This window comes from Sphingobium sp. Ant17 (assembly GCF_000588875.1).
Lineage (GTDB): Bacteria > Pseudomonadota > Alphaproteobacteria > Sphingomonadales > Sphingomonadaceae > Sphingobium.
Genome location: NZ_JEMV01000007.1, coordinates 1 through 57,020 on the forward strand (window position 1 = coordinate 1; position 57,020 = coordinate 57,020).

General features: G+C 60.8%; 53 protein-coding genes and 7 pseudogenes (1 of these 60 running past the window's edge). 22 read left to right on the plus strand and 38 right to left on the minus strand.

All coding sequences use genetic code 11. The features are described from left to right. The 7 genes and pseudogenes from BF95_RS04770 to BF95_RS04795 form a co-directional block, all read left to right on the plus strand. Positions 1-661, plus strand: a pseudogene (locus tag BF95_RS04770) (transposase); the annotation flags it as partial. Positions 662-1,017: 356 nt separating this feature from the next. Further along, a pseudogene (locus BF95_RS28715) lies at positions 1,018-1,781 on the plus strand (GMC family oxidoreductase); the annotation flags it as partial. Between the two features lie 306 nt (positions 1,782-2,087). After that, positions 2,088-2,549 (plus strand): GMC family oxidoreductase, encoded by a 462-nt coding sequence (locus tag BF95_RS28720; protein ID WP_235209570.1) that lies wholly within the window; start codon positions 2,088-2,090, stop codon positions 2,547-2,549. A gap of 12 nt (positions 2,550-2,561) precedes the next feature. Further along, a complete protein-coding gene (locus tag BF95_RS04780; RefSeq protein ID WP_004207001.1) occupies positions 2,562-2,963 on the plus strand; it encodes a DUF2147 domain-containing protein in 402 nt (133 codons plus the stop codon). 429 nt (positions 2,964-3,392) lie between these two features. Next, entirely contained in the window at positions 3,393-3,980 is a 588-nt protein-coding gene (locus tag BF95_RS04785) for a recombinase family protein (RefSeq protein WP_025290601.1), read from the plus strand. A gap of 36 nt (positions 3,981-4,016) precedes the next feature. Then, positions 4,017-4,316, plus strand: a complete 300-nt coding sequence (locus BF95_RS04790) for a BrnT family toxin (RefSeq protein WP_228221671.1) — start codon at positions 4,017-4,019, stop codon at positions 4,314-4,316. Further along, positions 4,297-4,632 carry a BrnA antitoxin family protein gene (locus BF95_RS04795; protein ID WP_004206995.1) on the plus strand — a complete coding sequence of 112 codons (336 nt, stop codon included), beginning with the start codon at positions 4,297-4,299 and terminating at the stop codon, positions 4,630-4,632. The genes BF95_RS04790 and BF95_RS04795 overlap by 20 nt, the downstream gene beginning before the upstream one ends. Before the next feature lie 47 nt (positions 4,633-4,679). Here BF95_RS04795 and BF95_RS30935 read toward each other — a convergent pair. Continuing rightward, a pseudogene (locus BF95_RS30935) lies at positions 4,680-6,052 on the minus strand (aldehyde dehydrogenase family protein). A gap of 145 nt (positions 6,053-6,197) precedes the next feature. Here BF95_RS30935 and BF95_RS04805 point away from each other — a divergent pair. Beyond that, positions 6,198-8,615, plus strand: a complete 2,418-nt coding sequence (locus tag BF95_RS04805; protein ID WP_043149753.1) for a helix-turn-helix transcriptional regulator — start codon at positions 6,198-6,200, stop codon at positions 8,613-8,615. A gap of 76 nt (positions 8,616-8,691) precedes the next feature. Here the strand turns inward: BF95_RS04805 and BF95_RS04810 are convergent, their stop codons facing one another. Beyond that, positions 8,692-9,315, minus strand: a complete 624-nt coding sequence (locus BF95_RS04810; RefSeq protein WP_037474525.1) for a TetR/AcrR family transcriptional regulator — start codon at positions 9,313-9,315, stop codon at positions 8,692-8,694. Between the two features lie 88 nt (positions 9,316-9,403). Between BF95_RS04810 and BF95_RS04815 the strand changes: the two genes are divergently transcribed. Genes BF95_RS04815 through BF95_RS04830 form a run of 4 tightly spaced genes read left to right on the plus strand, consistent with a single transcriptional unit; the run spans position 9,404 to position 14,095 of the window. Further along, positions 9,404-10,774, plus strand: a complete 1,371-nt coding sequence (locus BF95_RS04815; protein WP_043149834.1) for a TolC family protein — start codon at positions 9,404-9,406, stop codon at positions 10,772-10,774. Further along, positions 10,771-11,808 (plus strand): HlyD family secretion protein, encoded by a 1,038-nt coding sequence (locus BF95_RS04820; RefSeq protein ID WP_004206989.1) that lies wholly within the window; start codon positions 10,771-10,773, stop codon positions 11,806-11,808. The genes BF95_RS04815 and BF95_RS04820 overlap by 4 nt, the downstream gene beginning before the upstream one ends. Next, positions 11,805-12,968: an ABC transporter permease gene (locus BF95_RS04825; RefSeq protein ID WP_004206986.1), complete on the plus strand. Its 1,164-nt coding sequence runs from the start codon at positions 11,805-11,807 to the stop codon at positions 12,966-12,968. Before BF95_RS04820 ends, BF95_RS04825 begins: the two co-directional genes overlap by 4 nt. Continuing rightward, positions 12,965-14,095, plus strand: coding sequence for an ABC transporter permease (locus tag BF95_RS04830; RefSeq protein WP_004206985.1), 1,131 nt, complete (start codon positions 12,965-12,967; stop codon positions 14,093-14,095). The genes BF95_RS04825 and BF95_RS04830 overlap by 4 nt, the downstream gene beginning before the upstream one ends. 163 nt (positions 14,096-14,258) lie before the next feature. Here BF95_RS04830 and BF95_RS28055 read toward each other — a convergent pair whose 3' ends face one another. The 11 genes from BF95_RS28055 to BF95_RS04885 all read right to left on the minus strand — a co-directional run bounded on the left by BF95_RS28055 (position 14,259) and on the right by BF95_RS04885 (position 24,575). Further along, positions 14,259-14,447, minus strand: coding sequence for a hypothetical protein (locus BF95_RS28055; RefSeq protein ID WP_043149755.1), 189 nt, complete (start codon positions 14,445-14,447; stop codon positions 14,259-14,261). Further along, entirely contained in the window at positions 14,363-15,169 is an 807-nt protein-coding gene (locus BF95_RS30940) for an alpha/beta hydrolase (RefSeq protein WP_081764037.1), read from the minus strand. The genes BF95_RS28055 and BF95_RS30940 overlap by 85 nt, the downstream gene beginning before the upstream one ends. A gap of 295 nt (positions 15,170-15,464) precedes the next feature. Further along, positions 15,465-15,704, minus strand: coding sequence for an acyl carrier protein (acpP, locus tag BF95_RS26100; protein ID WP_004206981.1), 240 nt, complete (start codon positions 15,702-15,704; stop codon positions 15,465-15,467). A 102-nt stretch (positions 15,705-15,806) separates the two neighbouring features. After that, positions 15,807-16,106 (minus strand): polyhydroxyalkanoic acid system family protein, encoded by a 300-nt coding sequence (locus tag BF95_RS04850; RefSeq protein ID WP_004206980.1) that lies wholly within the window; start codon positions 16,104-16,106, stop codon positions 15,807-15,809. 14 nt (positions 16,107-16,120) lie between these two features. After that, positions 16,121-16,546 carry a PaaI family thioesterase gene (locus tag BF95_RS04855; protein WP_004206979.1) on the minus strand — a complete coding sequence of 142 codons (426 nt, stop codon included), beginning with the start codon at positions 16,544-16,546 and terminating at the stop codon, positions 16,121-16,123. Positions 16,547-16,554: 8 nt separating this feature from the next. Next, positions 16,555-17,481, minus strand: coding sequence for an electron transfer flavoprotein subunit alpha/FixB family protein (locus BF95_RS04860; RefSeq protein WP_004206978.1), 927 nt, complete (start codon positions 17,479-17,481; stop codon positions 16,555-16,557). 115 nt (positions 17,482-17,596) lie between these two features. After that, the gene (locus BF95_RS04865; RefSeq protein ID WP_004206977.1) at positions 17,597-18,340 is read right to left on the minus strand and encodes an electron transfer flavoprotein subunit beta/FixA family protein; all 744 of its coding nucleotides are present in this window, start codon (positions 18,338-18,340) and stop codon (positions 17,597-17,599) included. Positions 18,341-18,349: 9 nt separating this feature from the next. After that, on the minus strand, positions 18,350-19,258 hold the full coding sequence (locus tag BF95_RS04870) for an NAD(P)H-dependent flavin oxidoreductase (protein ID WP_043149758.1): 909 nt from the start codon (positions 19,256-19,258) through the stop codon (positions 18,350-18,352). Then, positions 19,255-21,045, minus strand: coding sequence for an acyl-CoA dehydrogenase C-terminal domain-containing protein (locus BF95_RS04875; RefSeq protein ID WP_017503705.1), 1,791 nt, complete (start codon positions 21,043-21,045; stop codon positions 19,255-19,257). Before BF95_RS04875 ends, BF95_RS04870 begins: the two co-directional genes overlap by 4 nt. Before the next feature lie 45 nt (positions 21,046-21,090). Next, positions 21,091-23,442: a 3-hydroxyacyl-CoA dehydrogenase/enoyl-CoA hydratase family protein gene (locus BF95_RS04880; RefSeq protein WP_043149760.1), complete on the minus strand. Its 2,352-nt coding sequence runs from the start codon at positions 23,440-23,442 to the stop codon at positions 21,091-21,093. Further along, positions 23,439-24,575 carry a thiolase family protein gene (locus BF95_RS04885; protein WP_004206969.1) on the minus strand — a complete coding sequence of 379 codons (1,137 nt, stop codon included), beginning with the start codon at positions 24,573-24,575 and terminating at the stop codon, positions 23,439-23,441. The genes BF95_RS04880 and BF95_RS04885 overlap by 4 nt, the downstream gene beginning before the upstream one ends. Before the next feature lie 282 nt (positions 24,576-24,857). Between BF95_RS04885 and BF95_RS04895 the strand changes: the two genes are divergently transcribed. The 5 genes from BF95_RS04895 to BF95_RS04915 all read left to right on the plus strand — a co-directional run bounded on the left by BF95_RS04895 (position 24,858) and on the right by BF95_RS04915 (position 29,686). Continuing rightward, complete coding sequence (locus tag BF95_RS04895; RefSeq protein ID WP_004206967.1) at positions 24,858-25,502, plus strand: DUF3422 family protein; 645 nt, start codon at positions 24,858-24,860, stop codon at positions 25,500-25,502. A 211-nt stretch (positions 25,503-25,713) separates the two neighbouring features. Then, a complete protein-coding gene (locus BF95_RS04900; protein WP_026109759.1) occupies positions 25,714-26,118 on the plus strand; it encodes a DUF2147 domain-containing protein in 405 nt (134 codons plus the stop codon). A 32-nt stretch (positions 26,119-26,150) separates the two neighbouring features. Continuing rightward, positions 26,151-27,458: an OmpP1/FadL family transporter gene (locus BF95_RS04905; protein ID WP_043149761.1), complete on the plus strand. Its 1,308-nt coding sequence runs from the start codon at positions 26,151-26,153 to the stop codon at positions 27,456-27,458. Continuing rightward, positions 27,458-29,134, plus strand: coding sequence for a long-chain-fatty-acid--CoA ligase (locus BF95_RS04910; protein ID WP_443018331.1), 1,677 nt, complete (start codon positions 27,458-27,460; stop codon positions 29,132-29,134). Before BF95_RS04905 ends, BF95_RS04910 begins: the two co-directional genes overlap by 1 nt. Positions 29,135-29,215: 81 nt before the next feature. Beyond that, complete coding sequence (locus BF95_RS04915) at positions 29,216-29,686, plus strand: MerR family transcriptional regulator (RefSeq protein WP_017503287.1); 471 nt, start codon at positions 29,216-29,218, stop codon at positions 29,684-29,686. A gap of 59 nt (positions 29,687-29,745) precedes the next feature. Here the strand turns inward: BF95_RS04915 and BF95_RS04920 are convergent, their stop codons facing one another. The 5 genes and pseudogenes from BF95_RS04920 to BF95_RS04945 form a co-directional block, all read right to left on the minus strand. Continuing rightward, positions 29,746-29,940: a hypothetical protein gene (locus BF95_RS04920; protein WP_152542565.1), complete on the minus strand. Its 195-nt coding sequence runs from the start codon at positions 29,938-29,940 to the stop codon at positions 29,746-29,748. A 359-nt stretch (positions 29,941-30,299) separates the two neighbouring features. Continuing rightward, positions 30,300-31,031 (minus strand): annotated as a pseudogene (locus BF95_RS26105) (DUF4158 domain-containing protein); the annotation flags it as partial. Positions 31,032-31,035: 4 nt separating this feature from the next. Next, positions 31,036-31,545, minus strand: a complete 510-nt coding sequence (locus BF95_RS04930; RefSeq protein ID WP_025290585.1) for a recombinase family protein — start codon at positions 31,543-31,545, stop codon at positions 31,036-31,038. After that, positions 31,496-32,649, minus strand: a protein-coding gene (locus BF95_RS28730; RefSeq protein WP_235209564.1) for an IS3 family transposase whose coding sequence is annotated in 2 segments (ribosomal slippage) — positions 31,496-32,391 and positions 32,391-32,649 — 1,155 coding nt in all. Because the reading frame shifts where the segments join, the coding sequence is not laid out codon by codon here. The genes BF95_RS04930 and BF95_RS28730 overlap by 50 nt, the downstream gene beginning before the upstream one ends. 63 nt (positions 32,650-32,712) lie before the next feature. Then, positions 32,713-32,867: pseudogene (locus BF95_RS04945) on the minus strand (recombinase family protein); the annotation flags it as partial. Positions 32,868-33,060: 193 nt separating this feature from the next. Here BF95_RS04945 and BF95_RS04950 point away from each other — a divergent pair. From BF95_RS04950 to BF95_RS04965, 3 genes and pseudogenes are all read left to right on the plus strand, one after another. Beyond that, a pseudogene (locus tag BF95_RS04950) lies at positions 33,061-33,684 on the plus strand (Tn3 family transposase); the annotation flags it as partial. Positions 33,685-33,997: 313 nt separating this feature from the next. Then, positions 33,998-35,169, plus strand: a protein-coding gene (locus tag BF95_RS04960) for an IS3 family transposase (RefSeq protein WP_152542569.1) whose coding sequence is annotated in 2 segments (ribosomal slippage) — positions 33,998-34,262 and positions 34,262-35,169 — 1,173 coding nt in all. Because the reading frame shifts where the segments join, the coding sequence is not laid out codon by codon here. A gap of 99 nt (positions 35,170-35,268) precedes the next feature. Beyond that, positions 35,269-35,919 carry a hypothetical protein gene (locus BF95_RS04965; protein WP_043149768.1) on the plus strand — a complete coding sequence of 217 codons (651 nt, stop codon included), beginning with the start codon at positions 35,269-35,271 and terminating at the stop codon, positions 35,917-35,919. A 219-nt stretch (positions 35,920-36,138) separates the two neighbouring features. On the opposite strand, the gene BF95_RS04970 is transcribed toward BF95_RS04965, so the two are convergent. The 17 genes from BF95_RS04970 to BF95_RS05045 form a co-directional block, all read right to left on the minus strand. Next, a complete protein-coding gene (locus BF95_RS04970; protein ID WP_043149770.1) occupies positions 36,139-36,798 on the minus strand; it encodes a hypothetical protein in 660 nt (219 codons plus the stop codon). A 317-nt stretch (positions 36,799-37,115) separates the two neighbouring features. Then, positions 37,116-37,256 (minus strand): hypothetical protein, encoded by a 141-nt coding sequence (locus BF95_RS27845; protein ID WP_161774221.1) that lies wholly within the window; start codon positions 37,254-37,256, stop codon positions 37,116-37,118. Continuing rightward, a complete protein-coding gene (locus BF95_RS04975; protein WP_443018332.1) occupies positions 37,253-37,870 on the minus strand; it encodes a GNAT family N-acetyltransferase in 618 nt (205 codons plus the stop codon). The genes BF95_RS27845 and BF95_RS04975 overlap by 4 nt, the downstream gene beginning before the upstream one ends. A 2-nt stretch (positions 37,871-37,872) precedes the next feature. After that, positions 37,873-38,283, minus strand: coding sequence for a ketosteroid isomerase-related protein (locus tag BF95_RS04980; protein WP_043149772.1), 411 nt, complete (start codon positions 38,281-38,283; stop codon positions 37,873-37,875). A 27-nt stretch (positions 38,284-38,310) separates the two neighbouring features. Continuing rightward, positions 38,311-39,153 (minus strand): S-formylglutathione hydrolase, encoded by an 843-nt coding sequence (gene fghA / locus BF95_RS04985; RefSeq protein WP_043149773.1) that lies wholly within the window; start codon positions 39,151-39,153, stop codon positions 38,311-38,313. Continuing rightward, positions 39,146-39,388 carry a hypothetical protein gene (locus tag BF95_RS04990; RefSeq protein WP_051519851.1) on the minus strand — a complete coding sequence of 81 codons (243 nt, stop codon included), beginning with the start codon at positions 39,386-39,388 and terminating at the stop codon, positions 39,146-39,148. The genes fghA and BF95_RS04990 overlap by 8 nt, the downstream gene beginning before the upstream one ends. A 9-nt stretch (positions 39,389-39,397) precedes the next feature. Next, positions 39,398-39,733: a hydroxyisourate hydrolase gene (uraH, locus tag BF95_RS26110; protein ID WP_081764040.1), complete on the minus strand. Its 336-nt coding sequence runs from the start codon at positions 39,731-39,733 to the stop codon at positions 39,398-39,400. After that, on the minus strand, positions 39,730-41,136 hold the full coding sequence (locus BF95_RS05000) for an FAD/NAD(P)-binding protein (RefSeq protein ID WP_043149775.1): 1,407 nt from the start codon (positions 41,134-41,136) through the stop codon (positions 39,730-39,732). Before BF95_RS05000 ends, uraH begins: the two co-directional genes overlap by 4 nt. Then, entirely contained in the window at positions 41,133-41,621 is a 489-nt protein-coding gene (gene uraD, locus BF95_RS05005) for a 2-oxo-4-hydroxy-4-carboxy-5-ureidoimidazoline decarboxylase (protein ID WP_043149776.1), read from the minus strand. Before uraD ends, BF95_RS05000 begins: the two co-directional genes overlap by 4 nt. Beyond that, positions 41,618-42,502 (minus strand): allantoinase PuuE, encoded by an 885-nt coding sequence (gene puuE / locus BF95_RS05010; RefSeq protein ID WP_043149777.1) that lies wholly within the window; start codon positions 42,500-42,502, stop codon positions 41,618-41,620. The genes uraD and puuE overlap by 4 nt, the downstream gene beginning before the upstream one ends. Beyond that, positions 42,499-43,761: an allantoate amidohydrolase gene (locus BF95_RS05015; RefSeq protein ID WP_043149779.1), complete on the minus strand. Its 1,263-nt coding sequence runs from the start codon at positions 43,759-43,761 to the stop codon at positions 42,499-42,501. The genes puuE and BF95_RS05015 overlap by 4 nt, the downstream gene beginning before the upstream one ends. Beyond that, positions 43,761-44,174 carry a DUF3830 family protein gene (locus tag BF95_RS05020; RefSeq protein WP_043149781.1) on the minus strand — a complete coding sequence of 138 codons (414 nt, stop codon included), beginning with the start codon at positions 44,172-44,174 and terminating at the stop codon, positions 43,761-43,763. Before BF95_RS05020 ends, BF95_RS05015 begins: the two co-directional genes overlap by 1 nt. Positions 44,175-44,222: 48 nt before the next feature. After that, positions 44,223-45,335: an S-(hydroxymethyl)glutathione dehydrogenase/class III alcohol dehydrogenase gene (locus BF95_RS05025; protein WP_043149782.1), complete on the minus strand. Its 1,113-nt coding sequence runs from the start codon at positions 45,333-45,335 to the stop codon at positions 44,223-44,225. Positions 45,336-45,570: 235 nt separating this feature from the next. Further along, positions 45,571-46,566 carry an isopenicillin N synthase family dioxygenase gene (locus tag BF95_RS05030; RefSeq protein WP_043149783.1) on the minus strand — a complete coding sequence of 332 codons (996 nt, stop codon included), beginning with the start codon at positions 46,564-46,566 and terminating at the stop codon, positions 45,571-45,573. A gap of 30 nt (positions 46,567-46,596) precedes the next feature. Continuing rightward, positions 46,597-48,849, minus strand: coding sequence for a TonB-dependent receptor (locus tag BF95_RS05035; protein WP_043149784.1), 2,253 nt, complete (start codon positions 48,847-48,849; stop codon positions 46,597-46,599). 74 nt (positions 48,850-48,923) lie between these two features. Then, entirely contained in the window at positions 48,924-49,913 is a 990-nt protein-coding gene (locus BF95_RS05040) for an isopenicillin N synthase family dioxygenase (RefSeq protein WP_235209565.1), read from the minus strand. After that, a complete protein-coding gene (locus BF95_RS05045; RefSeq protein WP_081764041.1) occupies positions 49,910-50,935 on the minus strand; it encodes an isopenicillin N synthase family dioxygenase in 1,026 nt (341 codons plus the stop codon). Before BF95_RS05045 ends, BF95_RS05040 begins: the two co-directional genes overlap by 4 nt. 167 nt (positions 50,936-51,102) lie before the next feature. On the opposite strand from BF95_RS05045, the pseudogene BF95_RS05050 reads away from it, so the two are divergent. Together BF95_RS05050 and BF95_RS05055 are read left to right on the plus strand one after the other, a co-directional pair. Beyond that, positions 51,103-52,016: pseudogene (locus BF95_RS05050) on the plus strand (LysR family transcriptional regulator). Next, positions 52,016-53,740, plus strand: coding sequence for a CocE/NonD family hydrolase (locus BF95_RS05055; RefSeq protein WP_051519853.1), 1,725 nt, complete (start codon positions 52,016-52,018; stop codon positions 53,738-53,740). The pseudogene BF95_RS05050 and the gene BF95_RS05055 overlap by 1 nt, the downstream one beginning before the upstream one ends. Before the next feature lie 43 nt (positions 53,741-53,783). Here BF95_RS05055 and BF95_RS05060 read toward each other — a convergent pair whose 3' ends face one another. The 3 genes from BF95_RS05060 to BF95_RS05070 all read right to left on the minus strand — a co-directional run. Continuing rightward, positions 53,784-55,049 (minus strand): MFS transporter, encoded by a 1,266-nt coding sequence (locus BF95_RS05060; RefSeq protein ID WP_161774223.1) that lies wholly within the window; start codon positions 55,047-55,049, stop codon positions 53,784-53,786. Positions 55,050-56,246: 1,197 nt separating this feature from the next. After that, entirely contained in the window at positions 56,247-56,672 is a 426-nt protein-coding gene (locus tag BF95_RS05065; protein ID WP_043149785.1) for a GlcG/HbpS family heme-binding protein, read from the minus strand. A gap of 198 nt (positions 56,673-56,870) precedes the next feature. Next, positions 56,871-57,020, minus strand: partial view of an aromatic ring-hydroxylating oxygenase subunit alpha gene (locus BF95_RS05070; RefSeq protein WP_081764042.1) — the final stretch only. Its footprint extends 930 nt past the window's final position; the window shows 150 of its 1,080 coding nt (coding positions 931-1,080); its start codon lies off the right edge, out of view — the gene reads right to left on this strand; its stop codon occupies positions 56,871-56,873.

The window sequence follows — 57,020 nt, forward strand, 5'->3', positions numbered from 1 at the left end:
CGTCCGTGGCGACGGGCATTATGGCAGGCCCGAGGTCATGGCCTTCTGCGAGGCACATGGCATCGACTATGTCTTCGCTCCACCAACGCCGCCTGCGTGCCAATCCCGACATCGTGGCCGCCGCCGATGCCTGTGCCGTCCAGCGTGCCGAGGAAACCGGGTGGTGCTGCGCAGCTATGCCGAAATCCGCTATGGGGCGAAAGCTGGAAGTGTCAGCGCCGCGTCGTCGCCCGGATCGCAAGCCAGACGCCCTTGGCGATGGACATCCGCTACGTCGTCACTTCCCTGGCAGAAGGCTCGGCCGAGCACATCTACGACAGCCTTTACTGCGCCCGTGGTCAGGCCGAAAACCTGATCAAGCGGCACAAGAGCCAGCTCAGCAGCGATCGAACTTCATGCCGATCGGCCAAACGCAAACCAGATGCGGCTGATCCTGCATACCGCCGCCTATTGGCTGATGTGGCGCATCCCAGCAGGCGATACCCAAAGACAAAGCGCGCTCGCCGCCGCCGAGTTCGCCACGCTGCGCCTGCGGCTCCTCAAGGTCGCCGCCCGCGTGATCGAAACCGCAACCCGCATCCGCATCGCCTTCGCGTCAGCCTGTCCCGAGGCCAGCACCTTCCGGGCCATTGCGGCCGCCTTCAGGCCTGCCCCGACATAGCCGCCCCGGCCGCACGCCAGAACCGCTCCCTCCAACTCGCAAGCCTATCAAATATCCGCGGTGAAATAGACGCAGCGAAATCCCTCGTCCTGATCACATACAGGCTGGCACCGAAAAACGCGGACCGCCGAAGCGAACAACGTCACGAATAATCCGGGCTAGGGCGATAACCCCCGTATACGACAGCTTTCATGACTTTATCGATGCACTGGTAGCCTTCGATCCTCCTCCCCTGCCCAGTTTAAAGGAATTGGGATTGGACTTGAAAGCGATGGGGATAGAAGAGGAGTAGCTAGAGGTTACGGTTCGGCGCTGACGGAAACCACATCATTGGCGGCGGCTCGGCCGGCTGCGTCATGGCCAACCGCCTTTCTGCTGATTCGGATAAAGCTGTCTGCCTCATCGAGGCGGGGCCGCGCGATCGCAATCCCTTCATTCACATGCCGCTTGGCGTCGGCGTCATTGCCCGCACGGGATGGGTGAACTGGAACTGTGAGACCGAAGTCGAGCCTCACCTTAACAACCGGCGGCTCTATTGGCCGCGCGGCAAGACGCTGGGTGGCAGCAGCTCAATCAATGCAATGGTCTACATTCGCGGCGATCGGGCGGACTATGAGGGCTGGGGGGCGGCCGCCGGAGCTGACTGGGACTGGCCGCGCATGCGCGAGCTTTTTATCGCGCTCGAAAACAATCAGGCTATCCACGACGAGCATCATGGCAATGCCGGGCCACTTTGCGTCTCCAATCTTGGGCGAGTGAACCCACTTACGGAAGACTTCGTCGAAGCTGGGGTGGAACTGCACTACCCGCGAAATCCCGACTTCAATGGCGTGAGCAGGAAGGCTTTGGTGTCTATCAGGTGACCCAGAAAGACGGGCAACGGTTCAGCACGGCGCGAGCGTTTCTCGATCCGGCTCGCTCGCGCAAGAATCTCGCCATCGAAACGAACGGCCTCGTCGAACGGATACTGTTCAAGGACCGTCGCGCCATCGGGGTCCGCGTCGGCGGCCGGGACCTGCTGCTGCGCCCCGGTGGAGAGGTGATCCTTTCGGCTGGCGCGGTCAATTCGCCGCAGATTCTGATGCTGTCGGGCGTCGGCCCGGCGAGCGAACTCAGGCAGCATGGCATAGAGATCGTTCTGGATGCGCCCGAAGTCGGAGCCAATCTCGCCGATCACCTCGACTATACGGCTGTGGCAACCACGGCCGATCGCGAAGGATTTGGGGTGGCGCCCAGTTTCCTGCCTCGTGCGATACGCGGCGCATGGAGCTATTTCCTTCATCATGAAGGCGAATTGACGTCAAATGCCTCGGAGGGCGGCGCTTTCCTCAAATCCGACGCCGGCCGGGAGCGGCCCAATCTTCAATTCCATTTCCTGCCGGCGATCCTGCGTGACCATGGCCGCAAGACAGCCTTCGGCTACGGAATGACCGTGCATGTCTGCGACCTTCTACCGAAGAGCCGCGGCAGGATCGGGCTCAAGATCGCCGATCCCACGGCTCATCCGCGCATAGAGGGCAATTATCTCAGTCATCCCGATGATGTGGGCGTCTTGCTGAATGGCGCGAAGCTAGCCCGCAAGCTCCTTCATGCGCCGGCGCTCGCCCGTCACTTGCGCGAGGAGGTGCGACCGGGACCCGCGGTCCAGACCGACGAGGCTCTGATCGACGACATCCGCGCGCGCGCTGAAACAATCTATCATCCGGTAGGAACATGCCGCATGGGCAGTGACTCGGCATCCGTGGTCGATCCGGCAGCCCGTGTACGTGGCATTGACGGTTTGCGCGTGGTCGATGCATCGATCATGCCGTCGATCGTGTCGGGCAACACTAACGCGCCTACCATGGCGATCGCGGAAAATGTCGCGCAAATGATGATCCGGCCTTGAGGAAGAATGGCGATGAGGTTCAGTTTCGTATTGGCAGCCATGCTGCTACTTGCAGCATCTGCGTCCGTCGAGGCACAGCGCGCTTCTTTCGGAGTGTGGAAGAATCCGCAGGACAGCGTACATGTGCGAGCCCAGCCGTGCGGAAGCAGAATGTGCGGGGTCGTGGTCTGGGCAAGTGACAAAGCCAAAGCGGATGCGCGGCGCGGCGGGACAAACGATCTGGTAGGTCTGATCCTGTTTCGCGATTTTGTTCCTGAAAAGAAGGGCGTGTGGCGCGGCAGTGTTTTTGTACCCGACATCGGCCAAACCTTCTCTGGAACAATCACCACGCTCGACGATCGGCGGATGGAGGGAAAGGGGTGCCTGACAGGGCGGATCATGTGCAAATCGCAGATATGGACGAAAGTGAACTGAAATCCGTCCAATCATCGTCTGACCGAGAGCGGCAAGCCAAGGATTTTAATAAGACACATCAAAAGCTTCTACGATAAATTGAAGAGGCGCGGAGCAGGAAGCGGGCATGGCGACAGCGATGTGTGCAGCCGCCACGGGATCAATTCGGCGACGGGCATGCGACTTGGTCAGCGTAAGCAGGCGGATAATCCGTTATTGATCGTCGCGGCCAGAAGACGGTCCGCTACGGCAGCGGCTGCACGAACAGATTAACCTAATGGAAATCACACGATAAGCGCCCCGCCTGATGCGCCCGACGACACATTCCGCCGCTAGCAGGCATCCCCCCGGAAATTCCAGCAATCTACGCACGCCCAAAATCCGTAGCGTCCGATAAACTCTGCCGGAAAGGAGGACTGTCCCACAACAAGCTATCAGGGGTTTTCCGACATGCTTATAGGCTACATGCGCGTCTCTTCCACAGATGACCGGCAATCGGTCGATCTTCAGCGCGATGCGCTGATCGCAGCCGGCGTCGATAGCCGGCATCTCTATTCCGACAAGGCATCCGGCGCTCGCGAGGACCGGGCGAGCCTGCGGGCCTGCCTCGAATATCTCGCAGCCGGCGATACGCTGGTCGTGTGGAAACTGGATCGGCTCGGCCGCTCCCTGCCGCATTTGCTGTCGATCCTGACCGATCTCAGGGAGCGTGACGTGTCATTCCGGTCATTGACCGAGCAGATGGACACGGGAACGCCGCATGGCGAGCTGCTGTTTTCGCTGTTCGGCGCGCTGGCCCAGTATGAACGGGCATTGACGCGCGAGCGCATCATGGCAGGCCTTGCGGCCGCCAGACGGCGCGGGCGCTACGGTGGCCGCCCGCGAACGATCGATGCGGAAAAGCTCGATCAGATCACCGCCGCCCTTGCCGGTGGCGCTAGCAAGTCGTCGATCAGCCGCACGTTCAACGTGCCCCGATCGACCCTCGCAGATACGCTCGCGCGGGCCGGATGGCTCAAACCGCCGCGCCTTGCGTAACGACAAAAACATAATTATATTTCCGTAATGCCATCCATGCGCTTCTCCTGGCATCCGGCCAAAGCCGAGAGCAATCTGAAGAAGCACGGCGTCAGCTTTGCGATCGCTACTCGTGCGTTCACAGATCCTTTCGCGCTGAGCGATCAGGATCGGATCGAAGGTGGCGAGCGACGATGGCAAACCTTGGGCCTCGTGGAAGGGCATCTGCTCCTCCTCGTGGCCCACACTGTCGTCGAGCAAGACGATGACGGCGAGTATGTGGAGATCATTCATATCATTTCGGCTCGAAAGGCCGATCGAACGGAAAGGCGACGTTATGAAGAAGAAAGACGCTGATACCGTCCGTTTCCAACTCGATCCGGACAATCTGCCGCCGTTGACCGAAGCGCAACAGGCCGAACTGGATGCCCTGCAGGCGATGCCGGATAGCGGGATCGACTATAGCGACTCTCCGGCGCTGACAGAGGATTTCTGGCGGAACGGGCAGCGTGGGCGCTTCTATAAGCCCATCAAGCAGCAGGTGACGGCACGCCTTGATGCTGATGTGCTCGCCTGGCTCAAATCGCAGGGTAAGGGCTACCAAGCCCGCATGAACGCCATACTTCGCCGTGAGATGCTGGCGACCGCCAGAAGGCAGGAAAAGCCACGTTAATTTAGATAGTTAGGCTATCGGTTATCGTGATATAGTCGTACATGGATTTACCCCAGAAAGCGTTTGGCAAGTCGGATCAGACGCGCTGCCCGGCCCGAATAGGGAGGAAAGACGAGAGGCAGAGCGGAGAAGCGGTTCTGGAGAACGGCGCGCTCATGACTGAAAGTCCGGAACCCGTGATGGCCATGTGCCGCCCCGATCCCGGAATTGTTCACACCGCCGAACGGCAGATGATCGTGGACGTATTGGACGATGGTAAGGTTGACGCCTGCACTGCCGGAAGTCGTGGCCGCCAGGATATGATCCACTCTCGCCCGGTCACGATCGAACACATAAAGCGCCAGCGGCTTGGGTCTTGCGTTGATCCGACCGATCACGGTTTCAATGTCATCATAGGTCAGGACCGGCAGGACGGGACCGAATATCTCCTCATGGTCGATCGCCGCCTCGGGAGCGATCGCCTCCAGCACTGTGGGCGCCAGCGCCCTTCCCTGCCTTTCGCCGCCGACAATGATCCGCCCGCCCGTGGCCAGGGCATCCGCAATCAGGCCCCCCAGTCTGTCCGCATGGCGATCATTGACGATCCTTGCGAGATAGGGGCTCGTCATGCCCGAACCATAAGCGGCGGCGATCCGGCGGCGCAGCGCTTCCACGAACCGGTCGCGGATCGAAGCGTGGACGAACACATGATCGGGCGCGATGCAGGTTTGACCGGCATTGGAGAATCTGCCGAAGGCGATCCAACTGGCGGCCGTCTCTATGTCGCATCCGGTCCCACGATCGTGGGCGACTTGCCACCCAGTTCCAGCGTAACGGAGGTCAGGTGGCGGGAGGCTGCCTGCATTACGACTTTCCCGACCTCGGGGCTGCCGGTGAAGAAGATATGATCGAAGGGCAGCGCGAGCAGGGCCTGAGACATCTCCTTCCCGCCGAGGGCGACGGTAACCAAGTCTGGCGGAAATGTGTCGGCGATCAGCCGCGCGATGACGCCCGAGGTAGCAGGTGTCATCTCCGAAGGCTTCAGGATAGCGCTGTTGCCGGCAGCAAGGCAGGAGACAAGCGGCCCCAGGCAGAGATTGAATGGGTAATTCCAGGGCGCGATGATAAGGCACACGCCGCGTGGCTGCGGCACGATCCGTCCGGCCGTGCCGAAACCGATCAATGTCGGTCCGACATGGACTGGCCGCATCCATCGGCGCAGATTACGACGGCTGTGGCGGATTTCCTGCATGACCGGAAGAATTTCCGTCAGAAACACTTCGGCCTCCGGCTTGCCGAAGTCGGTCGCCATGGCCTGGACGATCTCCCCTTCGAACTTTCGTATGGCAGCCGCGAGGCGCGCCAGCGCAGCGCGTCTTTCAGCAAGGCCAAAGCGCATCCGGCGCTCGTCCGACATTGCCTTTTGCGCGGTGAAGAGCATTTCCACCGGGCGGCCATCACAGGKTCCTGCGAAATCGAATGGCTCTCTTCAATCATTTCATTCTCGTCGAAAACATGACCTTCGCGCGAGTCTTACGAGCGCAAAAGCAATAGGGAACTACACGAACATGTAGTATCGACCCGACATGGGCCTGGGAACCGAATGGACTCCAACGCTGCTTTCGCGACTGGCGGAAACGGCACTTCGCCGTGTGGAATTGACCGCGCGCGTCAGCCTGCTGCGCGCACCTTGCGGCTACGGCAAATCGGCGACGCTCGCGGCCGGTTGGAAGGAGGCGGCGGACACTGGTCGCCCGGCGCTTTGGGCAAGTCTTGCAAGCGACGACACAAAGAAGGGCACCCTGCGTCGCCTCGCCTTTCAGGCCGGAACCGCCGCGGACATCGAGTCCATTCTCCAATGGATATGGCATCAGGACAGGCCCGGGATTATTTGCCTCGATGATGTTCAGGAAGCGCCGCATCTCGAAACGCTGACAAGAGACATGATGGATGCTCTTCCCGATGATTGGCGAGCGGTCCTTGCAACCTCCGCCCCCTGGGGATTTGGCGTCCTCAACGCTGACTGGCAGGAAGTCGGCCCCGATGCCCTGGCCTGCCGCGCCCAGGATCTGAAGGAATTGATCCGGGTCCCTTCAGCCCTCGACCGGATCATATCGGACACACAGGGTTGGCCCGCATTGTGCCGCATCGCGGGCCGTGTATCCTACCGGATGCAGCCACTGCATTTATGGCCCGAGATCATCTGTTATCTCGATCAGATGGTGTTGGCGCCCTTATCGCCCGCTCTGCGCACATGGCTGAAAAAGGCGGCATTAATCGCTCCCCTCGATGCCGAAAGCCACGATTTTGCCCTGCGCGTCCACGACGGCGCGCAATGGATCGCACGTGCGCAACGCGAATGCCTCCTATTGAGGCCGGACAGTGACGGAATGTTTGCGCTCAATCCGGCGCTGCGACACCATCTTGCCTTGAGCGGACAGTCGCAGCTTCGTTCCTCTCCAAGCCATCTTCTAAAACGTGCGGCTTTTCATCACTGGCGCGCCGGCCGGCCAGCGCAAACGATAGCGCTTTCGCTGCGGGCCGGCGATCCGGCCTGGGCGCGGGGGCTGGGCGGTGAGATCGTCATGGATGTCGCCCTGCGACAAGGCCGTATCGATGAGTTGGCCCATTGGCTCGAGGGCGTGCCCGACACAGCGTTGCTGACCAATCCCATGGCTGGCCTGGGAAAGATATGGGCCCTTTCCTTCCAGCAGCAGCATGCAGGGGCGACGCACCTTTTGAAGTTGCTGTCACGCACGGATGCGCATGAGGAATTGCTGACGCTGCTCGGTGCGACGACAGCGGCGCTGAGGGACGATGTCGTCCGGGCGGAAATGCTCTGCCGGCAATGGCTCGAGCTGCACGCCCGGGAAAATCCGATGATGAAGGCCTCCGCCCTGGCCTGCCTCGCGAGCATCGTGGCGAGCCAGTCGAACGCGGCCGAGTTCGCGGCACTACGTCCCCTACTGGATCAAGCCTGTGCCCTGGCCGATCAGGGCTTTGCCCGCGACTGGGCAAAGATTGCCGAAGTGCTGCTCCTGCTGACGCAGGGGCAGATCATTCCCGCACGAAATAGGATCGACGCGCATCTGACGGATATGGTCTCCCCGGTCGCCGAGCAGACGCTGAAAACATTGCGCCTCGCTGTGCTGGCCGAAAGCGGCGTGCCTCTGGCAGAACTGGAATGGCCGTTGCTTTTCTGCGACCAGATCGTCGACGTCCGCATTCATACGGCACGGGCCATATTACGGGCCGCTCGTCTGGCCGGAGATGCGGACCTCTGCGAAAAAATCCTGACCGAACTGGACGTGAAAGCCGTACGCGACCACATGCCGCGACTGCAACTCATGGCCGATATCCTGACTGCGGAACATGAAATCGCGTCGGGTCGATCGGTCACCATCCCCAATATTCCCAGGAACGACGCCATCACTTCGGCTCACCTCGCCATTGCGGACGTCGAGTGCATGCTTCTGTCTGCGACGCGGGCGCTTGCCGACGGGAAGGATCACCTCGCGCGCCAATTGACGGACCGTATCCTGGCCCGCATCCGCAGGGCAGGATGGCAACATATCATACTCATAACCCTCATGCTGCGTTCGGTGCTGCATCTACGTAAAGAGGCGCTGCAACTTTCCATACGGTCAGCGGAAGAGGCCTCGGAAATTCGCGACAGCACAGGACTGAAGGAAACAGCGCGGGAGTTCCGGAATATCCTGGAGCATATTCACGCGGGATGGGCCGTAAAGGCGAGGTTTGATCGGTCCGCAGCACAACATCACTTGCCGAGTTCACAACATACCGAAGGATCCGACCTGTCTCGCCGCCAACTCCATATCCTCGGCCTGGCGCGGGATGGTCTTACGAGCGCGGAGATCGCCAACATATTGGGTATCGGCGAAGATGGCGTAAAATGGCATTTTCGCGCGATCTTCAAGTGTCTCGCTGTCAACAGGCGCACCCAGGCCGTCGGCACGGCGATACAGCGCGGTCTCCTTCACTAAACGATCTCCCACGTCACAAATAGAGGCAGGCATGCTGTTGCGCGGCCTCCCGCAAGGCAAGATCAGCAATCCATTCTTAGTCGACTCTCGTTGCCGCCCTCGCCAGCATGAGATCCACGAGAAAGTCCAGAAGCTCTCCGCTTGCGACCTCGTGCGGTTCGAGCAGGCCCTGGAACATGCTTCCCTCGTGGACAGCCAGGATCAGTCGCGCGATGCGCGGGAGGCCCCGGGCAACGATGCGGGAGTCCTCGCGAAGGATGTCGGCGAGCGCGCCCTCGATGATGGCGAGGATCCGTCCTTGCCGTTCGGCATAGTGGCTCGCCATGGCAGGATGGCGTAGGACATAGAGGCCGAACTCGGCCTGGAGCAGATACCAGTCCCGATCGAACGGATAGCTGGCGATAAAGGCCTTGAGGAAATTGTCGGCCGTCGAGCCGGGCATGGACAGGGCGCAAGCGGTCGCCTCCTCCAGCCTCGACTGCAAGCGCTCGATCACCCGGTCATAGAGGGCGAAGAACAATTCGTCCTTGGATCGGAAGCTGGAATTATAGGCCCCCCGGCTCAGACCGACGCGCTCGCAAATATCTTCCTGGGTGGAGCCATGGAAGCCACGTTCGGCGAAGGCCTCGAGAGCGCCATCCAGGATGCGCTCCCGGGTCTGCGCCCGGGTCGGGCGCGTTCGTGCCGGGCGGCGGCTCACGGGATCACGGGCGGGAGCATTTCGATACAAATATGTATTGAGTCGGTTGGATGTCAACGTTACCGTGCGGGAGCAGGAGACGTTCTTCATGACCTTGCGATGTTCGATGCTGGTTGCCGCGCTGGCGACTGCGGTCTGTCAGGGCGCGCAGGCGCAAACGATCGACAGGCTTGATCTCGATTATCGAAGCGCCCAGGCGAGGCTGCTCGAGCGGTCGGACGCGATCCAGGGCGCCGACGCCGATGTGCGCAGCAAGGAGGCCCAGAAAGGCTCCACGAGCACGTTGCGGCGTCCGACCGTCGAGTTCGAAGGACAGATGATCCGCTATCAGAAAACCCTCTATCTGCCGCTCGGCCCGCTGGCGGACGTGGCCCAGGATTATTCCATCTCTGACCCCCTGCGCTTCGAGATCGAGCGCACCAGCACCCGGCCGATCGTGACGGCGACGCTGCCGCTCTATTCCGGCGGCCAGATTCCCGCCGCCCAGGCGGGCGCCGCGGCGCAACTGGGACAGTCGCGCGCCGAACGCCAGATCGTCATCGACAACGGTCTGTTGCAGATGACCCAGCTCTATTTCGGCCAGCAGTTGCTCGAGCGCGTGCGCGATGTTCGCCGTGATGCGCTTGCGGGATTAGAGCGGCATGTCGCGGACGCCCTCAAGCTCGAACAGGAAGGGTTCATAAGCCGGGCCCAACGCCTCCAGGCGCAGGTAGCGCGCGACGACGCCGCGCGCGAACTGGAAAAGGCGCAGGCCGATCTCGCGAGTGCGCAGGTAGCGCTTGCCGGCGCGCTGCGGGCGCCGTCCGGCGTCGATCCCGTCTCCCCGATCTTCGTGATCCGTCAGCCGCTCCGTTCGCTCGACACCTATGTGGACGCGGCCCTGCGCGCCCATCCCCAACTGGATCGGCTCGGCGCGCTGGAAGACCAGGCTGAAGCGGGGGTGGCCCTTCAGCGCGCCAAGCTCCGGCCTACGATCTATGGCTTCGCCCAGTATAATTTCGATCGGCGCGACACGCTGTTGACCGATCCCGACTGGTCGGTGGGCGTCGGGCTGCGCTACACGCTCTTCTCCGGTGTGGGCCGCTCGCAAGCGGTGCAGGCCGCGCGGGAAACGGTGACGCAAGCCAATGCGGGCCTGCGCGAAGCCCGCACCCAGATCGAAATCGGCGTCACGCGGTCCTCGAACGATGCGGAAGCCGCGCGACGGCGGTTTGAGCTGACCGACACGGCCATCACTGCGGCGCAGGAGAATCTGCGGGTCCAGACCCTCGGCTATCAGGAGCAGCAGACAACCTCGCTCGACGTGATCGATGCGCAGCTCGGTCTTGCCCGCTCCCGGATCCAGCGCGCCCAGGCCGGATATGATTTCGTTGTCGCGCTCGCCCAGCTTCTCCACGTCAGCGGTCAGATCGCCACATTGCCGGACTATATCGACCAGGGTGAAAGGGTCACGCCATGACCGCCACATCGGAAACCCTGGTCACCCCGGACGAGACGGCTCCGCCGGTTCCGACCGGGCGGAAGCGCAAGTTGCTGCCGCTCATTGCTTTCCTCGTCGTGGTCATTCTCGGCCTCGGTCTCTGGCTGGCCTATCGCCCGGTTCCCGATCAGCTCCAGGGCATGGTCGAGGCCCGCGAACTGCGGATCACGAGCAAGGTCTCGGCTCGGATCACGGCCTTTCATGTCGAGGAAGGCCAGCCGGTGAAGACGGGACAGCTGCTCTATACGCTCGACAGTCCCGAGGTCGAAGCCCGCTCCGAACAGGCCGGCGGCGCGCTCGCCGCCGCGCAGGCGAATGCGGACAAGGCCGATGAAGGCGCACGGCCGGAGGATATCCGGGCTGCCGAGGCCCAGTGGCGACGCGCGCAGGCGGCGGCGGACCTCGCCCAGACCACCTATCAGCGCACCGAGCGCCTCTTTGAACAGGGTGTGCTGGCGGGGCAGAAACGCGACGAGAGCCGCGCAAACGCCCTGGCCTCCAATGAAGCGGCCCGAGCGGCGCGCGCGCAATATGATCTGGCGCTGGCCGGGGCGCGGCGACAGGATCGGCAGGCCGCGAGCGGACAGGTGCGCCAGGCGCGCGGCGCCCTGGCCGAAGTCGAGGCGGCCGAGAAGGAAACCCGGGTGTTCGCGCCGTCGGACGGTGAGATCGGACGCAGGCTGGCGCAGTCGGGCGAACTCGTGCCGCAGGGATTTCCCGTCTTCGTCCTGACCGACATCGATCATCCCTGGGTGACGCTCACCCTGAGAGAAGATCAGTTCAGTGCGATCCGCCGGGGACGGGTCCTGACCGGCCGCATACCTGCGCTCGGCGATCGTTGCGCCCAGTTTCGGGTCTTCTACATCGCGCCCGCCGGCGATTTCGCGACATGGCGCGCGACCCGCCAGTCGAGCGGCTTTGACGTGAAGAGCTTTGACGTGCGCCTGTCGCCCGTGTCGCGGGTCGATGGGCTGCGCCCCGGCATGACGGTCCTGTTCGACTGGCCGCAATGATCCGGGCCTTCGTCGATAGCGCCCGGCGCGAAACCGCCTTCCTGCGCGGCAGCGTCTGGGATCTGGCGCTGGTCACCTGGCTGCCTCTGCTGCTGCTGGCGATCGTCGCGGTCCAGTTGTCGGCAGGCGTCATGCGGAACCTGCCGATCGTCGTGGTCGACGAGGACGGCGGCGGCGTCGCGCGCGACCTCACCCGCAAGCTGGAGGCGTCACCCGGGCTCAAGGTCGCGGCGCGGCCACCGGACATGGCACAGGCCGAGCATCTGGTCCGCTCCAACGCCGCCTATGCCGTGGTCCTGATCCCGCGTGATCTCGAGCGCACCGTGCTGCGCGGCGAGACCGGCAAGATCCTCCTCTTCTACAATGCGAGCTATTCCACGCCCTCGGGTTCGGTGTTGCGTGAAGTCGGCACCGTGGTCCAGGCCCACGCAAAGGCCTTGGCCGGGGAGCAAAGCGCCGCGATCGCCGGTCCCGCGCGTGTGCGGCCGCAGCCGGTGAGCGTGCAGAGCCGGATCCTCTACAACCCGCAGGCCAGTTACGAGCTGCAACTCGTCGCCCTGATCCACCCCGCACTCCTGCACCTGCTGTTCATGATCGCGGTCGTGAGCGCGCTCGGTCGCGAGCTGCGGGACGGGACCATCGGAGCATGGCTTGCAGGGCCTCGAGGCGAGGCGGTCGCCGCCGTCGCCGGCAAGATCGCGCCCTATATCCTCATCTTCCTGCTCTGGGGGGCGCTTGCGACCGGCTATCTCGCGGTCTACCGGGGCTGGCCCGTGCAAGGGAGCGTGGCGATGCTGATGGGCGGCTATCTCGCCCTCTATCTCGCCTATGCGGGCATGGCCTTGTTCATCGTCGGGGCCACCCTTTCCATGGGGCAGGCGCTGTCGATGACCGCCCTCTATGCGGGCGCTTCCTTCGCCTTCGCCGGGGCGATCTTCCCGATCGAGTCGGCCTCCGCCTTCGCCCGGCTATGGAGCGCGCTGCTGCCTTTTACCCGCTTCGCGCGGCTGGTCGCGGAGCAATGGATGATCGGCGCACCCGTGCTCGCATCTCTTGGATCGATCCTGGCGCTGTTTGCCTTTCTCGTCGTCGGCTCGGGCGCCGGGCTGCCGCGCTATGTCTCGGCGCGGATGAGCCCGGAGGTCTGGGGACGACGATGATCGGCCGCGCCTTCCTCGCTACCTTCCGCGCCGTTCTCTCCGACCGCTCCGCCTTCATGCTGATCGTCGTGTCGACGATCCTCTATTCCTTCTTCTACCCTTCAGCCTATTCCGGGGAGGTCGCGGTCCGCATTCCGGTGGCCGTCGTCGATCTCGACGACAGCGGCGCAAGCCGCAGTCTCGTGCGCCGGATCGCAGCGCTCCAGCAGGCCGATCTTGCCGCGCGCCCGGCCTCTCCAGGAGCCGCCCGGCTCTGGCTCGAGACGACCGGCGCAGGGGCCGTGGTCATCATCCCCGAGGGGTTCGAGCGACATATTCTGAACGGCGCCCAGGGCACGGTCGCGCTCTACGGCAACGGCGCCTATCTGCTGCGCAGCAGCACGGCGCTGTCAGGCATCGGCCTGGCGGTCACCACGATCGCCGGCGAGGCGGCGAGCGATCAGGCCATGGCGCAGGGCGCACCCGCCCGCCCTGCCCTGTCGCTCGTTCAGCGCCCGCTGTTCAACACGCGCGAAGGCTATGGCAGCACGGTGTTCCCCGGGGTCGGCTTCCTCATCATTCACCAGACCCTGCTGATGGGCCTGACGATGCTCGCCGCCACCCTGCGCGAGACACTGGGACGCTTTCGTCTGCCCTCGCGCACCCTTATCGGAATTGCCCTGGCCTTCTTCGTGATCGGCTGGGCCGACGTGGCCTATTATGCGGGTTTTGTGTTCTGGTTTCAGGACTATCCCCGCGCCGCCGGCTCTCCTGGCGCCTTGATCGTGGGCGGCAGTTTGTTCGTGGGCGCGACTGTGGCGGCGGCGCTTGCGCTGGCCAGCCTCTTCCGGACACGGGAACGACCCCTGCAACTGTGGATGGGCACGTCGCTCGCCATCTTCTTCCTCGCGGGTCTCTCCTGGCCGGCGGAGGCGACGCCGGCCTGGCTGGCGCTCCTCGCGCGCCTCCTGCCAACCACCGCGGGCATTCATCTCATGGTCGGGCTCAATCAGATGGGCGCGAGCCTTGCCGAGCAGACGCGGGAGGTGCTCAACCTCGCCATCCTCATTCTGGTCTACGGAGGCCTGGCCTGGTGGCGCTTCACGAAGATTTCCGCGCCGGACCTTCAGCCCCTCAAGCCTGACTGACGCCTCAATGGAACGAGATCGTCAGGGGCACCCCAAGTGCAACCCTCTCGCCCCGGCCGACGCGACCTTGGCGCAACCCAGGGGGAGGTGTTCGAAGCGGACCTCTGCAGGGCTTCATCAGATAGAGATCACCGAGATGGGGATAAACCGGAGGCTGCCTCGACTATTGCTCTGCTTTCGCCGCCGCGAGGATCGCGGCCTCTACCGGCGCCCAGGTGGGGTCCGCAGGCGAAAGCATGTTGAAGTGGCCCGCATTCTCCAGGGTGATCACCGTCGCCTTATCGCCGGCCGACTGTGCGGCTGCTGCATAGGCTTGCGCGGCTGAAGGCTCCAGCACGACGGAAGCGACCATGAATTGAGGCACGGCCAGAGGCAGCCATTCGATCGGATTTGCCTGACGGTAGCGGCCCGCCTGTGCGTCAGGAGCGCCCCCGAACAGGTTGACGAAGATCGGGCGGCCGCAAATATCCTTGTCGAACCCGTACAGGTTCGCAGGTCGCCTGGGCCGTCGATGGCGACCGCGGCGGAAACCTTCAGTGGATCAGCGCCGCGGACCTCGCTGTCGGCAGGCAATCTGGGACGGGCCGCCAGCCACAGGGCAGCGTGGGCGCCGGCCGAATGTCCCACCGTCACCACATGCTTCAGGTCCAGAGGCTGGGTTCGTGCCAGCACCCTCAAGTGATCGAGCGCCGCTCCCCAATCCTGGAAGGTCCCAGGCCACCCGCCGCGGGTGTCACCAACCTGTCGATACTCTATATTCCATGTCGCCACGCCCTTGTCCGTCAAGGCGCTCGCCAACGGCGCCGTGCCTGCCAGTGTCTCATAGCCTTTGGTCCAGCAGCCACCGTGAATGACCATGACGACGGGAAACGGGTCAGGACCTGCAGGCAAGCGCAGTTCACCGATCTGCAGAGGATCAGGACCATAGGCCTCGACGAGCGTCGGAGCGGTGACGGGAAGGGCGTGGAGTTGGGGCGGTCCGATCAGCGCATGTTGGTTATCCGACGGCGTCTGCGCCCAAGCGGTGCTCGTGACAATCAAGACTGTAGCCAGGCCTAATGAACGGTATCGCATGATCTACCTCTTTCATGCATCTTCCCGCTCCGACGTTACCAGCCAGTTCGTCAAATGTGAGAAGACAGCGATTCGTCATTAGATAACATGGTTCGCTATATTCTTTTCGGAAACACCATTCCGTCATCGAGTGGGCAAAGCGATAGATGAAATCCCGTTTCTGGCGCAAAGCATATGGCGGCTATGCGCGATCACGGTAGCCTTGATCATGGAAGTGATACGTCAGGCGACCAAAGAGCTATCTAGATTTCATTGTCGTCGTGAATTGCGGTTTCAGAGGATCGTGGGTTTTATCTCACTTGGCTATCCATGCTTCGACCAGCTTGACCGCATCCTCTACTGTTTTGACCTCACCGGCGGCTTCATCCGGGATAGTGAGTCCGAATTCGTCTTCAAGCGCCATCACAACTTCCAGCACATCGAGACTATCCACGCCGATGTCATCGTAGAAAGACGAAGCAAGGGCAATCTGATCCGGATAGACGCCGAGCTGACGGCTAATGATCCTGAAAACTCGGGGAGCGATTTCTTCCATCACAAAGCCCTCGCGCGGACACTATCGGCTAGGAAACAGGGCAGATTCTCGTAAACTCAATCATCGCAGAGCAACGATATTGTCCTGCGGCCAGTAAATTCATCATGCCTTGCTGAGCATTTTCTCGGCGCTCGTTTTCACAAAATCCGAAATCTGTCCTGACATCATTTTGAGGAACAGCGGTACGCTGACGTCGCCGCGAATCTCGCTATCCTCAATGTCGAGTTGCACCGGGATATTCTGCCCCATCGCCCCGATGACCAAGTGTAGTGCGTAGTCCGATACCCACTCGGAACTGAGCGAACCGCCTCCCGGGATATGCGCTGCCAGCTTGGGCAGGCCGGCCTCGATCCTGCTCTTCGCTTCGATTTTACCAAGGCTGTGCGGGATAACGACTTCCATATCTTCTTTCCTGTTCAGGCCGCCCGATCGACGAGCAGCAAGGTCGATGTCGCGGAGGCATAGAGTTTGCCGGCCATGTCGATCAGACGCGCCTCGGTATGCGCCACCCTCTTGCCCATCGACACCACCTGGCCGATTGCACGGACCATCCCGACCCTGTCGGTCAAGGGCGCATGATAGGCGACCTTGAGTTCGAGCGTGACGCAGTTGATGGGCACTTGGGCCGCGGAGTTCGCCGCGATGCCGCAGGCCGAATCCAGCAGCGTCGCGGCATAGCCACCATGGGCGATGCCCATGAAATTGTAGGTCTGCGAGGTGGGCGTCGCGACAAAGACGACCTTCCCCTCCTCCGCCTCAAGCAGATCGATGTCGAACAGGTCCATCATGGGCGGCCGGGTGCCGGCCGCCATGAACTGTTCGATCTCTTCCAGACCGGTCATCGCTTACCTCAAAGCTTTTCGGTCAGTTCAGGAACGATCTTGAAGAGGTCGCCGACCAGGCCGATATCGGCGACCTGGAAGATGGGCGCGTCCTCATCCTTGTTGATCGCGATGATGGTCTTGCTATCCTTCATGCCAGCAAGGTGCTGAATCGCACCCGATATGCCGACGGCGACATAGACTTCCGGCGCCACGATCTTGCCGGTCTGGCCGACCTGAAAATCGTTGGGCGCATAGCCAGCATCGACCGCCGCGCGGCTTGCGCCCACACCCGCGCCCAGCTTGTCGGCCAGCGGATCGATCACGCCATGAAACTGCCCGGCCGAGCCCAGCGCTCGCCCGCCCGAGACGATGATTTTGGCCGAGGTGAGTTCCGGGCGCTCGGACTGGGCGATCTCGGCACCCACGAAGCTGGAAAGTCCCGCATCCGTGCCCGTCGCAGCCTCGATACTGGCCGAGCCACCCTCGCGGGCCGCCTTCTCGAAGGCTGTGCCACGCACCGTGATAACCTTCTTTGCATCAGACGACTGGACCGTCGCGATCGCATTTCCCGCGTAGATGGGACGCGTGAACGTGTCAGCGCTTTCCACCGACAGGATGTCGCTGACCTGCATCACATCAAGCAAGGCCGCCACGCGCGGCGCGATGTTCTTGCCATTCGAAGTGGAAGGCGCCACGAACGCGTCATAGCCGCGCATCAGGTCCGCGACGGCCGGCGCGACATTCTCGGGCAAAGCGTGTTTGAACGCCGCATCGTCGAACGTTACGACTTTGGCGACACCCGCGACCTTCGCAGCAGCCTCGGCCACGCCGCCGATGCCCGCACCGGCAACCAGCAGATGGACCTCACCAAGTTTGGCAGCGGCGGTGACGGCCGATAGCGTCGCATCCTTGACCGACGCATTGTCATGTTCAACCCAGACGAGCGTATTCATAACTTATTCTCCGAGAAATCCGCCCCCGCTTCATCTCTGTGCGCACAGGATGAAGCGGGGTGCGCCGTCACTTGCATGGGAGAGGTTCGGCAAGTTCGGCGCGTTTGAAAGTTTATCAAATCGCCATTTCCTTGAGCCTGGCGACCAATTCATCGACGTCGGCCACCTTGATGCCCGCCGAGCGCTTGGGGGGTTCGGTCACCTTGAGCGTCTTGAGGCGCGAGGCGATCTCAACACCGAGATCGGCCGGCGTCTTCGTCGCCAGCGGCTTGGATTTGGCCTTCATGATATTGGGCAGGCTCGCATAGCGCGGTTCGTTGAGACGCAGATCGGTCGTCACGATCGCCGGCAGTTTGAGGCTTACGGTCTCCAGACCGCCATCCACCTCACGGGTCACCGCGACAGTCTCGCCCGATACTTCGACCTTGCTGGCGAATGTGCCCTGCCCCCAACCGAGAAGGGCTGCCAGCATCTGGCCGGTCTGATTGGCATCATCGTCGATGGCCTGCTTGCCGAGGATCACCAGGCCCGGAGCCTCCTCGGTGGCGATGGCCTTCAGGATCTTGGCGACGGCGAGCGGCTCGACCTCATCGTCAGTCTGGACGAGGATCGCGCGGTCGGCCCCCATGGCGAGCGCGGTGCGCAGCGTTTCCTGCGCCTTGGCGACGCCGATCGACACCACCACGATTTCGGTCGCGACTCCCTTTTCCTTGAGGCGGATAGCCTCTTCGACGGCGATCTCGTCGAACGGGTTCATCGACATTTTCACGTTCGCCAAATCGACGCCCGTCCCATCCGCCTTCACGCGCGGTTTCACATTATAATCGATAACCCGCTTGACGGGCACAAGCACCTTCATGGATCAATCCTACTCTGATTGTAATGCCGCCTGATATTCGGCAATGAGTCTCTCACAGATGGATCGGGCCGGTTGGACGGCAGTGGTAGCGCCGACACCGTGGCCTGCCGACCAGATCGTCTTCCAGGCCTTGGCCTCCTCCGAAACCGAAAGCGCGCCATGTGGCTCAGGGAGAGTCGCGGCTTCCAGCGAGGGCCGGAGAAAATTGGCCCCGACGCCGGTGACCCGGTCCGTATAGACGATATCCGCTGGTCCGGCCCCGATCACCATGTCTTTCTGTGCCGGCGAGGCGAGACTCTCTTCCGACGCGATGAAGTGGGATCCGATATAGGCAAGATCGGCCCCCATCATCTGCGCGGCCGCGATCTGGTGGCCGCGCGTGATGGCGCCGGAAAGCGCCAGCGGCCCCTGGAAGAAGCGCCGTATCTCGTCAACCAGTGCGAACGGGCTCATCGTGCCGGCATGTCCCCCCGCGCCGGCAGCGACCGCGATCAGACCGTCGACGCCAGCTTCGAGCGCCTTTTCCGCATGACGCACGTTCGTCACGTCGTGAAAGACCAGCCCGCCATAGCCCTGAACCACCTGGACAAGATCCGCGACGGCGCCGAGCGAGGTGATGACCAATGGCACATGGTGCCGAACGATCAGTTCCAGATCGGCGTCGAGCCTCGGATTGCTCTTATGGACGATGAGGTTGACGCCGAAGGGCGCCGCTCCCGGCATGGGAGCCAGCCGCTCCTCGATTTCATCCAGCCATTCACCGAAACCTTGACTGGTGCGCTGGTTGAGCGTCGGGAAAGTACCAAGCAGTCCCGCCTCGCAGCAACTGACGACAAGGTCCGGTCCCGACACAAGGAACATCGGCGCAACGATGGCTGGAATGGCCAGCCGCTTTTCGAGGCTTGCCGGAAGCGTCAAAACACGTCGTCTTCCAGCGCCATCAGCGACTTCTTGCCCGCCTTGATCGCCAGGAAGCTGGCGGTCGCCTGAGGCAGGATACGCTCGAAGAAGAACGTCGCCGTCTTGATCTTGGCATCGTAGAAGCGCTTGTCCTCGCTGCCGAAGAAGAGCTGCAAGCCTGCGATCTTGGTCGCCTTGGCAAAGCAATAGCCCATGGCCACCAGGCCCATCAGACGCAGATAGTCCGCCGACGCCGCGCCCGCCTCTTCGGGATCCTTGAGCGCCCGCTGCGCGACCGTGGCCGTCGAAAGCTGCAGCGCCCCGAACGCCTTGGCGAGCGCCTCGATCATCGGCTTCATCGGTCCGTCGACGTTGTTTTCCTCGATGAAAGCCGACACCGGATGGAAGAAGCTGCGCAGATAGCGGCCCATATGGGCGCCGAGCTTGCGGCCGACGAGATCGAGCGCCTGAACGCCGTTCGTCCCCTCATAGATCATGGTGATCCGGGCATCGCGGGCATATTGCTCGACGCCGCTTTCGCGGATGTAGCCGTGGCCACCATAGCATTGGACCGCAAGGTTCGCGCTGTCGAACGCAAGGTCGGTGAAGAGCGCTTTGACGACGGGGGTCATGAGCGCAATGAAGTCACTCGCACGCTGGCGCACTTCGGGTTCGGGAGAATGTTTTTCCGCGTCCAGGGCGCGCGAGACCCAGGCCGAGAGCGCCCGGCATCCCTCATTATAAGCCCGCATCGTCATCAACATGCGGCGAACATCGGGGTGAACGATGATCGGATCGGCTGCCTGATCGGGATATTTGGGTCCCGAGAGCGCCCGACCCTGAATACGATCTTTCGCATACCAGGCCGCCGCCTGATACGCCGCCTCGCCCACACCCAGGCCCTGGATGCCGACGGAGACACGCTCCGTGTTCATCATCGTGAACATGGCGGCCATGCCCTTGCCAGGCTCACCGACGATCCAGCCGATCGAATCATCGAAGTTCATCTGGCACGTCGCCGACGCCTTGAGACCCATCTTGTGCTCGATCGCGGCGCAGGCGACGCCGTTCGATTGACCGGGAGTACCGTCCTCCCTGGGCAGATATTTGGGGACGAGAAACAAGCTGATGCCCTTCACGCCCTTGGGGGCGTCGGGCAGGCGGGCGAGCACGAGATGGATGATATTCTCGGTCAGGTCATGCTCACCGGCGGAGATGAAGATCTTGGAGCCGGTGACCTTGTAGCTGCCATCGCCCTGCGGGACCGCGCGGCTGCGCAGGAGCCCGAGATCGGTACCGCAATGAGGCTCGGTCAGGCACATCGTGCCGGACCACTGGCCGCTCACCATCTTGGGCAGGTAGGCCTGCTTGAGCGCGTCACTGCCATGGCCCTCGATCGCAGTGGTGGCACCATGGGTGAGGCCCGGGTAGAGGCCGAAGGAGAGGTTGGACGAGCAGATCATCTCCTCGACCAGCTTGTTGACCGCTTCCGGCAGCCCCTGCCCACCCCATTCCGGATCGGATGCGAGCGCGGTCCAGCCACCTTCGGCGAACTGCTTATAGGCTTCGGGGAACCCCGCCGGCGTCCGCACGACGCCGTTTTCCAGATGACACCCCTCCTCGTCGCCCGACCGGTTGATCGGCAACAGGACGTCGCGACAGAAGCGCGCCGCCTCCTCGAGGATCGCATCGGTGAGATCCGGTGTGAACTCCGACAGTGCGGGAATATCCCCGAAGCCGTCATCGGCATGGAGTTCGTTGAGCACGAAGCGCATGTCGCGCAACGGGGCGTCATAGACTTGCATATTTATATCTCCTGACCGGTCGGCCATCCGGCCGCCGGCCGCCAATCAGTTACGCAGCGGCTTGCCGGTGACGAGCATCTGCTCGACGCGCGCCTGGGTCCGCGGGTCGCGCACCAGTTGCATGAAGGCCTTGCGCTCGAGCGCCAGCAGATCCTCTTCGGTCACGATGTCGATGAGATCCTTCTCGCCGCCCGTCAGGACGTCGGCGAGCGCGCCGGATACGACACCATCGTAAGATGTGGCGAGGCCACGGGCCTGGAAGCCTTCGACAGCCATCGAAAGAGCGGACTTGCCTCCCGCGCCAGGCAAGCGGAATTCCGGAGCCACAGGCGGTTTGTAACCGTCGGCCAGTTCCAGTGCCTTCGCCTTGGCGTCCGCCAGCAGACGGTCCCGGTTCATCGTAATGCCGTCCGAGGGACGCAGGAAGCCATGCTCCTTCGCCTCGGCGGCCGACTTTGCCACAGTGGCTGTCGATACCGTCTCGAAGACCTTGGCTACGGCCGGCATCGGCCCCTTGGGCATGCCGGGACTGGAGCGCCAGCGATCGATCATTTCACCGCATCCGCCCCAGCCAGGGATCAGACCCACGCCGCACTCGACCAGACCCACATAGCTTTCGGCATGGGCCTGCACGGCATCACTGTTGAGCAGGATCTCGCAACCGCCGCCCAATGCCATGCCGGCCGGAGCGCTCACGACCGGGAACAGCGCATATTTGAGCGCCTTGTAGGCCTGCTGCCCGCCCGCGACGAGCTTTTCGATCTCGCCCCATGCCGCGATGTTCAGTGCGAACAGAGCAAGACCGAGATTGGCGCCGGCGGAGAAATTGCTGCCCTCATTATAGACGACGAGCGCCTTGAACTTGTCCTGCACGACCGGGATCGCCTGACCGATCAGCTTCATCACATCGCCGTCGAGCGCGTTCATCTTGCCGGTGAACTCAAGGCAGGCAACGCCGTCGCCGACATCCCAGAGTGCCGCCGAACCATTTTTGAGGATCGGCTGGCTATGGAGCTTGATGTCTTCCAGCAGCAGCACGCCCTCGGGCCGCACGACATCATGATAGTCGCCGGCGGCATCGAGATATTGCCGACGGCCGTCCTGCACCCGGTAGAAAGGCCGATCTCCGGCTACCTTGAGGATCGCGGGAACATCCCGCCCCTCGGCGGCCAGCCGTTCGGCGAGCTTGCCCGGCCCGAGGCGATCGATCAGTTCGAACGGCCCGAACTTCCAGTTGTAGCCGAGCTTCATCGCGTCATCGATGCCGACGATGTTGTCCGCAGATTCACCGACCAGACTCGCGGCATAGGAAAGAACCTTGCCGAGAATTTCCCAGGCATAGGCGCCGACCTTGCCGGGCGCAGCAACCAATGCTGCCAGGTCCTTCTCGGCCCGGCCCGGCAAGGAAGCCGGCTTCACCGATACGCGATATTCGCCGGTCGCGAGATCGAGCGCTTTCTTGGTCTTCGTCGCCTTGTCGAACGCGTAGAAACCGCCCTTGCCCTTCCGCCCGGTAAAGCCTTCCGCGATCATCCTGTCGACGAGCGGCATCGGCCTCACCGTGTCGAAATAGGCGTCACCTGCCGGCAGCGTCGAGGACAGGCTCTTCGTGAGCAGCGGCATGAGGTCGACGCCAACGAGATCGACAAGGCCGAAAATGCCGGTCTTGGGCACGCCCATCGGCTTTCCGCCGATCTGGTCGGCTTCCTCCACCGTCAGCCCCTGGTCCATCGCGGCATTGATCGCGACGGCCAGCCAGTAGGTACCGATGCGATTGGCGATGAAGCCCGGCGTGTCCCGCGCCGGCACGATGCGCTTGCCGAGCTTTCGATCGACGAAATCCGAGACGCGCCTCGCCACAGCCGTATCAGTGTCGGGGCCGGTCACGATTTCGATGAGCCGCATGTAGCGCGGCGGATTGAAGAAATGGGTGATCAGGAAGTCCTGTTTGAACTGATCGTCCCGCCCCTCGACCAGATGGCCAAGCGGAATCGTCGAGGTATTGGACGATACCGCCGTGCCCGGACGCTTGAGCTGCTCGAGCTTGGCGTAGAGCGCCTGCTTGATGTCGAGCCGTTCGACGATCGCCTCGACGATCCAGTCGCATTCGGCCACCCGCTCGAGATGGTCGTCGATATTGCCCGTTTCAACGAGCTTCGCCGCAGCCTTCGACATGAAGGGCGCCGGATCGGTCTTCAGCATCTTCGCGACCGCACCCTTCGCCACGGCGTCACGATCGCCGCCCTCCTTGGGCACGATATCGAGCAGCAGCACCGGCACGCCGGCATTGGCGACCTGCGCTGCGATGCCGGCGCCCATGACGCCTGCGCCGATCACGCAGACCTTTTTGATGGTTTCCGGCGGGGCGCCGACTGGCTTGATGGCCTGCTCGCTCATTCCGCCGCCTCCAGCACGGTGGCGATGCCCTGACCGCCGCCGATGCACTGGGTGGCAAGCGCATAGCTGCCGCCTTCGCGCTTCAGCAGAGCCGCGGCCTTGCCCACGATCCGCGCACCGGTCGCCCCCAGAGGGTGGCCTATCGCGATGGCGCCGCCGTCCAGATTGACCTTCGACTGGTCAAGCCCCAGGTCGCTGATGCAGGCCAGTGACTGGCTCGCAAAGGCTTCGTTGAGCTCGACAACGTCAAGCTGGTCCACACTGAGCCCCGCCCGCTGCAGCGCCTTGCGCGAGGCCTCGACCGGTCCGATGCCCATGATCTCCGGCTGGCAGCCAGAGACAGCAACCGACTTGATGCGGGCAAGGATCGGCAGTCCATGCGCGCGCGCATAATCCTCGCTCGTGACCAGGATTGCGCTTGCGCCATCGGTCAGCGGCGAGGACGTTCCCGCCGTTACCGTGCCGTCCTGGCTGAAGGCCGGCTTCAGCCCGGCGAGGGTTTCCGTCGTCGTGCCGGCACGCGGCGTGCCATCCTTGTCGACCACGCCCGCCTTGGTCGTGATCGGCACGATCTCGGCCTCGAGCTTGCCGGCCGCGATAGCCGCGGCCGCCTTGTCCTGACTGGCGACCGCAAAGGCTTCCTGCTGGGCACGGGTGATCTGATATTTGGTCGCGACATTCTCCGCCGTGTCGCCCATGCCCATATAGGCGGCGCTCTTCTTCGCGAGCTCGGGGTTCGGCAGCGGATTGAACCCCATCATCGGCACGCGGCTCATCGACTCCACGCCCGCGCAGATGAAGGCCTCGCCGGCGCCAAGCTGAATCTGGCCCGCAGCGATGTGGACCGAGCTCATCGACGATCCGCAGAAGCGATTAACGGTCATGCCGCCGACAGAGAGCGGCAGGTCGGCGAGAAGACCGATAAGGCGCGCGATGTTGAAGCCCTGCTCGCCTTCAGGAAAAGCGCAGCCCAGCACGATATCCTCGATATCTTCGGCCTTCACGCCGGTCTGCTGAATCAGTCCGCGAATGACCTGAGCGGCCAGATCGTCAGGGCGGACGCGCGCCAGCGCGCCCTTGCCTGCCAGGTGAAAGGGGGACCGGGCATAGCCCGCAACAACCACATTACGCATCGATGATAGCCTCTCCAGGGAATCGGACATCTGATTACCTAATGGTGCGTGAAATGACGTTTACGTCAACTAAAATCTTTGGCACTCTTCTCACGCCGTCGAGGGAATCGTCATGCACCGGTTCCCGGGAGGCTTGATATCGGAGGTCTTGGCCGAGGAACGTACGGATGCTCGCCAGTGAAAAACCGCGCACTCTCATCCCGGCGATGATGCTCGCGCCCGTCTTATCGACGGCTGCGCCTCTCCCCAAGCGCCACTGCACCTGTTTTCGAAGGCGCACACATGCGATTTTCTGAGCATCCCCTCCGGCGTCAGATCGTCGGCGAAATGCATCTGCGCCGTTTTCCTGCACTCGAATTGCCCGCCATGGCATTTCAGACGGTTCGCCTGGTCGATGAGAATGACCGGGAGAAGGAATGGCTGATCCTGGAGCAGCGATGTGCCTCTGGACTCGATCGCAACCTGCGCCACCTGGAAACGGAGTGGTCCGCCAACGGGCGGCTGGCCTGGGAAAGGCACAGTGAAGCGGTCACCACGACGCTAACGTCAACCTCGGTCAGCGCGGACGCGCAGTTCTGGTCTGCTCCCGACGTCGGCCCCTTCAGTGATACCTTGCAGTGGATGGAAACGCTGCCGGGCCTGGTCATCCGCGCAACCCACATCGTCGTTGTGGCGAACGATAGCTACGCCGAGCCGGTTGTCGATCGGGCCGACTTCCATCCGGGCCATCTCGTCTCCTGCATCATCGGGGATAGCGTCCGGATCTGGAGCGACTTTCGCATTCACGCCGGCGGCTACGGGCGCCTGGTCGTTGCCGCGAACGGGGCGGCTGACGGCGAAGTGTCGCGTTCCATCCAGCGCATTCAGGAACTGGGCAATTATCGCAATCTTTCCTTGCTTGAAGGCACGCACAGATCAATAGCTTGACGGCGTCACACACGAACACGCCCGAACCCTGACGACGGGGCCAGCAGCGCCTGACCCCTCCAATTCGCACACAACCTAATAGGCATTTTGATGACGCATTGAGCTATTGACTTACCTATACGTCATCGAGATGGTTATGGGACGCTGATTTGCCGCATATTGGCTCCAGACGTGAAACAGACGGTCGCCTGAAGGCGCGCGGAGAGGAACAATGTCGATCATTCTGACACTACTGGCTTCGAGCACTGCATTGCCCGCCGACACCGTTGTCGGTCGCTGGCAAACCGAGAGCCGTCATGGCGTCGTGGAAATCACCCGCTGCGGGCAATCGATCTGCGGTGCCTTGATCAGTTCCGACGGGATCAAAGCCAACCCCGAACTACGTGACGAAAAGAACAAGACCGCTGCGTTGCGCGGTCGTCCGCTTCGTGGATTGCAGATTCTGCAGGGTTTTACGTGGAAGTCGGGCAGTTGGTCGGGTGGTTCCATCTACAACGCTGAGGATGGCGGTACATACAGCGCGACGGTCACGTTAGCCGATCGGGATCATTTGCGCCTCAAGGGCTGCATCGTCTGGCCCCTGTGCAAGACGCAGACATGGACGCGCCTCCGATAAGCACGAGGAATTTGACAATCACGAAAGGGGAGATGGGCGTGGCAGGCAAAAATTGGAAAGTTGGGATCGCAACATCGGCCGTGGCGGCTGGATTGCTCGCGCCGCAAGCCGCGAGCGCGCAGGCCTTTTACCTTCAGGAACAATCGTCCAGAGGTGCCGGACGAGCCTTTTCGGGCGAGGTCGCCGACCAGGGCGTACAGTCCCTCTGGTGGAATCCGGCTGCGATCGCAGGCATGGAAGGAGTCGATGCCCACCAGGCCGTAAGCGTAATCCTTCCCAAAGGGTCGGTTGACAATGTCAACACGCTCATTGTCCGTCCCGGGCAGTCGGCTGCGGCTGTAGGCGGGAGCCAACGCTCTCGTGATCCGATCAATAATGGCGTACTACCCTCCGGCGCGATAGCCGTCGGCCTGACATCACGGCTCGCTTTGGGGCTGACCGTCGCCTCCCCTTATAGCTTCACAACCAATTATGATGCCGACAGCTGGGCACGGTATAGCGCCGACAAGACCAAGCTGCGAACATACGACATCCAGTCATCGATCGCCTACCTCGTTACGCCAAATCTCAGCATCGGCGCCGCGCTTAATATCGAATATGCCGACGCATCATTGTCCAACTATCTGCCGAACCTATCGCCTCTTCTCGCCGACGGCCACCAGGAGCTGAAAGGCAATGGTTGGGATCTTGGCTGGTCGGCCGGGCTGCAATATCGCGCCGGCCCCATGCAACTGGGCGCCAGCTACAAGTCGAGCGTGAAGCATAATCTCGACGGTTCGGTGACGACGACCGGTCTTCTTGGTCCGCTCGCCGGGCAAAACAGCGTAGTGAATGCAAACGCCACGTTCGAGACCCCCTGGCAGGCGATCTTCGGAGCGCGCGTGGCGGTGTCGCCCAAGGTCACCCTCAACGGTCAGGTGACCCGCATGGGTTGGTCGAAATTCGACGCTATCCGGCTCGGCGCGCCGCTCAACGTTTCAATCCCGGAAAATTACCGGGACACTTGGAGCTTCGCAGGCGGCATCGATTACGCGGTCACACCAGCCTGGACCGTTCGTGCCGGCGTTCAACACGCCCAGACCCCGACGCGCAACGGCAATCGGGACGCTCGAGTGCCTGACAGCAACCGTTGGAATTTCGCTGCCGGCACAAGCTATGCCGTGTCTTCCCGGTTCACGCTCGATGCGGGCGCAGCGTATATTACGTTCAAGGATACGACTATTGATCGCACGACAGCGGCCTATGCCGGCACGGCCGTGCAGACGCCGATCCTGATGGACGGCAAGCTCGAGGACGCGCACGCCGTCGTGCTGTCGCTCGGCGGACGTTTCCACTTCTGATGCTGGAGATCGCCATGCCCCAGCCCGCCATCAGCGGCTTCCCGTCGATACCGGAACCGGCAATTCCGCCACGGCTCCTGACCGACCTCCTCGACAATGCGTTGAACCTTTATCCCGAACGCGTCGCCATCGACTTTCTCGGGCGAACCTGGACTTATGCGCAGGTGGGGCAACTCGTTCGCCGTGCAGCACGTGGATTGCAGGATCAGGGGCTGCGCAAGGGCGATCGGTTCGGCCTGTGCCTGCCGAACTGCCCCTATTTCGCGATATTGTACTTCGCGGCGCTGCGCGTGGGTGCGATCGTGGTCAACTTCAACCCGCTCTACACGGAGCGCGAACTGGAGCATCAGATCCGGGACTCGGGAACGCGCATGATGGCGGTACCGGACGTCCGGATAATCCACGAGAAAGTGCAAGCCGTCGCGCCACGTGCCGGGCTGGACAAGATCGTGTTGTGCGGCATGAGGGATATGCTGCCCTGGCTGCAAGGCCTGGGCTTTGCGCTATTCAAGCGAAAAGACCACGCGCGGATACTCGACGAAGGCCTTCATGTCCGGCTCAAGGCGCTTCTCGCCCATGATGCCGAACCTGACGCGGTAGAACGTCACCCTGATGATGTCGCGGTCCTTCAATATACCGGAGGCACAACCGGCGTGCCCAAGGGCGCAATGCTGACCCACGCCAACCTCACGGCGAACAGCGCCCAGATGGTGGTGCATGTGGGAGGACTTCGCCCGCAGCAGGAGAGAACTCTCGGCGTCCTGCCCATGTTTCACGTCTTCGCACTCACGACGGTGCTCAACTTCTCAGTCGAAATCGGCGCCGAAATCGTCCTGCTGCCACGGTTTGAGATGAAGCAGGTTCTCAACACGATGAAGCGCAAGCCGCCGACACAGTTCTTCGGCGTGCCTACGATCTATGTTGCCCTGAACGCGCTTCCGGACGACGAGATACCCGATCTCTCGGCCGTGCGCGCCTGTATATCCGGCGGCGCACCGCTCCCGCTCGAGGTACGCGAGGAGTTCGAGGCACGCACGCGTGCCAGGGTCGTGGAAGGATATGGGCTCTCCGAAACCGCCCCGATCATCGCCTGCAACCCGTTGTTTGGGACGGTGAAGGACAATAGCTGCGGCCCAAGTTTCCCCGGCACCATCATCGAGATCCGAGATCCGGAGAATCCCTCGCGGGTTCTTCCCCAGGGAGAACGCGGAGAAGTGTGCGCCCGCGGCCCTCAGGTGATGAAGGGCTATTGGCAGCGCCCTGCAGAAACCAGTGCTGTCTTCGTCGATGGCGCGCTACGAACCGGCGATATCGGCTATTTTGATGAGGATGGCTATCTCTTCCTCGTCGACCGCATCAAGGACATCATCTTCTGTGGCGGATATAATGTATATCCCCGGATCATCGAGGATGCGGCCTACCAGCACCCGGCGGTAAAGGAGGCGATCGCAATCGCGATTCCTGACGCCTACAGAGGTCAATCTCCCAAGTTGTTCATCGCGCTGCACGAGGGATCGAACCTGACCGTCGATGAACTCAAGGTCTTTTTGCAGGATCGCCTCAGCAAGATCGAGATGCCCAAGGCCTTCGCATTCCGGGACAGCCTGCCCAAGACGTTGATCGGCAAACTTTCGAAGAAGGATTTGATCGAGGAGGAGAACAAAAAGCTCGCCTGAGCCTCTATCCCCTGTCAAGCTACGAGGCTTATGCGCTTGAGTGGTAGGGTAGCCGTGATTGGAGGACAGGGAGTGGATGGCATGGGGAACTCGCTCCACCTCGCCGAGGACGATGAAACGCTTAAGGACGCGGATCGCGACAACCCCACGCACAAGGGGAGAACCCGCGCAAAGGATGCGGATTTACAAGTGTACGGCATCCAGGATGTCGCTCAGGAACTCGGACTGACACTTCGCACGCTACGCTTCTACGAAAAGGAGGGGCTTATCGCCCCTCAACGGGTAGGCAGTACCCGGGCATATTCCAGGCGTGAGATCGGACGCATACAGCTGATTTTGCGCGGCAAACGCCTTGGCTTCTCCATCAAGGAAATCAAGGAGTTTCTCGATCTCTACGATGCCGATCCCGAGCATAAGGAGCAAATGGAGCGATTGATTGCCCGCATCCGGGAAAGGTTGGTCGACTTGAAGACGCAGCGCTCTGCGCTCGACCTGACAATCGACGAGCTTACAACCATCGAAGTGGAAGCGATGGCAAAGTTGCAGCGATAATTTGGTCATCCCATTCTCTAACCGAGCGGTAACGCTTGATCGCGGCGCCCCCGATCCAATCAAGCCGTCAAGCGACGAGCGCCGCGCCGATCGCTAAGGCCGCCCCAGAACCGCGCCATGATCATCCAGGCGATGCCCGACGCGGTCATCGCCCCGCCGACCTGCCATGGCTCGAGGCCAAGCACGCGCGCGATGGGGCCCGCGAGCGCCACGAACGACATCATCGCCATCGAGCAGACGAAGGTCTCGAACATCAGTGGCTTCATGCTGAAAGCGCCTGATGCTTCCTCCCCCACTTGTTCGTCGCCTGTCGCTGTCGCAGCTTCGGTCATGCTGCTTCGTCCCGTGATGCGACCGGCGAACGGCCACCATTCCAGAGCAGCGCCGTCGAGACGGCATAGACAACGAGCCAGCCGAGGTTGAACGCGGCGCCGTCAAGCCAGGTGTGCGCCGGCTCGGGCAGGATGCGCGCGATCAGCATGCCGATCGCGACCAGCGAGACGGGATTGGCCAGCGCTGCGAACCAGCGTGGCCAGGCGGTGCGGCCCAGCGCGATGACGATCCCGAGGAGCAGCAGCGCCAGGCCCAGCGTCACGATCGGCATCAACCAGGCGATGAGCAGGACAGGCTCCAAGCCGATTGCCCGCAATGTGGACAATCGCTCGAGAATTTCCGCGAAGGCACGTCGTCCCGGTCTACCGGGTGGTTGGCGGATCCAGGCAAGAATGCTGATGCGGCCTGCATTGTGCTGCAGCAGCAGCGAGTCCAGCAGGCCGCATTGCACTGAAGTCAGACTTCCCGTCAGCAGGTTGCCCACGTTCCGCTCGGCATCTAACAGAGCTTTGCTCACCATGCGTTCCAGGGACGTGATACCGGGCACGATTATCTGCCGGCGGCGGAATTCTTCCATCAGGATCCGCGCGAGATCGATTCCACCGGTCATGGTCAGTGCGATCGGCAAGAGCCAAGCCTGCAGTTCTGCATGGATCGGACGGCTCAATTGCCGGAAACCGAATACCTCGCGCAGCGTATCGAGTTGCTCATACCGGGTGGGACCACGCGTGGCATAATCGGCAAGCGCGTCCGGCTCGACGCCGAGCTGATCCCCGACGAACCTGAGAGGAGCATCAGGGATGAATTCGCCGGGTTTCAGCAATCGGCCAGGATATCGCAAGGCGCAGAGCTGCAGCGCAAAACCGAGGCGGTTGTGGGGACGCCTCCGGCTCGTGAAGACGCGCAGATCTGCGGAACTGAGCGTCCAGTATCGCACCAGATCTGGCTCGCTCTCCGGCAAGGCGAACAACTCGGCGTGTTGCGCCTCGGTCAGAACAGAGCGGCGGGGCATCGGGTCAGGCCTTGACCGGTCCCGTCCAGCCAATGCGATCGAGCGTGCCGATGAGGGTCGATCGCGGCACCTTGAATGATCGGCACACCGACGCCTTGCTTGCGCCGGCATCGAGGGCTGCCGTGATCTGCTCGATCGTTTCCGCGTCAATGCTGGGCGGCCGGCCCCCGCGCCGGCCCCGTCGTCGAGCTGCGACCAAGCCTGCCATCACCCGCTCACGCGTGAGCGCGCGTTCATATTGGGCGAGCGCGCCGAAGAGCGAAAACAGCAATTCACCATGGGGCGTGCTTGTGTCCATCTGCTCCGTTAGCGATCGGAAGGCCACACCTCGATTTTTCAGATCGGTTATGATCGCCAGAAGATTGGTCAATGATCGCCCGAGACGGTCGAGTTTCCAAACGACCAAGGTGTCGCCGGCCTTCAGGAATTCGAGGCAAGTGACCTGCCCCCCGGCGGTCCCTCGATCATAACGAGAGTCTTGCGGTTGAATATTCCGGTATGCTCGCCTGCACAAGCGCGCCGGGCGTGATGCTATCGTCCTGCACGAACGTCCGACGCGCTTGTGCAGGCGTTCGATTTCCCAACGATGAGTGGGGGCGAACATGGTTGTAGTCGTAGCGCCAGATGGCCAGCTTCCGGCGGGCGTCAGCCAAGCTGTCGAACAGCTCCTCGTTGAGCAGCTCATCGCGCAATGAGCCGTTGAAGCTCTCGATGAAGCCGTTCTGCTGGGGCTTACCGGGATCGATGTAATGCCACTCGACCTTGTTCTGGCTGGCCCATTGCAGGATCGCCCGGCTCGTAAATTCAGTGCCATTGTCACTGACAATGCAAGCAGGTTTCCCGTGCAGGCGAACCAGCGCATCCAGTTCGCGCGCCACCCGAGCTCCCGAGATGCTGGTGTCCGCGGCCAAGCACAGGTTCTCCCGGCAGCAATCATCGTTGATCGCCAGAATCCTGAACTTGCGCGACGCACCAAACGTATCGGCGACAAAGTCCATCGACCAGCGGTCACCAGGACGAAGTGCTCCCGGCACCGGCGTCCGGCTGCCTCGGGCGCGCTTGCGGCCGCGTCGTCGGCGTATAGACAAGCCTTCTTCCCGATATAGCCGGTAGAGCTTCTTGTGGTTCATGCTCATGCCCTTGCGCTCCAGCATGACGCCGATCCGGCGATAGCCGAACCGACGGCGCTGCCCTGCGATCTCCCGCATGGCTTCGCGGATCGCTCCGTGGTCCGGCGGGCGTTCGCGCCTGACCGTCTTGGGATCGACGCCAATCAGCACGCAGGCCCGACGCTGTGAGACCTGGTAGTCCCGCATCACGCCGAGCGCCACGTCGCGCCGCTGGCCCGGCGTCGTCAGCCTTTTCCCAGCAGGTCCTTCAGGATCGCGTTGTCCAGCATGCTGTCGGCCAGGAGCCGCTTCAGCTTGCCGTTTTCGTCCTCCAACTGCCGCAACCGGTGGGCGTCCGATACCTCCATGCCACCGTACTTCGCCTTCAGCTTGTAAAAGGTCGCCGTGCTCAGGCCGTGCTTGCGGCAAACCTCCACCGTCGGAAGTCCGGCCTCCTGTTCCTTGATCATCCCGATGATCTGCGCCTCGGTAAAACGGCTCTTCCTCATGCGTCTGCTCCTTCTCGTGGGCAGACTCTACATCAGAATGAGGGATCCTTCGGGGGGCAGGTCACAAGCCTTCAGGCCGGGACGATCATCCCGGCGCCCGATGCCTTGTCGGAATAGAGATGGCGCTCATCGACACCTGCGGCGAGGAGGGCATCGCGTTGAAGGTCAACCGACTGACGGTCATCGACCGATGAGACACGCATGTACCCGATGAGCATGTGCGACAAACCCTGAAATTGATGTTGTCGCGCACTAGATCAAAGCGACAGGGTTTGTCGTGCAAAATCAACCATGGTTGTCGAGGCGTAGCCTGGTTGCGATGCTACCCTGTCGGAAAACATGTGTTTTCGGACGCTCGCGCAGGGCTGACGGCGCTTAGCGTATATCTGGGTCCGTTCTATGTACTGACCCCTGTATAGCCTGTCGTCGCTCGATCCTTGGCCGACGCTGCGCCAACTTGTCGCGGGCCCGGTCAACGTGCGCGCGATCGAAGAGGATTGGGACGAGACGCTGCGGCTCGCCGCCTCGATCCGCGCCGGCACCGTCAGTGCCTCGGTCATGCTGCGCAAGCTGGCGGGTTTCCCGCGTCAAAACCCCGTCGCCCGCGCGCTGCGTGAGATCGGGCGGATTGAGCGCACACTGTTCATGCTCGACTGGTTCGACGATCCCGAACAGCGGCGTCGCACCGGCAGCATCCTCAACAAGGGTGAGGCCCGCAACGCGCTCGCCCGCGCCATCTTCTTCAACCGCCTCGGCGAACTGCGCGACCGCACCTTCGAGAACCAGCGCCATCGTGCCTCTGGCCTGACCCTGCTCACCGCGGCCGTCACGCTCTGGAACACCGTCTATCTCGACCGCGCCGTCCGGCATTTGCGCGCCAGCGGTGTCGAGGTGCTGGACGAACTGCTTGCCCATGTCGCGCCATTGGGCTGGGAGCATATCGGCCTCACTGGCGACTATCTGTGGAGCGAGATGGACAAGCCCCGCGAGCGGTTCAGGCCGCTCCGCCTCCATCGGAACGGTCGGGATGCTTAGCGTACGTTTTCGAACATTCTCTCACCGGCCCCCGGAAAGAGCCTACACACCGCAGGCTGAAGGTCGAGAAACCTCGCTGCCCAACAATATCAATGAGTTACAATTTTCTTGCGGCTTTTATCACTATGTTTCAATAACTTGCTTAGCGGCACTTTTTGCACCGCCGTCACGAGAACCCCACAATGGTCGTCAGATCCGGCTCAATGGGGCGGCAATTTACCCGCAGGCTGATTGGGCCTATTGCGAGGAAGTGAGGTGGTGCCGGAAATTCGGACAGGGTGTTAAGCTAATCCCGACCTGAGGAATGGACGGGATGAAGACGACGAGAAAACGGTATTCGGCGGAGTTCAAGGCGAAGGTTGCGCTGGAGGCGATCCGTGGTGATCTGACGCTGGCGGAGCTGGGGGCCAAGCATGGCATCCATCACACAATGATCGCGGCATGGAAGCGGCAAGCGGTCGAGGGCATGTCTGCGACGTTCTCTGGGGCTGGGGACCTGGCCAAAGCCGCCACAGAGGCTGATCTGGACAAGCTGCATGCCAAGATCGGGCAGTTGGTCGTGGAGCGGGATTTTTTAGCCAAAGCCTCCGGTCGATGAGCGTGACACGGAGGCGATCGATGATCGATCCTGCTCACGACGATCTATCGATTTCTGCCCAGTGCCGCCTGCTGTCGATAAGCAGGTCGTCTTTCTATTATGCGCCTGTGCCCGAGACCGGGGAGACGCTGGCGCTGATGCAGGTGATCGATACCGCGTTCCTCGACATGCCCTGGTATGGCAGCCGTCAGATGGCCCGCCATCTGCGCCGTATCGGGCATGATGTTGGGCGTCGGCGTGTGCGGCGGCTGATGGGCAGGATGGGGCTATCGCCCATTTACCAGCGGCCTCGGACGAGCGACCCGAACCCTCAGCACCGGGTCTATCCCTATCTGCTGCGCAAGCTGGTGATCGATCGGCCGAACCAGGTCTGGTGCGCAGATATAACCTACATCCCGATGCGGCGTGGCTTCCTCTATCTGGTGGCGATCATGGACTGGGCTACCCGGAAGGTGCTGGCCTGGCGGCTTTCGAACACGATGGATGCCGGCTTCTGTGTCGCGGCATTGGAGGAAGCGCTGTCGCGCTTCGGCAAGCCGGAAATCTTCAACACAGATCAGGGCAGCCAGTTCACCGGCTTCGCCTTCACCAGTGTGCTGCGGGATGCCGAGGTGCGGATCAGCATGGACGGACGCGGGCGCTGGATGGATAACGTCTTCATCGAGCGCCTGTGGCGCTCCCTCAAATATGAATGCGTCTATCTGCACGCCTTCGAGACCGGATCGGAGTTGCGCACTGGCCTTGGCCGCTGGATCACCTATTACAACACGCAGCGACCGCACTCGGGACTGGCAGGGCGAACCCCGGCAGAGGCCTATGGGCAGATCGACGCTTCAGATAATGGGGGGCATGCCCCCCATTATCTGGTGACCAAACTGGCGGCATAATCACACCTGGGATTAGCTTAACTTCGCCGCCAAACTGTCCAAGAAGGCGGCACCACCTCAGAAGTGGGGCCATCAGAGCTTCATTTTCGGGGAATCGCGGTGGTATCGGGTAAGGCGAAGGAAACAGATCGCGACAGAGCCTATGGGACGTTGCGTCTCAGGGCTTTGTCGGGGCAACTTAACGAAGGCGACGTGGTAGCTGCGACCGACGTGCAGGCCGAGTTTGGTTGCACCAGCACGGCTGCCATGCACGTACTTTGGGCGCTCGCGGCCGATGGCTATCTGGAGAGCAACCTACGCCCTTATCGTGGGTCCCTCTGGACGAGTGAGCGCTTCGATGAATACCTTTCACAGATGGCGGTTTTCATGGAGATTGCGGGGAATCGCATCGTTGGTGACAATCCTGCGCGTCTGCAAAAACTTCGCATCTTGCGGACCAGTCTGGATGATCTGGACCCCGTCTCAGAGGCGCATTATCTGACCTGCGTTGAGTGGATCCATGTGGTGCTTGAAGCGCGGGGGCGACGGTCCTTTACCGAGCTGGTGAGCAGCATCGTGCCGCAATGTCTTCTGAGATTATCTTGGATTGCGGTGGAAGGCACCAGGCGTGCGAACATGCAATGCAGCAATTCGAGACAGCCTTGGTGGCGGAAGACCGCCTCGCGGCCAGGGCAATATCCTATGGATTTTGGACTGGCTTGCGTCCTCTGGTTTCTGATGTTCTGGCGCGCCGGCAGGCAGGCAGCCTAACCTCTCAAAGGCTTGATGCGACCTGGACACTAGAGCCTAATCTGTCGGGATATGTCCCGCGTTTCGGCAGGTCTGGGCGCACGTCACAGGCTTTGGTCGATCCCTTGTCGGCCCAACTACGGCGGCCACAGCCATTGCCAGACCTCCTTTGCGCTTCCCAATGAGACGAGTGAAATTCTGACCCGCACTACCCACCGCTAGCGTATGTCCGTCAGGTAATTAAGCGTGCTGGCGTAGCCGCCGTAAGGCCGCAATATCTAACGCTGCAGCAACATAATCCTGGTTTGAAAAGCTTGTCGAGAACCGATCATAAGCTTCAGCTATTACTTGTCCAGGAACATCAGATAGTTCTCGTGCCCAAGCATAAGCCAAGGTTGGCAAGCCGAGTATGGTGTATCGCTGGAGCAAATTTTCACGCGCGATCGCGGCGACGATAGTCAAAAGCAGGCGTTGCGCCGCGATGGCAAAATCAACTTTGTCGGCCGATTGCAGCGAAATCTGAACAGCCTCCTGATGCCGCCAGATCGACTCCCGGACGTGTTTCAGATCTGTATATGTCATTCTAATAAGGCACACTGACTCCATCGCGGCGAGGCTGTCGAGCTGCTCCTCGACCTTCACGCGGTCGCGCCGCGTAAAGCGGTTAGCGTGAGGACCATACTCAAGAAACCCTCCTAGGAGCAGTTCCTCCATGACCTGTAGTCCCCATCCCCGTTCGCCTGCAATTTCGTCGAGTTCGTTGGGAAGGGCGGTGCTGTGCAGCGCATACCGCCCAGCCACGATATCGACCTTCAATGTTTCGAGGCGAGGGTCTGATGGACGGGTGAGGGCGCCATAGGCTTTCTCATATATTGCGAGATGGGTGTGACGCTTCGACATGGCGAGTTCATAGAATGGACAACGTCACTCCAGCAACTGAGTATCACCCAATCGCTTCCCCGCGACCATAGATCCGCAAATGTCCGCGCGGATCCGTGTGTTACACATGACACCTCGGTGCAGTCACAGAGTCTGCGGTTCACTACCTTGTCGTCGTCACATAGGAACGGTCTGCTGCCGGCCAAAATCACGAGATCGAAACGGCGAGCGAGGTCGCGATGCACAGCGTTATACTCGCGTCCCGTCGCCATGACGAAATTGAGGATGCCCGTAGATCTGCCGCTTCCGTCAGATTTATCCAGGCCTTCCATCGCAGGCTATTCCGAATAGGCCAGAAGCTCCGCCTGCATTCGGGCGGCGTCCTCGACCCAGTGAGTGATCTTGTTCACCCAGGCGTCGAAAGTGCCCATCAGCTTGATGGGATATTGCGCAGCTGGGATCCTGACCGACTTCTTCAAAGGCGTTTCGCCCAGACTTGCATTGGGTGCGGCGAGCTGGCGGCGGCGTTGCGGTCCTTCCAGTCAATGGTGGTCGTCGCACCCTCGATGGGCGTGTAGCCGCGCTTGCGCCAGAACATTCTCAAATCGCGCGGGTCGGATGGCCGAGATGGATGTTCGTCTTCGCGCACGACCACACAGAAGGCCGCAGAGGAAGCTCCCGCTGATCGAGCCGCTGCCTCGCGATGGTCAAAGAATGAATGACCAATGCCCTTGCCCCTGAACTGCGGTAGCAGGACCGATTCTCCGAAATAGAAGGTGCTTGCGGTGTCGAAGCCGGCTTCTACGAGCGGCTCCGATATTGAGCGCGGTTGTCCGCTCAATGGGGAGGCAGTGGCCAGCCCGATGACGATGTCCGACACGCGCGCAACGATCATTACGGCGGCGGGGTCTCCAAGAAACGCAGACAGATACTCCATTTCATAGGCCATGCTGCCGTCATAGAGATAAGGCCAGTTGCGAAACACCGTCATGCGTAGGATGGCGAGCATTCGCAGCGTTGCGGGGTCGCGCAAAGCGGGTTCAACTACCACCATGTTTGCGAGATCCGCGGTTGCCCTGTTGTCGGATGCCATGCTCAGCCTGCTTCGACCTGACGGATCCAGTCCGCAAGATTATAGTGATTGCTCACTCGGACGATTTTGCCGGCCACAATTTCGAAGAACGCGCCGACGCGGAGAGAGTAGGTTTGTCCCTTTGCTTCGGGCAGGCCATCGTCGGTGACGAGATATTGGCCCTCCAGCATGAATTCTACCGCTGCTCTGCTTCCGTCCGAAGAAACCATGATGACCGGGTCGATGACTGTCTCACGATAGGATCGGTTCATATGCACAAGAAATTCACGAAATGCTGAGATGCCCATGCGCGTGGTCCCTTGGCTCGGCTGGTGAATGACTTCGCTGCCGAGGAGCGAAAGCAAGCCTTCGGTATCTTGCCGGTTAAAAACGTCATAATAGCGCTTGATGAGCTGCTTTGGGTCGTCGGTCATACGTTCGTTCCTGGCCGATTGTAGGGGTCAGCGGTAAAGCCGCTCGGCATGCCAGCCAAGCTGCTCCGCCATGAAGGATGATATGAAATAATAGCTGTGATCATATCCCGCGCGGAAGTTGAGCGTGAGATTGATGCCGACCGCGTCGCAGGCGGCGCGGAGCAAATCTGGCCGCAGTTGCTTCTCCAGGAATTCATCGTCGCCGCCCTGGTCGACGAGTAGGTCCGGCACCCGGGCGCCGTCCTCTATCAGCGCAACGGCGTCATGCCTGCGCCACGCGGGTCCTTCGGTGCCTAGATAGCCGCCGAGAGCCTTTTGTCCCCACGGAACCTGGCTTGGCGCGACTATTGGAGAAAAGGCCGACACCGCCTTGTAGCGCTCGGGACAACTGAGGCCAATCGTCAGTGCGCCATGTCCGCCCATGGAGTGCCCCATGATTGACTGGCGTGTCATGTCGGCGGGGAAATGCTGCGCGACGAGGGATGGCAGTTCTTCGGTGACGTAGCTCCACATCCGGTAGGTTGCCTGGAATGGCTCTTCGGTCGCATCGACGTAAAAGCCGGCGCCCAGGCCAAAATCAAAGGCAGCAGCTGGATCGTCCGGCACGCCTTCGCCCCTAGGGCTCGTGTCCGGCGCCACAAAGATTAGGCCGAGTTCAGAACATGCCCGACGAAACTCACCTTTTTCGGTGACGTTCGCTTGGGTGCAGGTCAGGCCAGAGAGGTACCAGACGACCGGCAGCGGCTTTGTCCTGGCGGCGTCCGGCAAGAAGACGGAGAAGGTCATGTCGGTTCCGGTCGCGATCGACGCGTGACGATAAACTCCCTGAACACCATCGTGGGTACGGTAGGACGCCACTTTATCAAACATGATTTTCGCTCCATTTGGACTGCAGACGTTCAATCAATCGGTTGGCGACGGATGGCCTTATTGGCTGGCCTTGCTTCACCTTCACCCACGTATTGACGCTGATCCCAAAGGTCTGCATCACGCAACGCTCCGTCTGAGCGGGGAGAAGTGCGGACATACGCGCCACGATGGCACCATCGAGGATTGCCATGTGGCGTCGACTGACAGTGCCCGGTGGCAGCAAGGTCATCGCCATATCGTTCACTCAGCTGCCTCGATATGTCGAGTAGGCGAAGGGTGATACGAGCAGGGGCACATGATAGTGGCCGCCTTCGTCCGCGACGCCGAAAGCGATTGGCACAAGGTCGAGGAAGGGGGGCTTGGGCAGGGAGACTCCCCGCGTGCGGAAATAGTCGGCAACCTGGAAGTCGAGACGATAGGGGCCTGGCTTCAAATGTTTGGGCATCTCAGGGCAGCGTCCATCGGCATTTGTCTCACCCTCAAAGATCAGTCCGCCGTCACCATTCGAAAGAGATAAGCGCATCCCTTTGGCCGGGCAGCCTGCAGCCGTATCAAGTACGTGCGTCGACAATGTGCTCACAAAGCAATCTCCCTGGCACCGGTGAACTCTTCCTCGTCATAAGCGAGGTGTTCAGCGAGCAATGAGAGCGCATCTTCCTCGAAGAGATCGCGTGCGACGCCGTCCACAAGACGGGGCAGCGCGTACTTCAAACCGGAAAGGGCGGAGGCCGACAGGCCAAGGCTGACCAGGCCGCTATAGTTGAACGCAAAAATCCCGCTTAACTTCTCAGTGGCTTCTGGAGTGCGGCCCAGATACTGGAAGCCGGGCCCGAGATACGGATGATCGTCGATTACGGCATTCCTCAAATCATTTGGCGCATTGTAGCAATCGCGCCAGCGAAGTATGTCGCCCGCGAACGCGCTCAGCTCCGGACGGAGCGCCGGGTCAGTGACAAGACCGGTCGAAAGCAGAATGAAGTCGAATTCTTCGACGCCTTGGGGCGTGGTGACAATTACCTTGTCGTCTGCTGTCTGCTCGACCCCGAGCCAAGGTGCCCCGACATGCAGGTGGAAGCCGGGAAGGGCCATTGCCCGGTCAAATGTATCGTTGGTTGGCGGTTGGTTGCGCGCGAAGAAGCTCAGCATGAAGCGATATTTGTCCGCATCCGACAAACCGACATAGCGACCTGTGATTCCGGTCGCCTCCATATGGCGTATTGGGTTTACGCGCTGGAAGACGGAGCGCCGCATATAGACATGCGTTTCGGCCACACCTTCCTTCAAGCCATACTGGGCGTTGTCGAATGCAGATGCGCCAGCCCCCAGTATTCCGATCCGTTTTCCGACCAACCTAGAAAAATCAACAGGGCCGGAGGTGTGAGCGTACAAATCAGGCGACAAAGCTTTCTCGATCATGTTCGGAACATGCCAGTTACCGCCGCCCTGAATGCCCGTCGCAAGGATCACCTTGCGCGCCAAGTAGGTCCTGTGGTTGGTGACGAGGCTGTAGAGGCCGGTTCCTGTCCGCCCAATCCGCTCTAGCCGGGTATTGTTTTCCACAGGCAGCTTCAATACCCGGCGATACCAACGCAGATAGTCCATCCAGACACCACGCGGAATTTTGTCGAGCGCTGCCCATCCTTCAGCGCCATGCTGCGTTTCGTACCAGGCCCGAAATGTGAGTGATGGCAAGCCAAGGTCGATGGACGTGATATGCTTGGGCGTGCGCAACGTGATCATCCGCGCATAGGTTTCCCATGGGCCTTCCTGACCAGCCGGATTTTCGTCCAGGACTAAGATATTGTCGACACGTTCGCGCAGGAGGCCAAATGCGGCGCCAAGACCGCTCTGGCCGCCGCCGACAATGACGACATCGTGAACATGGCCGTCCTCCGATCGGCGAGGCCGTACCCATGTCGCGCCGCCATAGCACAGCGCAGCAAGATCCCAGTTGACCTGTCGTTCGAGTTTTTTGAGGGTCATGCTTCCCGCACCTCCTGAAGACGCAGTTTCACTATCTTTCCAATCTCGAAGATCGCGGCCGCCAGTTCGGTCTTGCGGTCGTTCGCGAGACGGCTCTCCATCGCGGCGAGGATGCCGGCTTTGTCGGTCAGCCGGACGCAGACGATGAAGGGGAAATCGAACCGATTGCGATAGGCGGCATTTAGGGTGTTGAAGCGCGTATATTCTGCCGGTGTCAGCCGGTCGAGCCCGACCGACGCCTGCTCGGCCGTGGACTCGGCGGTGAGCGTTCCGTCGATGGCCGCCTTGCCCGCCAGTTCGGGGTGCGAGCGGATGAGGGAAAGTTGCTCTGCTTCGCTTGCCCCTGCCACCACCTTCATCAGTCCAGCGTGGAGGTCCGCAAAGGGCCGACGCGCAGCGGCGCGTTTCACCACCCAAGGGCTGTGTTCGAACAGAAAGCCGAATTTTTCGACGAATTTGGCGTTGGAGAGGGCCGCGTCGCTCATGCCGGATGTGCCGCCAACCAGTGCCGCGCGATGTCGATCCGCCGCGCGACCCACGCATCACCGCTCGCAATCACATGATCGACGAACCGCGCCACCGCCAGTGCGCGCGCCGGCTTGCCCGCGATGCGCCCGTGCAGGCCGACCGACATCATGCGGCCGCCCTCCGTGCGGAGCATCTCAAATGTATCACGCAGGTAGCGAAAGAACTGCTCGCCTTCCGTAAACCCATTATAGGCGACCATCTTCATGTCGTTGACGTCCAACGTATAGGGCACGATCAACTGCGCCTTCCCATGGCTACGGTCATAATAGGGCAGGTCGTCGGCATAGCTGTCCGCATCATAGACAAAGCCCCCTTCCTCCACGATCAGCCGAGCGGTGTTGGGGCTAGTACGTCCCTGATACCAGCCTAACGGACGCTCGCCGATCACTTGAGTGTGGAGTTCGATGGCTTCGGCGATATGGGCACGCTCGGTCGCCTCAGGGATATTTTGATAGTCGATCCAGCGAAGGCCGTGGCTGGCGATCTCCCACCCGGCTGCCTGCATCGCGGCAACTGCCTCGGGGTTGGTGGCCAGCGCCCTGGCCACGCCGAACACCGTCACGGGCGCGCCTGCTTGGGTGAATAACCGGTACAGCCGCCAGAAGCCCGCGCGGCTGCCATATTCATAGAGGCTTTCGATCGCCATCGCCCGCGCGCCGGTCTGGCTCGCCGCGCCGACCATCTCCGAAAGGAAGGCTTCGGATTCGCCGTCGCCATTGTCAACGCTGCGCTCCGCCCCTTCCTCATAGTTGATTACGAACTGCACCGCGACACGCGCACCGCCGGGCCATTGCGCATCGGGCAGGGTGGCGCCATAGCCGACTAAGTCGCGGGTCATGCCGCGAGCCCCTCGATGAAAGTCAGCATGGCGGCCAGAGCCTGTTCCACATCGGCTTCGATCACATCTTCCGCCGGATTGTGGCTGATGCCGCCAGTGCAGCGGATGAACAGCATCGCGGTCGGAGCGAGGGCGGCCATCACCATCGCGTCATGGCCTGCTCCGCTGACGAGGCACCGGGGTTCCTGCCCGGTCGCGGCTACGGCGGCAGCAAGGCGGTCGATCAGCGCCGGATCGCACGGACTGGCGGCGAGCATCTGGGTCTCCTCGGCGACAACCGTGACGCCGCGCGACGTGGCGATAGCGTGCAGCGCGGCGAGAATCTCTCCCGTGGCGGCATCCCGCTCCGCATCGCTGCCCGACCGCACATCGACGGTGAAGTCCACCCGGCCCGGCACAACATTGGTCGCGCCTGGCATTACGGTCATTCGGCCGACCGTGGCGACGAGATCGGACTTGCCCGCCCGTGCCACGCTCTCAATCGCGAGAATGGCTTCGGCTGCGGCAGTCAGCGCGTCGCGGCGCAGGTGCATAGCGTTAGTGCCGGCATGGCCCGGCACGCCGGTGACGTTGACGGTGATCCGCCGCTGCCCGGCAATGGCGGTGACGACGCCCAGCGCTAACCCCTCTGCCTCCAGCAACGGGCCCTGCTCGATATGCGCCTCCAGATAGGCAGCGACGCTGCCCGGCGCATAAGCCGCGGCGGCGAAAGCGGTGGTCGCAAGGCCAACGCTGGCGAGCGCCGCATCGAGCGTCACGCCGTCCCCGTCGGTGATCGCCAGTGCGGCGGGATCGAGCGTGCCGGCGACGGCGCGGCTTGTTAGCATAGAGGCGGGAAAGCGCGATCCCTCCTCATCCCCAAAAGCAGCGACGTCGATAGCGAAGGGCAGGCGGCGCCCCTTGGCGGCCAGGGCGGCGATGCATTCGATACCAAGCATGATGCCGAGCGGACCGTCGAACGCGCCCCCATCGCGAACGCTGTCGATATGACTGCCGATCAGCAACAGCGGAGCGTCACTGGTGCCCTTATAACGTCCGATAAGGTTGCCGGCGGGGTCGGTGCGCACCTCCATCCCCGCCTCCTCCATCCAGTCGGCGAGGCGCGCACAGGTCGTCTGATGCGCAGGGGTCAGATAGGGCCGGGTGAGAGCGTCCTGCTCCTCGCTGAACGGCGGGCGGGTCAGCGATCGGCAGCGCTCGACCGCGCGCGCGCCGCCGGCAGAGATCGTCTGTGCAGACGTGAAGGTTGCCTGCGACATCACTCGAGACCGAAACGGATCGACTGCGCACCTTCCCACAGTGTCATTCTGCCCAGCGCGCGGAGATTCTCGTTACCCTCGACGATGGTGAGGAAATGGTTTCCCGCGAGTGGACCAGCCTTGCTGCCGAACGCGACACCGCCATAGGCCAGCAGAATCTCGGTCTCGCTTACGCCCTTAGGATAGAAGATGAATTCGCCTGGGGCTGGGTGGCGGGTCGTGTTCTCCCATGGCAGGGCAAATTCCTGGTCGCCCATGGGGATCCAAACGCCTTCGCCGCTCCAGCGGACATGAATCACCCGCTCCTCATAGGGGAGGAGCGCTTTAAACGCTGCGCAGGTCGCTGGCGCTAGTTCTTCCTCGAGACGTGCACGAAAGGAAAAAGGGCCCGCGGTGATGGAAAGCATGGTCATAATGGAAATCCGGATAAATTTATCGTTAGAGAGTGTCGGCTGAGATCGTCAGAATACAACCACGCTGCGGATACTTTCTCCGGCGTGCATCAGGTCAAATCCTTTATTAATATCCTCCAGACCCATGACGTGGGTTATCATCGGATCGATTTCGATCTTGCCGGTCATGTACATATCGACGATCTTCGGCACGTCTGTGCGGCCCTTGGCTCCGCCGAAGGCGGTGCCACGCCAGTTACGGCCCGTGACGAGCTGGAAGGGGCGGGTACTAATTTCCTTGCCGGCCTCGGCAACACCGATGATGATGCTTGTGCCCCACCCGCGGTGGCAGGCCTCTAGCGCCGTGCGCATCACTTCTGTGTTGCCTGTCGCGTCGAATGTGTAGTCCGCTCCGCCATCGGTCAGCTCGACGATTTTCCCCACGACATCCTCGCGGCTCATGCCCTTGCTGTTGAGGAAGTGTGTCATGCCGAAACGGCGGCCCCATTCCTCCCGATCAGGATTAATATCGACGCCGATGATCTTGTTGGCACCCGCCATACGCGCGCCCTGCAGCACGTTGAGCCCGATTCCGCCGAGGCCAAAGATGACGACATTGTCACCGACTTGCACCTTAGCAGTGTTCAGGACCGCGCCAACGCCAGTGGTAACGCCGCAGCCGATGTAACAGCTTGTCTTGAATGGTGCGTCCTCACGGATCTTAGCCACCGCGATCTCGGGTAGCACGGTGAAATTCGAGAAGGTAGAGCAGCCCATATAGTGGAAGAGCGGCTGACCCTTGTAACTGAAGCGGGTCGTGCCGTCGGGCATAAGGCCCTTCCCTTGCGTCGCACGGATAGCGGTGCATAGGTTGGTCTTGCCGCTAAGGCAGCTTTTGCACTGGCGACATTCGGGCGTGTAAAGCGGGATAACATGGTCGCCGGGCTTCACCGCCGTTACTCCGGAACCGATCTCGCGCACGATGCCCGCGCCCTCATGTCCCAGGATGGAGGGGAAGATGCCCTCGCTGTCGAAGCCGTCCAGCGTGTAGGCGTCGGTATGACAAATCCCGGTCGCCATAATCTCAATCAGCACTTCGCCCGCCTTCGGTCCTTCCAGATCGATTTCGACAATCTCAAGCGGCTTCTTCGCCTCAAACGCGACAGCGGCGCGGGTCTTCATTCAAGCTCTCCGATTTGATGACAATGCATAGAAAGGTTTTTGATGGCTCAGTCATTCGCACTACCATGCGGTCTAATCTAGCGCAGATTTTCGCATCCTCCGTTCTCGAAATGAGGACACCAAACGGTGAGAGACCGCGTTTTAAAATTCAAGTGGACAACCTTTGTCCGACAATGTTCTAGCGGCCCCCGCAGATGCTAAGCATAACCGCGTGGGGGTCTGGATCTTTGAGTGATTACTGAACGGTCGCTAATGCCCTGCTCTCGAGCGCGTAAGTCTTGCGATACATATTGGCGATATGTTCCCCGACCGTAACTTCGACACTATTTTCAGCAGATTTCAAGGTAGGGACTGCCTTGATCCGATAGAAATAGTCCAGATCGAAAAATGTGGGCACAGAGTATCTGTGCTTCTCCGGCGACCTATTGAAAACTCTGTGCATATTGGAATGATAAAGGCCGTTGGTGAGCACGGGCACCATATCACCGAGATTTATGACGAATGTGTCGGGTATCGGGGGTGCGTTGACCCAGTCTCCATCGGCGTTCTGCACCTCCAAACCGCCAACATCGTCCTGCATCAGAATGGTTAGGAGGCCCCAATCTGTGTGCGCGCCCGCACCAAGTTGATTACCTTCGCCGACGCCCATCTGTGGCGGGTAGTGGAGTAAGCGGGTCGTCACCATCGGCTCGTCACAGCCTTTTCCGAAGTAGGCTTCGGGCAGATCGAGCGACAATGCCAGAATTCCGGCGAGGTGGGTGCCGAGCGCACGCATCGTCTCAATGTATCGCTCAGTTGAATGGCGCAGCCATTTTTTGTCGGCGAGCCACTGATTAGGCCCGTGATATGGGACTTTGTTAACGACATAGGGATGTCCAGGTCCCAGATCTCGGCCTGCCATAAAGCCTTCCTTCAGGTCCGGCTGCGATCCATCGTCAAGGACTTGAATAGCCATCGCCTCGTAGCCGCGCATACATTCAGAATTGCGCGCGTCGATCTGCAGCTTCTCGCTCTGCGAAAGAGCAAAGAACTGGCGGGCGACATCGAGCTGCCCATCCATGACGTCGGTGGAGACACCGTGGTTCTTGATATAGAAGAACCCCGTGTCCCGCGCGGCCTTATGGACCTCCCATGCCACGGCCTTCCGATCCTCGAGCAGTTCGGAAAAGCTGCCCTTGAGGTCAATGACAGGGATGGTCTTAGCAGTTGAAGGAGGGGTGTAGACATGCATGGCTCTCTCCGTAAACTTAGAAGCTGAACTTCACCGAACCAACGACTTGTCGCGGTGCAATATATTCGTTGCTTGTGAAGAACGACCCGAAGGGATCGGTGTAGCGGGAGTTAATTCCGGCCTTGTCGAGAAGGTTCGACGCCGCGACCCCGAATTCGACCGGGAATCCCGAGGCACGTAGCTGAAGCTGAGATTTACGATATCGTAGGCAGGCACGATGTCTCGTGAACCGGCATTAAAGACGCGGTAGATATAGCTGCCGCGGTGGGTCCATTCAGCACGGCTGGTCAATTCGCCCCCAAAAATCTCGGCTGTATGTGTCGCACTGACGCCAAAGCTCCATTTAGGCAGCTTGGGCGGCGTGCCGCCACGCAGATTCTTGACCTGCTGTGCACGCAGGTTGATAGTATAAGGATCAAATGCGCCAAAGCCGAGCGCGGCCGCTGCCTGGGTAGCTGCGTTGGCACTGGCGGCGTCGAGGGCGAAATAGTCCTGCGTGAACTCGCCATCGAGGTGCGTGACATTTCCGTCAAAACGCAAGTTACGGGTCGCTTTCCACGATGCCTCTGCCTCAACACCCCAGATATGCGCTCCGGGAATATTGGCGATACCACCCTGATAGGGGATCGGATCCTCCTGCTGGAACTGGAGATTCTTGTACTTGTAGAAAAAGCCGGCGAGATTAAGCGATACTGCGTCGTCGAAGAACCGGTTCTTGGATCCCAACTCGACGGCGTCAAGGTCCTCTGCTTTGTAGGTCTTGGAATTGAGCAACGGACCCGTAATTAGGTTCGCGCCTCCTGGCTTGTAGCCCTTGGAGAAGCTGGCATAGACCATGCTACGCGGAGCGACGTCATATTCGATGACTGCACGGCCGGTGAGATGATTGTCCCGCTGGGAGATGAGCTCACCGGGTGCGAACAGCCCGTAGGATGTGAGCGAATAGCTCTCGAGTTCGTCGCGGGTGTAGCGCAGGCCGCCGGTCATGCGCAGACTTTCAGTGAGGTGATAAGTCGCCTGGCCAAATGCCGCGTAAGTCTTGCGCTTCAGATCGACGTCCAGACGATAGATCAGATTGGCTGGGATCCCGTTCGCGGCACTTTTCGGGATGTTGAAGCTCGCGGGATTGGCGCCGCTCCCGGCGAACTCGACGAAGTTCTGCGTCTCCCTATAGTCGACATAATAGACGCCTGCGGTCCAGGAGAGCCGATTATTTCGGGGCGAGCTGATGTTTACCTCCTGCGTAATCGCGCGATAGCGGTTCAGCCAGAGCGGAATCGCATCGTAAAAGCCAACTGTCGCCGCGTTGAGCCGGTCGCGATCCACATGGTTGTCGTTGCGCATATGTTGGTAGGAGGTGACAGATTTCAGGGTAGCGAACGAAAGGTCGAGCTTGAGTTCTGCTGACGCTATATCGAAGTCGAGCTTGTAGCGGCCCGGATAGTCCTGCGTCAGGACGCGCGGATCGGGGTTGGGATCGAGGATGTTCTTTTGCGCCGACCCTGCCTCATCGCCTGTGAAATGCTGATAGCGCAGCACTGCGGAGAACATGTCCGAAGGTTGCCACAGCAAACTGAGACGTCCGTTCCAACGATTGGCGTCGTCCTCCCTGTACCCATTGTCGATGCGGGCATAGCCGTCGTGGGCGAGGCGCTGCCCGGCGGCGCGCACGGCGACAGTATCGCCAAATGGAACATTAAGAACAGCCGTTCCGCGAAAATAGGCGTAGTTGCCGCCCGCCAGTTCGCCATAGCCGGTGAACTTGCCGAGTTCGGGCAGATTGCTGATGATGTTCATTGCGCCGCCTGTAGCGGCCTGGCCGAAAATCGTTCCCTGCGGACCGCGCAGCACTTCAACCCGCGCGATGTCGAGCAAGTCCACCCCGGTCGCAATAGGGCTGCCGATGTAGATGCCGTCGACATGGTAGGCGACGCTTGGCTGTGAACCAGTTTGCGTCGCTTCGGACCCAATGCCGCGGATGGAGATGACGCGATAGGGCGTGCCGTTCCGCGGCGTCACGACCGACGGGATTGTCCCATCGAGTTGGCTGACCTGAGTGATGTTGGCAGCGGTGAGCGCGTCGGCTTGGATCGCCGTGATAGCTATTGGCGCTTTCTGAATGCTTCCTTCCCGTTTCTCGCCGGTGACGACGATATCGCCAAGCTGCGCGCCCGCATCAGCGGTTGCGTCTGCAGGCACAGGCCCCTGCGCCCATGAGTGTGGCGACCAAGCATAAAATGCCACCATTGCGATGAACGACGATTTGGTACGATTGATAATCATTGGATCACCCCTAAATTGAATAGTCTTGATCCTCCCGCTGCATATTTTTGTTCTGTCGGATCAAGTATCTAGTGTTATTTGTAAGACATTTCGTAGCGTCGGCGCATGTGTTCATCGACTGTCACCGGCGGATACTTCGCAAGCTCCCCGTTGCTCAGACAGGTTTTAATGCATTCGACGCGGTGATCGGGATTACCGGCGAAGAAGAATGGGACAGAATATCGCTCGCGTCCCGAGCTGTTGATCACCCGGTGCACCGTCGAACGGTAGCGGTCGTTGGTCCAGCGTCCGATCAGGTCGCCCAGATTAACGATGAACGCCCCCGGAATCGGGTGCGCATTGAGCCATGTTGCTGCATCGTGGTCCCACACCTGCAGACCGCCCACCCCGTCCTGTAGAAGAATTGTGATGCCTCCGAAGTCGGTGTGAGCACCGCATCCCTTTTCGCCTGGGGCCGAATTTGCGGGCTGTGGCGGGTAGTGAAGAAGACGTAGCGTCGCGAGCGGATCGACCTTGAGTGGATCGAAGAAGTCTCCTGGAAGATCGAGAGAGAGCGCGATCCCGCCGAGTAAAACGACCGCAAGCTCTTGCATGATGTCAAGGTAGCGAGTGGTCACCGCTTGAAATTCGGGCAGACTCTCCGGCCACAGATTGGGTCCGACGTTGAAATGACGACTGGCGCGGTGGTCGTCGGCGTCCACATGGATGCCAAGATAGAAGCCTTCCTTGAGGTCAGGTGGCATTCCGGGTTCCAGTGTCTGGCCACGCAGCGGCTCATAGCCACGGTTCGCACGGGAGAGTGCCTTATCGACCTTGAGCTTCGCCTCCATGGGGAGCGAGAAGAAGCGCTCGGCCTCCCTGAAAATTTCGGCAATAATTTGGGGCGGTACGCCGTGGCCGACACAATAGAAAAAGCCTTTGTCGAGGCATGCAGCCCGGATGGTCGCCACCACCTCGGCGCGCGCCACGGCGTCACCGCCAAGCAGCCCGGAGATGTTGACCACAGGGAGATTGGCAAGAGACGAAGGCGCAATATGCACGGGGGCGGGATCGGAATGGTTCACTTCTTGGCGCCCTCGACTGCATGTTGCATCTGGCGCTGCGCCTCGAGATGCTCACCTGACGTGATAGACGGATATCGACGGTCTTCGCCGAGGCAGCTGGGGATACAATCGACGACAGCGTCCCAGTTTGGTTGGTGGAAAAATGTGAGGGATAGCCGGCGACTTCCAACGCGCTGCCCAGGAGGCGGAGCAGTCACGCGGTGGAGGGTTGAAACCCACTGGTCGTTTGTCCACCGCGCCATCAGGTCGCCGATGTTGATGACGAAGGTATCCGGAAGGATGGGTACGCGCGACCAATCGCCTTCCTTGGTGAGGATTTCTAGTCCGCCTGGCTTGTCCTCGGCCCGCAGTATCGTCAGCGTACCATAGTCGGTGTGGGGGCCGGCACGCATTTGATCGGGACTCTCGTCGCCGCACGGATCGGGATAATTGGACACCACCAAATTTGTCATGTGCCTGTCGATCTTGTCCGCAAACCAACGTTCGTCGAGATCGAGAGCGACCGCGAAAATGCGCATCAGCTTCTCGGCGAGATCCGCCATTGCGCGATAATAGTCCTCCCAGGCATCCTGAAGCCCGGCGATATCCGTTGGATAGAGATTGGGCGCGAAGATCACGGACGCTTCCGGCGTCTGGTAATATGGATCGGTACGGTCAACGTCAGGGTTAGTGATCGTGAAATATTCGCGGAGGTCCGGAAGTGCTTCCTCGATCCCTAGCGTCTTGGCCAGCGAGGATGATTGCACCGCGAAATAGCCGCGCCAGCTCTCGCTGTCCGTGAGATGGTAGCGCTCCTTCTTCACACGAGGTAGATCGAAGAAGGCCCGGCTAGTCGTGTCGATCCGGTCAATCAGACGGGCATCGATCCCGTGCCCGCGAATGACTAGAAAGCCATATTGCCGACACGCGTTATCAACTTGTCGAGCAATGGCAGCCCTGGCGCCGGCACCAGAGTCGAAGCGGGATATGTCAATTACGGGAACGGGTGATGTCGACACCTGCAATGCGCCTTCCTGCTGCATTTATCTCGAAGCATCCTGCATCGGTAATGTCATCATGCTGCAAAGCGGCCGTCCTCAAAAAGAACAATGATTCGCCTGGGGTGATGCCGATATGGGGACATTGACGAAACCATCGGTATCTCGCACGATGGAGTATGCAAACACGTGCGCACCGGCTTCACGCTCCTATGATCGTTTACTTCGACGCCATCCGTAAGGCCGGTTCGATCCGAGAGGCCGCGCGGCGGCTCAACGTGGCGTCTTCGGCGGTCAACCGTCAGCTACTAAAGCTTGAGGCAGAGTTGGGAACGCCCCTGTTCGAGCGTCTTTCGAGCGGACTGCGCCTTACACACGCAGGTTCGACGTTTGCGCGCCATGCCAACGAAGTCCTTCAGGATGCTGAACGTGTTCGGTCCGAGCTCGACTCCATGCGGGGGCTCGTCACGGGCCATGTCGAGATCGCTGCAGTTGAAGCGCTGATCTCCAATCTGCTACCCAACGTGTTGACGCGGGTTCGTGAGGTTTACCCGCGCTTCACAATCGGTGTGAACATCATGGGCTCCTCGTCAATTCCAGACGCGCTAGTGGGCGGTGAGGTCGATATGGGCATCGCGTTCAATCTTGAGCGGTCAAGCGAGCTGCAACAGCTTTCCCTCTCGCGTTTCCCGCTCGGCGCGGCGATGCGACCAGATCATCACTAGCGGGCCTAAAATCCCTTTCGCTTGCGTCTTGTCTCTCTCATAAGCTGATTTTGCCAAAGGCCGACCTCGCCATTCGCCAGCTGCTGCAACGATCGTTAGGCAAACTGCCGACGGGGGCCATCGAGACCAGTTCAGTTGAATTGGCCAAACAGCTGACCCTTCGCGGTTTAGGAATGTCCTTCCAGACCAGGGTTGGCATAGAGGGAGAAGTTGAGAAGGGTGAGTTGGTTCACATCCCGATCACCAAGCCGATGGCCTTGCGGGCTGATCTCGGGGTCTATGTGCGCGCTTCCCGTAACCCCCCGATAGCGGTCCACGCACTGAGTGAAATGTTTTCGAAGGAGGTGGCAAGGCACGCCCAGGAGGATATTACCACGTTTGACGTGCCAGAGGAGGCGTGATGCCGTTTTGGCAACGGGATGCCGCCGACTTTGTTCTGGATGCGAACCCCGGTCTTCCCCAAACGACAGGCATGCAAGAACCGGAAACTTACGTGCACACCTCCCGCACAATCGAATCAGCCTCTATGACCCTGTCCGACGGGACAAGGCTGGACGCGGACGTCTACAGACCAGCGGAGGCGGGCCTACACCCGGTGTTGCTTATGCGTCAGGCATATGGTCGCAGGATCGGGACTACACTGAGCCACCCCCATCCCTGGTGGTTCACGGACAAGGGGTATATCGTCGTCGTCCAGGATGTTCGTGGACGTGGCACGTCCAGGGGTCACTATGACATCTTTGTCAACGAAGCGAAGGACGGAGCAGAAGCTGTGGCTTGGGCAGCTGGGCTAAAGGGCAGCAGTGGCCACGTCGGCATGCTCGGCTTCTCCTATCAGGGATCGGCTCAACTTCTCGCGGCTGCCGAATGTCCACCTCAGTTGAAAGCGATCGCACCAGCGATGTTCGGATGGGACGTGCATTCTGGTTGGGCTTACGAGAATGGTGCCTTTCGGTTGGCTGGCAACATGGCATGGGCGACTCAGGTCGCGGCCGAAACCGCGCGGCAAACAGGCAACGCTGCCGCTTTTTCGGAACTTTATCGAACGCACCGATCCCTCCCTCTGCTAGAAGAGGTGCAAGGCTTGCCCGCCTACGTCGACCGTCATGGAGGCCTCGCCCATTATCGTCGCTGGCTGGAAGAGCCTGCCGGAAGCGTCTACTGGCATGAACGATCGCCATCTGCACGAAGCGAAGCGCTGAGCAGGCACTGTCCGCCAGCTTTGCTTATAAGTGGCTGGTATGACATTCAGTTGCCGGGGGTGCTCGATGCTTATGACCTTCTCTCGGCTGCGGGCCGCGAGTGTCGGCTCATTGTCGGACCGTGGGCGCACTTTACCTGGGACCGAAAGGTCGGAGACATCGATTTCGGTGCAGATGCAGAGAACCGCACCGGATTGCTTATTCTACGCTGGTTCGATCATTGGCTGAAAGGCGAGAAAGCGCTTGATGATTGGGCGCCGATTACCCTCTTCGACATGGGATCCTCGAGCTGGCGGACGGCGGCGCGATGGCCGACTCGCCGCCTTTCTTTCGTTTTAACCGGCGATGGCTCTTCATCCGTGGACCCGCAATCGGGCGGGCTGGACACTGCCCCGCCTGAAGCCCTCCCGCAGATGGAGTGGATGGTAACAGACCCTTGGCGACCTGCGCCGGCGGTTGGCGGTTCCCTCGTCGTTCCGGCAGGACCGTTGAACCGCGCCGCTGTGGATGCGCGGCCCGACGTCATGACCTTTGACACGGCTCCGTTCGCGGAGCCGGTGACAATGTGTGGAAGGGTCGACCTCGAGCTTGAAGTTGTTTCAGAGGACGCGTCTTTCGACATCTCCTGCACGCTCAGTCACTTGTTCCTGGATGGGCGTGTCTATGCGGTGGGGGAAGGCTACGCGACCGTCACATCAGCCCATCAGCCAAAGTCTGTCGCGATCGGGTTACGAGCCACCTGCCTTACTATCCAGCCCGGCGAGCGCCTCCGACTTTCCCTAGCAGGTGCGTGCTTTCCCACATATCCGGTCAATCCAGGCACTGGCGTACGGGGAGAACTGAGCTGTCTTGTGGACGCGCGGATCGTGGCGACGGGCGTTGCCGTCAATGGTCCCTCGCGACTCACCCTCTCGGTAGTTTGAGTCCCGCATTCTTCGGACGGACCTTCGGGGTCGTCGAGCGGCTCTATGTTGGAAGGGCAGCGAGCGGCGCCACCGGGGCGGTCGGACCGCTGATATTTCCCGTACGCGTATAGCGATAGGATGGAAAGCGCAGGATAAGTATGGTCGTCACGAGTAGCGCGCCAGCTATTCCTACTAGCGAGAGGCCATAGTTTCCGTAGACATCGAATACCACGTCCATCAGCATCGGGGTCGTGCCCATGAAGAGAAGGACCACACCAAGAATCGAGCCGTAAATCTCGCTGTAAGAGCGGAAGCCGAAATAGCGCGGGATGACATAGGACAGCAGCGCATATTCAGCGCCATTTCCGATGCCGATAAGGATGCCAGCAGTTACAAGCGCCGGTGTAGTCACTGCCCGGGCAAGGACTGCGATCCCTACCGCCGACATGAGGATGAGCACCGCGGCGAAGCGTGGCAGCGAGGCTTTGTCGAGGATACGGCCAAGTGTGACCTGCGAGAGAGTACTGCTGAAAGCAATGCAGGTGATGACGAGCATCGCTGATCCACCCAGCCCGCGGTCAGCCAGAAGGGGTACAACATGGGTGAATACTGCGCTCAGTGCTCCGCCTCCGACCGCAATCGTGACGAGAATCAACCAAAACAGCGGCGACTGGCGGGCTTCCCGCGCGGATATTCCGGCCACAAGCTTGGGGTCGGCGATCGCCAAGGTCGGCGACGCGTTCGGCTCGCGCAGGGCGAAATACATGATCGGGAATCCAATGACTGCAACCGCGCCGCCTAAAGCTAGGTAAGCATCGCGCCAACCCAACCTTTCGATGACCATGAGCGCTAGGATCGGCATGAATGCACACCCCATCCCGTTGCCGATGCCGGCGGTGAGTCCAAGAAAGAGTCCCCTCATGTTTGCGAACCAGACCGACACGACACGCGAAAGTAAGACGGTTGAGGAGAATGCAGACGTGACGGCGACAAGTACGTAGGCAATGTAGAAGTCGGTGAGACGCCCGCCGCACAGGGCTAAGAGAGCGATGGAAACTGCAAAGGCGAGATTCCCCAGTAGCACGACCCGGCGGACACCGAACCGGTCGGCCATGCGTCCAGCGAAGGGCAGCATCACGACGCCGATGAGCGAGACGAGGGTAAGCACGAACGAAAACGACGAGCGGGACCATCCATATTCGGTCGTGACCGGGATGAGAAAGGCTCCGAAGCTTGCCGTGACGATGGGGGCTGAGCACACAAAATTGCCCGTAAGGGCCGCAAATGCGGCGCTTCCAGATTTGAAATTGAGCTCACCTTGTGCCATCTTGGCCCGTCCTTCAATTAGCATTACGCTACAATGTATGGGCGAGCGTGTTTTCGGTAGAACAATTTCGCCATCATACTGCTCGAATTTCGGCACTGCTACGGATAAGAGGCTGCTGCCCGCGCGCGCAGTCGATCTAAATTTGTTGCAGCGAGGTCTAGGAGTTCTTTTTCTGCACAGGCGGTTTCCGGCAGAAATTGCCCTTGCGCTCCAGTCAATAGATCAAGCCAATAACCCTTAATCCTTTGGCTCAATCGTTCTGAACGCGATCACAGTTGATCGAGCCGGCAGTGCATATTGTTGCGCAAGTCTTGCGAGACCCGTTTGATAAACGTCTCGCGCTGGACCCGGTCTTGAAGCTTGAGCCGTGGATTTTTGGGGAACTGAGATGGGCGGATCCTTTCCGCCTTGAGATGCTGTTTACAATTAGAAAAGCATATCGGCTCGTCGACCAACGACGCGATTCCTCAAGCATCGGTAATCGTCACGGCGTAAAACCGAACTAATTCTTCCCAGCAACCCATCGGAGAGACCATGTACCCCAAACCGATATTTCTAGCCTGCGCTACTTCGCTGACAATCATATCCGCAGCTCCGGCCACAGCGGTTGGCGACATGCCTATCATTCTAAATCAGCGACAGGCGTCGATCACTTTCGCCCGTGTGCGCGCCCTGCTCCGAGCCGAGAATTTGACGTGCCCGGTAGGGCAGGCCGTTGAATCTGGAACTGTTACGGGCGGCTCAAGCCCGAACGGCGGGTCGCAGACAACGACAATCATGTTCAACAAAGGCGGCAAGGTCGTCATCTCGCGATCATGGGAATCCAACAACGGTCCTAGCCCAGCATTATCGATAATGATCGATTGCACGACCAAGTAGAGAAATTTTAGAGAAGGAGCCGGCGGACGCAAGGTAAGTTCATAGTCGCCGTCTTTCGAAGTCCGCTGGCTGGACGCTATTTAGGGTCTGCAATATTCTCATTCATGAATCCCTGTGCTAGTAGGTGGATCGATGCTCCTAAAGGGAAATAATGCCGGGATAGTCGGCTTGGCTATGGCGCCGGGAGCCCTCGCGCACGGCTGCCTTAAGGCTTGCAGACGGCAAAACTGAATGTCCGAGGCATCGAGCGCTTCCGAGAACCGGTGTCCAAATAATGCAAAACAGCGTTTTGGGTCCGTTCGGACTACCCGCGTCGCATTAGACTTGCGCCTTCAGGCCCGCTGCCGCGATTCCCGCAAGTGCGCACAGCTCGTCATTGTCCGACGTGTCACCGGTCACACCGACCGCTCCAAGCGGACCGTCCTGGCCGACGATGATCAGTCCTCCCGCAGCAGGTATGACGCCGAAGCTAGTGATCGAATTAAGCGACGCAACGAAACTAGGCCGTTCGGCCGCAATGTCGGCAACTTTGCGACTGGAAACTCCAAGAGCAAGACAGCCGTTCGCCTTTCCAAGCGCGATCTGCGGACGCAAATTCGAGGACATGTCCTGGCGTTGGAAAGCGATGAGATGACCACCGACATCGAGAACGGCGCAACTGAGGGGTTTAAGTCCAAGTTCGGAGCCTTTAACGAAAGCGGCTTCGATGATGGCGTTGGCGTGCTCTAAGCTCAATGGGGGCATTCAAGGTTCTCCTATACCCATTTGGATGTCGGCCACCGACGAAGACATTGTTCAAAACGCCGCTGCAAGTCATTTACGGAGTGCCAGAACGGCTTCTAAAATTGCGCTCTGATGGTGACGATGTGCCGCCATTTTGTGAACAAACGTGTGCCGCCGATCTGTTCGGCCGCCCACTATGTCATTCCGATTGGCAAACGCTTATCCGCTTAGACCCAATTGCCGGAGCGCCTTGCGGTAAGCTACGGACGACCGGTCGGCGGCGAAATGTGCCTCCTCGTCGGGGTCGAGCGGCAGGTCCTCAGGACATTGGGCCTCAACGATCGCCTGGTCCTCGGCGAAGATCTGAGC

Coding starts and splice junctions, on each gene's coding strand:
- BF95_RS28720 (WP_235209570.1), top strand. CDS start 2,088: ATGACCGTGCATGTCTGCGACCTTCTACCGAAGAGCCGCGGCAGGATC.
- BF95_RS04780 (WP_004207001.1), top strand. CDS start 2,562: ATGAGGTTCAGTTTCGTATTGGCAGCCATGCTGCTACTTGCAGCATCT.
- BF95_RS04785 (WP_025290601.1), top strand. CDS start 3,393: ATGCTTATAGGCTACATGCGCGTCTCTTCCACAGATGACCGGCAATCG.
- BF95_RS04790 (WP_228221671.1), top strand. CDS start 4,017: ATGCGCTTCTCCTGGCATCCGGCCAAAGCCGAGAGCAATCTGAAGAAG.
- BF95_RS04795 (WP_004206995.1), top strand. CDS start 4,297: ATGAAGAAGAAAGACGCTGATACCGTCCGTTTCCAACTCGATCCGGAC.
- BF95_RS04805 (WP_043149753.1), top strand. CDS start 6,198: ATGGGCCTGGGAACCGAATGGACTCCAACGCTGCTTTCGCGACTGGCG.
- BF95_RS04815 (WP_043149834.1), top strand. CDS start 9,404: ATGACCTTGCGATGTTCGATGCTGGTTGCCGCGCTGGCGACTGCGGTC.
- BF95_RS04820 (WP_004206989.1), top strand. CDS start 10,771: ATGACCGCCACATCGGAAACCCTGGTCACCCCGGACGAGACGGCTCCG.
- BF95_RS04825 (WP_004206986.1), top strand. CDS start 11,805: ATGATCCGGGCCTTCGTCGATAGCGCCCGGCGCGAAACCGCCTTCCTG.
- BF95_RS04830 (WP_004206985.1), top strand. CDS start 12,965: ATGATCGGCCGCGCCTTCCTCGCTACCTTCCGCGCCGTTCTCTCCGAC.
- BF95_RS28055 (WP_043149755.1), bottom strand. CDS start 14,447: ATGGTCGCTTCCGTCGTGCTGGAGCCTTCAGCCGCGCAAGCCTATGCA.
- BF95_RS30940 (WP_081764037.1), bottom strand. CDS start 15,169: ATGCGATACCGTTCATTAGGCCTGGCTACAGTCTTGATTGTCACGAGC.
- acpP (WP_004206981.1), bottom strand. CDS start 15,704: ATGGAAGAAATCGCTCCCCGAGTTTTCAGGATCATTAGCCGTCAGCTC.
- BF95_RS04850 (WP_004206980.1), bottom strand. CDS start 16,106: ATGGAAGTCGTTATCCCGCACAGCCTTGGTAAAATCGAAGCGAAGAGC.
- BF95_RS04855 (WP_004206979.1), bottom strand. CDS start 16,546: ATGACCGGTCTGGAAGAGATCGAACAGTTCATGGCGGCCGGCACCCGG.
- BF95_RS04860 (WP_004206978.1), bottom strand. CDS start 17,481: ATGAATACGCTCGTCTGGGTTGAACATGACAATGCGTCGGTCAAGGAT.
- BF95_RS04865 (WP_004206977.1), bottom strand. CDS start 18,340: ATGAAGGTGCTTGTGCCCGTCAAGCGGGTTATCGATTATAATGTGAAA.
- BF95_RS04875 (WP_017503705.1), bottom strand. CDS start 21,045: ATGCAAGTCTATGACGCCCCGTTGCGCGACATGCGCTTCGTGCTCAAC.
- BF95_RS04880 (WP_043149760.1), bottom strand. CDS start 23,442: ATGAGCGAGCAGGCCATCAAGCCAGTCGGCGCCCCGCCGGAAACCATC.
- BF95_RS04885 (WP_004206969.1), bottom strand. CDS start 24,575: ATGCGTAATGTGGTTGTTGCGGGCTATGCCCGGTCCCCCTTTCACCTG.
- BF95_RS04895 (WP_004206967.1), top strand. CDS start 24,858: ATGCGATTTTCTGAGCATCCCCTCCGGCGTCAGATCGTCGGCGAAATG.
- BF95_RS04900 (WP_026109759.1), top strand. CDS start 25,714: ATGTCGATCATTCTGACACTACTGGCTTCGAGCACTGCATTGCCCGCC.
- BF95_RS04905 (WP_043149761.1), top strand. CDS start 26,151: ATGGGCGTGGCAGGCAAAAATTGGAAAGTTGGGATCGCAACATCGGCC.
- BF95_RS04910 (WP_443018331.1), top strand. CDS start 27,458: ATGCTGGAGATCGCCATGCCCCAGCCCGCCATCAGCGGCTTCCCGTCG.
- BF95_RS04915 (WP_017503287.1), top strand. CDS start 29,216: ATGGGGAACTCGCTCCACCTCGCCGAGGACGATGAAACGCTTAAGGAC.
- BF95_RS04920 (WP_152542565.1), bottom strand. CDS start 29,940: ATGTTCGAGACCTTCGTCTGCTCGATGGCGATGATGTCGTTCGTGGCG.
- BF95_RS04970 (WP_043149770.1), bottom strand. CDS start 36,798: ATGTCGAAGCGTCACACCCATCTCGCAATATATGAGAAAGCCTATGGC.
- BF95_RS04975 (WP_443018332.1), bottom strand. CDS start 37,870: ATGGCATCCGACAACAGGGCAACCGCGGATCTCGCAAACATGGTGGTA.
- BF95_RS04980 (WP_043149772.1), bottom strand. CDS start 38,283: ATGACCGACGACCCAAAGCAGCTCATCAAGCGCTATTATGACGTTTTT.
- fghA (WP_043149773.1), bottom strand. CDS start 39,153: ATGTTTGATAAAGTGGCGTCCTACCGTACCCACGATGGTGTTCAGGGA.
- BF95_RS04990 (WP_051519851.1), bottom strand. CDS start 39,388: ATGGCGATGACCTTGCTGCCACCGGGCACTGTCAGTCGACGCCACATG.
- BF95_RS05000 (WP_043149775.1), bottom strand. CDS start 41,136: ATGACCCTCAAAAAACTCGAACGACAGGTCAACTGGGATCTTGCTGCG.
- uraD (WP_043149776.1), bottom strand. CDS start 41,621: ATGAGCGACGCGGCCCTCTCCAACGCCAAATTCGTCGAAAAATTCGGC.
- puuE (WP_043149777.1), bottom strand. CDS start 42,502: ATGACCCGCGACTTAGTCGGCTATGGCGCCACCCTGCCCGATGCGCAA.
- BF95_RS05015 (WP_043149779.1), bottom strand. CDS start 43,761: ATGTCGCAGGCAACCTTCACGTCTGCACAGACGATCTCTGCCGGCGGC.
- BF95_RS05020 (WP_043149781.1), bottom strand. CDS start 44,174: ATGACCATGCTTTCCATCACCGCGGGCCCTTTTTCCTTTCGTGCACGT.
- BF95_RS05025 (WP_043149782.1), bottom strand. CDS start 45,335: ATGAAGACCCGCGCCGCTGTCGCGTTTGAGGCGAAGAAGCCGCTTGAG.
- BF95_RS05030 (WP_043149783.1), bottom strand. CDS start 46,566: ATGCATGTCTACACCCCTCCTTCAACTGCTAAGACCATCCCTGTCATT.
- BF95_RS05035 (WP_043149784.1), bottom strand. CDS start 48,849: ATGATTATCAATCGTACCAAATCGTCGTTCATCGCAATGGTGGCATTT.
- BF95_RS05045 (WP_081764041.1), bottom strand. CDS start 50,935: ATGCAGCAGGAAGGCGCATTGCAGGTGTCGACATCACCCGTTCCCGTA.
- BF95_RS05055 (WP_051519853.1), top strand. CDS start 52,016: ATGCCGTTTTGGCAACGGGATGCCGCCGACTTTGTTCTGGATGCGAAC.
- BF95_RS05060 (WP_161774223.1), bottom strand. CDS start 55,049: ATGGCACAAGGTGAGCTCAATTTCAAATCTGGAAGCGCCGCATTTGCG.
- BF95_RS05065 (WP_043149785.1), bottom strand. CDS start 56,672: ATGCCCCCATTGAGCTTAGAGCACGCCAACGCCATCATCGAAGCCGCT.